55 protein-coding genes and 2 riboswitches (2 of these 57 only partly in view) are annotated in these 57,671 nt (G+C 34.7%); of the genes, 16 read left to right on the top strand and 39 right to left on the bottom strand.

Going from position 1 to position 57,671, the window contains the following annotated elements; translation table 11 throughout:
• Together pepF and NKG37_RS19160 are read right to left on the bottom strand one after the other, a co-directional pair.
• On the bottom strand, positions 1-1,033 hold the 5' portion of the coding sequence (gene pepF, locus NKG37_RS19165) for an oligoendopeptidase F (RefSeq protein ID WP_254415117.1). Its footprint begins 758 nt before the window's first position; 1,033 of the gene's 1,791 nt are visible here — the first part of the coding sequence; its start codon is at positions 1,031-1,033; the stop codon falls past the left edge of the window.
• 565 nt (positions 1,034-1,598) lie between these two features.
• Positions 1,599-1,799, bottom strand: coding sequence for an IDEAL domain-containing protein (locus NKG37_RS19160; protein ID WP_169188590.1), 201 nt, complete (start codon positions 1,797-1,799; stop codon positions 1,599-1,601).
• 300 nt (positions 1,800-2,099) lie between these two features.
• On the opposite strand from NKG37_RS19160, the gene NKG37_RS19155 reads away from it, so the two are divergent.
• Positions 2,100-2,933, top strand: a complete 834-nt coding sequence (locus NKG37_RS19155) for a Cof-type HAD-IIB family hydrolase (protein WP_016203811.1) — start codon at positions 2,100-2,102, stop codon at positions 2,931-2,933.
• A 269-nt stretch (positions 2,934-3,202) separates the two neighbouring features.
• On the opposite strand, the gene NKG37_RS19150 is transcribed toward NKG37_RS19155, so the two are convergent.
• The 3 genes from NKG37_RS19150 to NKG37_RS26170 all read right to left on the bottom strand — a co-directional run bounded on the left by NKG37_RS19150 (position 3,203) and on the right by NKG37_RS26170 (position 5,016).
• Positions 3,203-3,442, bottom strand: coding sequence for a hypothetical protein (locus tag NKG37_RS19150; protein WP_016203810.1), 240 nt, complete (start codon positions 3,440-3,442; stop codon positions 3,203-3,205).
• Positions 3,443-3,475: 33 nt separating this feature from the next.
• A complete protein-coding gene (locus tag NKG37_RS19145) occupies positions 3,476-4,549 on the bottom strand; it encodes a branched-chain amino acid aminotransferase (protein WP_101731169.1) in 1,074 nt (357 codons plus the stop codon).
• A 335-nt stretch (positions 4,550-4,884) separates the two neighbouring features.
• Complete coding sequence (locus tag NKG37_RS26170; RefSeq protein ID WP_263479814.1) at positions 4,885-5,016, bottom strand: hypothetical protein; 132 nt, start codon at positions 5,014-5,016, stop codon at positions 4,885-4,887.
• 363 nt (positions 5,017-5,379) lie between these two features.
• Here NKG37_RS26170 and NKG37_RS19140 point away from each other — a divergent pair, with 363 nt between their 5' ends.
• Positions 5,380-6,510: a CAP domain-containing protein gene (locus tag NKG37_RS19140; protein WP_016203809.1), complete on the top strand. Its 1,131-nt coding sequence runs from the start codon at positions 5,380-5,382 to the stop codon at positions 6,508-6,510.
• Between the two features lie 174 nt (positions 6,511-6,684).
• Here NKG37_RS19140 and NKG37_RS19135 read toward each other — a convergent pair whose 3' ends face one another.
• From NKG37_RS19135 to NKG37_RS19080, 12 genes are all read right to left on the bottom strand, one after another.
• Positions 6,685-7,596: an AEC family transporter gene (locus tag NKG37_RS19135; protein WP_169188589.1), complete on the bottom strand. Its 912-nt coding sequence runs from the start codon at positions 7,594-7,596 to the stop codon at positions 6,685-6,687.
• 208 nt (positions 7,597-7,804) lie between these two features.
• Entirely contained in the window at positions 7,805-9,121 is a 1,317-nt protein-coding gene (locus NKG37_RS19130) for an ISLre2 family transposase (RefSeq protein ID WP_254415116.1), read from the bottom strand.
• 274 nt (positions 9,122-9,395) lie between these two features.
• Positions 9,396-10,658 carry an L-lactate MFS transporter gene (locus tag NKG37_RS19125; protein ID WP_016203807.1) on the bottom strand — a complete coding sequence of 421 codons (1,263 nt, stop codon included), beginning with the start codon at positions 10,656-10,658 and terminating at the stop codon, positions 9,396-9,398.
• A gap of 59 nt (positions 10,659-10,717) precedes the next feature.
• On the bottom strand, positions 10,718-11,899 hold the full coding sequence (gene purT, locus NKG37_RS19120) for a formate-dependent phosphoribosylglycinamide formyltransferase (protein WP_254415115.1): 1,182 nt from the start codon (positions 11,897-11,899) through the stop codon (positions 10,718-10,720).
• Between the two features lie 415 nt (positions 11,900-12,314).
• On the bottom strand, positions 12,315-13,658 hold the full coding sequence (locus tag NKG37_RS19115) for an allantoinase (RefSeq protein WP_040343684.1): 1,344 nt from the start codon (positions 13,656-13,658) through the stop codon (positions 12,315-12,317).
• Positions 13,659-14,000 (bottom strand): hydroxyisourate hydrolase, encoded by a 342-nt coding sequence (gene uraH, locus NKG37_RS19110; RefSeq protein ID WP_016203804.1) that lies wholly within the window; start codon positions 13,998-14,000, stop codon positions 13,659-13,661.
• Between the two features lies 1 nt (position 14,001).
• Positions 14,002-14,520 (bottom strand): 2-oxo-4-hydroxy-4-carboxy-5-ureidoimidazoline decarboxylase, encoded by a 519-nt coding sequence (gene uraD, locus NKG37_RS19105; protein WP_016203803.1) that lies wholly within the window; start codon positions 14,518-14,520, stop codon positions 14,002-14,004.
• A gap of 27 nt (positions 14,521-14,547) precedes the next feature.
• Positions 14,548-15,027, bottom strand: coding sequence for a (2Fe-2S)-binding protein (locus NKG37_RS19100; protein WP_016203802.1), 480 nt, complete (start codon positions 15,025-15,027; stop codon positions 14,548-14,550).
• Positions 15,028-15,037: 10 nt separating this feature from the next.
• Positions 15,038-17,320, bottom strand: a complete 2,283-nt coding sequence (pucD, locus tag NKG37_RS19095) for a xanthine dehydrogenase subunit D (protein ID WP_169188588.1) — start codon at positions 17,318-17,320, stop codon at positions 15,038-15,040.
• Positions 17,321-17,325: 5 nt separating this feature from the next.
• Positions 17,326-18,201 carry an FAD binding domain-containing protein gene (locus tag NKG37_RS19090; protein WP_016203801.1) on the bottom strand — a complete coding sequence of 292 codons (876 nt, stop codon included), beginning with the start codon at positions 18,199-18,201 and terminating at the stop codon, positions 17,326-17,328.
• 1 nt (position 18,202) lies between these two features.
• On the bottom strand, positions 18,203-18,814 hold the full coding sequence (locus NKG37_RS19085) for an NTP transferase domain-containing protein (protein WP_254415114.1): 612 nt from the start codon (positions 18,812-18,814) through the stop codon (positions 18,203-18,205).
• Entirely contained in the window at positions 18,811-19,785 is a 975-nt protein-coding gene (locus NKG37_RS19080) for an XdhC family protein (protein WP_254415113.1), read from the bottom strand. Before NKG37_RS19080 ends, NKG37_RS19085 begins: the two co-directional genes overlap by 4 nt.
• 447 nt (positions 19,786-20,232) lie before the next feature.
• On the opposite strand from NKG37_RS19080, the gene NKG37_RS19075 reads away from it, so the two are divergent.
• Together NKG37_RS19075 and NKG37_RS19070 are read left to right on the top strand one after the other, a co-directional pair.
• Complete coding sequence (locus NKG37_RS19075) at positions 20,233-20,469, top strand: helix-turn-helix transcriptional regulator (protein ID WP_016203798.1); 237 nt, start codon at positions 20,233-20,235, stop codon at positions 20,467-20,469.
• Positions 20,470-20,618: 149 nt separating this feature from the next.
• Complete coding sequence (locus tag NKG37_RS19070) at positions 20,619-21,362, top strand: hypothetical protein (RefSeq protein WP_016203797.1); 744 nt, start codon at positions 20,619-20,621, stop codon at positions 21,360-21,362.
• Between the two features lie 80 nt (positions 21,363-21,442).
• Here the strand turns inward: NKG37_RS19070 and NKG37_RS19065 are convergent, their stop codons facing one another.
• From NKG37_RS19065 to NKG37_RS19055, 3 genes are all read right to left on the bottom strand, one after another.
• On the bottom strand, positions 21,443-22,180 hold the full coding sequence (locus tag NKG37_RS19065) for a 3D domain-containing protein (RefSeq protein WP_016203796.1): 738 nt from the start codon (positions 22,178-22,180) through the stop codon (positions 21,443-21,445).
• 186 nt (positions 22,181-22,366) lie between these two features.
• On the bottom strand, positions 22,367-24,499 hold the full coding sequence (locus NKG37_RS19060; RefSeq protein WP_254415112.1) for a PAS domain S-box protein: 2,133 nt from the start codon (positions 24,497-24,499) through the stop codon (positions 22,367-22,369).
• A 291-nt stretch (positions 24,500-24,790) separates the two neighbouring features.
• Positions 24,791-24,976 (bottom strand): cold-inducible protein YdjO-related protein, encoded by a 186-nt coding sequence (locus NKG37_RS19055; protein ID WP_016203793.1) that lies wholly within the window; start codon positions 24,974-24,976, stop codon positions 24,791-24,793.
• 241 nt (positions 24,977-25,217) lie between these two features.
• On the opposite strand from NKG37_RS19055, the gene NKG37_RS19050 reads away from it, so the two are divergent.
• Positions 25,218-26,396, top strand: a complete 1,179-nt coding sequence (locus tag NKG37_RS19050) for an alanyl-tRNA editing protein (protein ID WP_101731175.1) — start codon at positions 25,218-25,220, stop codon at positions 26,394-26,396.
• Between the two features lie 51 nt (positions 26,397-26,447).
• Here the strand turns inward: NKG37_RS19050 and recQ are convergent, their stop codons facing one another.
• From recQ to NKG37_RS19030, 4 genes are all read right to left on the bottom strand, one after another.
• Positions 26,448-28,604 carry a DNA helicase RecQ gene (recQ, locus tag NKG37_RS19045; protein WP_016203791.1) on the bottom strand — a complete coding sequence of 719 codons (2,157 nt, stop codon included), beginning with the start codon at positions 28,602-28,604 and terminating at the stop codon, positions 26,448-26,450.
• 270 nt (positions 28,605-28,874) lie between these two features.
• On the bottom strand, positions 28,875-29,036 hold the full coding sequence (locus NKG37_RS19040; protein WP_169188579.1) for a YjcZ family sporulation protein: 162 nt from the start codon (positions 29,034-29,036) through the stop codon (positions 28,875-28,877).
• Between the two features lie 28 nt (positions 29,037-29,064).
• A complete protein-coding gene (locus tag NKG37_RS19035; RefSeq protein ID WP_084668742.1) occupies positions 29,065-29,172 on the bottom strand; it encodes a YjcZ family sporulation protein in 108 nt (35 codons plus the stop codon).
• Between the two features lie 136 nt (positions 29,173-29,308).
• The gene (locus tag NKG37_RS19030) at positions 29,309-29,599 is read right to left on the bottom strand and encodes a hypothetical protein (RefSeq protein ID WP_169188578.1); all 291 of its coding nucleotides are present in this window, start codon (positions 29,597-29,599) and stop codon (positions 29,309-29,311) included.
• 366 nt (positions 29,600-29,965) lie between these two features.
• Here NKG37_RS19030 and NKG37_RS19025 point away from each other — a divergent pair, with 366 nt between their 5' ends.
• Positions 29,966-30,694 (top strand): ZIP family metal transporter, encoded by a 729-nt coding sequence (locus tag NKG37_RS19025; protein WP_016203789.1) that lies wholly within the window; start codon positions 29,966-29,968, stop codon positions 30,692-30,694.
• Positions 30,695-30,751: 57 nt separating this feature from the next.
• Here NKG37_RS19025 and NKG37_RS19020 read toward each other — a convergent pair whose 3' ends face one another.
• Positions 30,752-31,579, bottom strand: coding sequence for a formate/nitrite transporter family protein (locus NKG37_RS19020; RefSeq protein ID WP_169188577.1), 828 nt, complete (start codon positions 31,577-31,579; stop codon positions 30,752-30,754).
• A 118-nt stretch (positions 31,580-31,697) separates the two neighbouring features.
• A complete protein-coding gene (locus NKG37_RS26165) occupies positions 31,698-31,829 on the bottom strand; it encodes a hypothetical protein (protein WP_263479860.1) in 132 nt (43 codons plus the stop codon).
• Between the two features lie 395 nt (positions 31,830-32,224).
• Here NKG37_RS26165 and NKG37_RS19015 point away from each other — a divergent pair, with 395 nt between their 5' ends.
• Positions 32,225-33,844 (top strand): ABC-F family ATP-binding cassette domain-containing protein, encoded by a 1,620-nt coding sequence (locus NKG37_RS19015; RefSeq protein ID WP_016203787.1) that lies wholly within the window; start codon positions 32,225-32,227, stop codon positions 33,842-33,844.
• Between the two features lie 30 nt (positions 33,845-33,874).
• Here the strand turns inward: NKG37_RS19015 and NKG37_RS19010 are convergent, their stop codons facing one another.
• Together NKG37_RS19010 and NKG37_RS19005 are read right to left on the bottom strand one after the other, a co-directional pair.
• Positions 33,875-35,026, bottom strand: coding sequence for a D-alanyl-D-alanine carboxypeptidase family protein (locus tag NKG37_RS19010; RefSeq protein WP_101731178.1), 1,152 nt, complete (start codon positions 35,024-35,026; stop codon positions 33,875-33,877).
• A 158-nt stretch (positions 35,027-35,184) separates the two neighbouring features.
• A complete protein-coding gene (locus NKG37_RS19005; RefSeq protein ID WP_016203785.1) occupies positions 35,185-36,138 on the bottom strand; it encodes a lysylphosphatidylglycerol synthase domain-containing protein in 954 nt (317 codons plus the stop codon).
• A 466-nt stretch (positions 36,139-36,604) separates the two neighbouring features.
• Here NKG37_RS19005 and pflB point away from each other — a divergent pair, with 466 nt between their 5' ends.
• The gene (gene pflB / locus NKG37_RS19000) at positions 36,605-38,848 is read left to right on the top strand and encodes a formate C-acetyltransferase (RefSeq protein ID WP_254415111.1); all 2,244 of its coding nucleotides are present in this window, start codon (positions 36,605-36,607) and stop codon (positions 38,846-38,848) included.
• A gap of 99 nt (positions 38,849-38,947) precedes the next feature.
• Complete coding sequence (gene pflA / locus NKG37_RS18995; RefSeq protein ID WP_169188576.1) at positions 38,948-39,679, top strand: pyruvate formate-lyase-activating protein; 732 nt, start codon at positions 38,948-38,950, stop codon at positions 39,677-39,679.
• A 70-nt stretch (positions 39,680-39,749) separates the two neighbouring features.
• On the opposite strand, the gene NKG37_RS18990 is transcribed toward pflA, so the two are convergent.
• The 4 genes from NKG37_RS18990 to NKG37_RS18975 all read right to left on the bottom strand — a co-directional run bounded on the left by NKG37_RS18990 (position 39,750) and on the right by NKG37_RS18975 (position 42,942).
• Positions 39,750-39,893 carry a hypothetical protein gene (locus tag NKG37_RS18990; protein WP_169188575.1) on the bottom strand — a complete coding sequence of 48 codons (144 nt, stop codon included), beginning with the start codon at positions 39,891-39,893 and terminating at the stop codon, positions 39,750-39,752.
• Between the two features lie 183 nt (positions 39,894-40,076).
• Entirely contained in the window at positions 40,077-40,901 is an 825-nt protein-coding gene (gene nadE / locus NKG37_RS18985; RefSeq protein ID WP_169188574.1) for an ammonia-dependent NAD(+) synthetase, read from the bottom strand.
• A gap of 12 nt (positions 40,902-40,913) precedes the next feature.
• Entirely contained in the window at positions 40,914-42,374 is a 1,461-nt protein-coding gene (locus tag NKG37_RS18980) for a nicotinate phosphoribosyltransferase (protein WP_101731182.1), read from the bottom strand.
• Between the two features lie 28 nt (positions 42,375-42,402).
• Positions 42,403-42,942 carry a cysteine hydrolase family protein gene (locus NKG37_RS18975; RefSeq protein WP_016203779.1) on the bottom strand — a complete coding sequence of 180 codons (540 nt, stop codon included), beginning with the start codon at positions 42,940-42,942 and terminating at the stop codon, positions 42,403-42,405.
• A gap of 514 nt (positions 42,943-43,456) precedes the next feature.
• Between NKG37_RS18975 and NKG37_RS18970 the strand changes: the two genes are divergently transcribed.
• The 3 genes from NKG37_RS18970 to NKG37_RS18960 all read left to right on the top strand — a co-directional run bounded on the left by NKG37_RS18970 (position 43,457) and on the right by NKG37_RS18960 (position 46,116).
• Entirely contained in the window at positions 43,457-43,753 is a 297-nt protein-coding gene (locus NKG37_RS18970; protein WP_016203778.1) for a hypothetical protein, read from the top strand.
• A gap of 30 nt (positions 43,754-43,783) precedes the next feature.
• Entirely contained in the window at positions 43,784-44,572 is a 789-nt protein-coding gene (gene yidC / locus NKG37_RS18965) for a membrane protein insertase YidC (RefSeq protein WP_169188573.1), read from the top strand.
• A gap of 76 nt (positions 44,573-44,648) precedes the next feature.
• Positions 44,649-44,708: riboswitch (Fluoride riboswitch) on the top strand.
• A 130-nt stretch (positions 44,709-44,838) separates the two neighbouring features.
• A complete protein-coding gene (locus NKG37_RS18960; protein ID WP_169189674.1) occupies positions 44,839-46,116 on the top strand; it encodes a voltage-gated chloride channel family protein in 1,278 nt (425 codons plus the stop codon).
• 159 nt (positions 46,117-46,275) lie between these two features.
• Here the strand turns inward: NKG37_RS18960 and NKG37_RS18955 are convergent, their stop codons facing one another.
• From NKG37_RS18955 to NKG37_RS18925, 7 genes are all read right to left on the bottom strand, one after another.
• A complete protein-coding gene (locus NKG37_RS18955; RefSeq protein WP_169188572.1) occupies positions 46,276-46,479 on the bottom strand; it encodes a DUF6501 family protein in 204 nt (67 codons plus the stop codon).
• Between the two features lie 72 nt (positions 46,480-46,551).
• Positions 46,552-46,752 carry a hypothetical protein gene (locus NKG37_RS18950; protein WP_254415110.1) on the bottom strand — a complete coding sequence of 67 codons (201 nt, stop codon included), beginning with the start codon at positions 46,750-46,752 and terminating at the stop codon, positions 46,552-46,554.
• A gap of 181 nt (positions 46,753-46,933) precedes the next feature.
• Entirely contained in the window at positions 46,934-47,338 is a 405-nt protein-coding gene (locus tag NKG37_RS18945) for a gamma-glutamylcyclotransferase family protein (RefSeq protein ID WP_016203773.1), read from the bottom strand.
• A gap of 182 nt (positions 47,339-47,520) precedes the next feature.
• Positions 47,521-48,768 carry a 2-oxoglutarate dehydrogenase complex dihydrolipoyllysine-residue succinyltransferase gene (gene odhB / locus NKG37_RS18940; protein ID WP_169188571.1) on the bottom strand — a complete coding sequence of 416 codons (1,248 nt, stop codon included), beginning with the start codon at positions 48,766-48,768 and terminating at the stop codon, positions 47,521-47,523.
• Positions 48,769-48,787: 19 nt separating this feature from the next.
• A complete protein-coding gene (locus NKG37_RS18935; protein ID WP_169188570.1) occupies positions 48,788-51,610 on the bottom strand; it encodes a 2-oxoglutarate dehydrogenase E1 component in 2,823 nt (940 codons plus the stop codon).
• A 302-nt stretch (positions 51,611-51,912) separates the two neighbouring features.
• Positions 51,913-53,304 carry a HAMP domain-containing sensor histidine kinase gene (locus NKG37_RS18930; protein WP_169188569.1) on the bottom strand — a complete coding sequence of 464 codons (1,392 nt, stop codon included), beginning with the start codon at positions 53,302-53,304 and terminating at the stop codon, positions 51,913-51,915.
• Positions 53,301-53,984, bottom strand: coding sequence for a response regulator transcription factor (locus NKG37_RS18925; RefSeq protein WP_169188568.1), 684 nt, complete (start codon positions 53,982-53,984; stop codon positions 53,301-53,303). The genes NKG37_RS18930 and NKG37_RS18925 overlap by 4 nt, the downstream gene beginning before the upstream one ends.
• Positions 53,985-54,680: 696 nt before the next feature.
• On the opposite strand from NKG37_RS18925, the gene NKG37_RS18920 reads away from it, so the two are divergent.
• The 4 genes from NKG37_RS18920 to NKG37_RS18905 form a co-directional block, all read left to right on the top strand.
• A complete protein-coding gene (locus NKG37_RS18920; protein WP_040343659.1) occupies positions 54,681-54,863 on the top strand; it encodes an H-type small acid-soluble spore protein in 183 nt (60 codons plus the stop codon).
• A 115-nt stretch (positions 54,864-54,978) separates the two neighbouring features.
• Positions 54,979-55,094: riboswitch (SAM riboswitch) on the top strand.
• A 132-nt stretch (positions 55,095-55,226) separates the two neighbouring features.
• Positions 55,227-56,348: a methionine biosynthesis PLP-dependent protein gene (locus tag NKG37_RS18915; protein WP_016203765.1), complete on the top strand. Its 1,122-nt coding sequence runs from the start codon at positions 55,227-55,229 to the stop codon at positions 56,346-56,348.
• Complete coding sequence (metC, locus tag NKG37_RS18910) at positions 56,345-57,514, top strand: cystathionine beta-lyase (protein WP_016203764.1); 1,170 nt, start codon at positions 56,345-56,347, stop codon at positions 57,512-57,514. Before NKG37_RS18915 ends, metC begins: the two co-directional genes overlap by 4 nt.
• A 12-nt stretch (positions 57,515-57,526) precedes the next feature.
• Positions 57,527-57,671: the start of a bifunctional homocysteine S-methyltransferase/methylenetetrahydrofolate reductase gene (locus NKG37_RS18905; RefSeq protein WP_254415109.1), read on the top strand. Its footprint extends 1,733 nt past the window's final position; 145 of the gene's 1,878 nt are visible here — the first part of the coding sequence; the start codon lies at positions 57,527-57,529; the stop codon falls past the right edge of the window.

The following is a 57,671-nucleotide window of genomic DNA, read 5'->3' as shown; positions in this document are numbered from 1 at the left end:
CTTTAAAGCTTTTTAATACAGAAATATAGTCTTCCCCTAACGGCTGTAAGGCATCAAGCATTATTTGGAACGCTTTATCGTAGCTGATTTCTTCTTTTGCTGCTTCTCCAACTAGTGGCACACTTAAATCATAGGCATGGAGCTCTTCAATCTGCAGTCGCTCTTTACGAAAATTCATATAGTCATCCAAATAAGGTAAGTTTTTTCTAGTTGTACGAATTAAATTATTGTACACTTCAACAGGAACTTGATCACCGAATAAGCTTTTTTCCAAGGCTGAAGGATAATTTCTTAGCTTTGCCGTTTTTACATTATTTTTTATTGCTGCACTAAAAGTAGCAGCTATCGTATTTTTTAGACCAATATAGGGCTTATAATACGCTAGATAAGCTTCTTTTCTTACTTCTCTATCTTCATTTTCGATTCGTTTCGCATACATTCCCCTTGTTAATTCAACCTTTTCTCCATTGTCATTTGTTACTTCTCCAAAGGTTATATCCGCATTGTTGATCATCCCGAAAACATTGCTAGGTACAGCTAATGATTCCCCGAGTTCTGATAAGATTTCTTCTTTTTCCTTGCTTAAAACATGTTTTTTATAGCGAAAGGATTCCAATAAATCCTTTTCGAAATAAGCTAATCCCTCTTCTTCTTTTATGTATGCTTTTAGTTCTTTTTCATCTAACGATAATAAATAGGGCATAAAAAAGGATGTGGCACTGCTATATTTTTGGCCGACATAACGTGTTTTTTCAATAAGGCTTTGTGCATGGGTATTACGCGTGTCTAAATCTAACAGCAGCATTCCGTATGCGTAAACTTTTCGATAAATAAAACTAACTTCCTCCGATAAAGATAGGTAAGTTAATAAGTTAGCTCCATTGGTAATTTTTCCATTGAATGCTTTAAGCCCATCAATTTTTTCCTTTACCGCTTCTAAATCCTTTTCCCACTCTTCTTCTGATTCATATATATCGCCTAAATTCCACTTTTCAAAAATTGCGACTTCTTCCCTTGTTTTAAATAGTTGCATAAACTTCCTCCCAGTTTTTCTATTGACTGTTTTTGTCTAGTTTGCTGCCTGTAATCTTAGACTAAATAGATTAGACTTTAAGTATATGCAGTAATCATACATAGAATTATCCTTTCGTGTAAAGTAGAAACGTTTCTATCCGCATTTTGGCATTTTCTTGTTAACAATTTTTATAAAGAAATTATATATATAAAGAGTCGTGATATAGAGACTTCCCCTGCGATATTATCATGTTAACTTCAAAGAAAAAGCTTGCTAAACTTCAAGTAACTATGTTATATTAATCAAGCGATGAGCTATATTGAATAAGTCAATGAACGTTATTACGCTATGTGGAGCGTAGTTTATTGCCTCAATACGTAGGATACATTTAAGTATCCCAGAAACTGCCGATAAACTTATGTTTATCGGCAGTTTCTATATTATACAACTTATTATCAATTCCAAATAAAAAGCTATCCTTTTTCACAGGTAAAGACCTCACTAAATTTCTTAGATGAAATATAGTAAGGTCTAACCTTTTAGGATAGCGGTTATGATTATTATTATAATTTTACTATGGTTATTAAGTAGTTAATTGATTTAACTCTTCCGTTAAGCGATAAAATAATTCTCTGTCACCAGCGATCAATGTTTCATCAATTTGTCTTTTTAGTTCTACTTTTCGAAAATCGTAAAGGGCTTTTTCTAAGACCATTTCAGCAAATAAAGAATCAACAACATTTCCTACAGACTGTTTTGGTGCATTTAATAAATACTTTTCCATTCGAATCAACCCCTTGTTCTTTTTTATAGTATAGCAATAATTTTCTGATAATTCAAATACTTTTTTGAGGTAATTTATTCCTTTTAAAAAATATAACAAGCTACTTACTTTAACAAGTTCCCATCATTAAGGATTATAAACATAAAATAAAGAAATCTTCCCATCATTGGTGATTTTCTTTATTGAAATTATGAATTCAGCAAGAAATCCTGCTGTCGCAAACTCCGTTATTATTTTGATATTGGCTATTTCCAAATTTTCATGTATTCTTGATAGAGATTAAGAAAGGGGAAAATAGAAATGGCCTATAAAATGATCGTATTAGATATGGATGATACATTATTAACAGATGAACATATAATTTCTGAAGCAACAAAAAAAGCACTTATGCTTGCCCAAGAACATGGTGTAAAGGTAGTTCTTGCATCGGGAAGACCAACATATGCCATGCAGGAAGCTGCAAAAGAGCTAAAGCTTGCGGAATATGGTAGTTTTATTCTTTCATTCAATGGAGCGAAGATAATAAATTGTAAAACGGGTGAAGAACTGTTTAGCAGCACACTTGCTCCAAAAACCGTTCATCAGCTTTTTGATTTAAGCGAAAGAGAAAATGTATGGATTCATACGTATATGGAAGATGAAATCATTACACAACAAAATAATCCATTCACGGAAATCGAAGCACAAATAACAGGATTACCTATAAAAACAGTCGCAGATTTCAAGGAAACTGTTTCTTCTCCTGTTGTAAAGGTATTGATGGTAAAAGAAGAGGATCACTTAAAAGTAGTAGAAGCTAAATTACAAGCAGAGTTAGCAGAACATTTAAGTGTGATGCGCTCCAAGCCATTCTTCCTTGAGTTTACTGAATTAGGAGTTACAAAAGGGACAAGTCTAGCGTTTCTTATCGAAAAGCTTGGCATTACTAGAGAAGAAGTTATTGCCATCGGGGATAGCTATAATGATGTTGCAATGATTGAATTTGCAGGTCTCGGCGTAGCAATGGGTAATGCGCCAGATGATGTGAAGGAACTTGCAAATTTTGTCACAGATACGAATAATAACGATGGAGTTGCTAAAGTTATCAATACATTTATTTTAGAGCCTTTAGCTGCTGCTAAGCAATTAAACTAAGAAAGAAGCTGGGACATAACAAAATATATAATGCGTACAGACGAAGCCGAAGTGGCTTGGCGCTCGCACCATGGAAAGCGAAGTGTATTCAGTCTGCGGGTGATCAGCCCAAACCTTTTTTCTTAAAATGAATAAACCCCAAACAGTTATACGAATCTTTCTTTGCATGTACGTATAATCGTTCGGGGTTATTTGGTTAAAAATACTATGTCCAGCACTTTTCTTATATAGATTATCTAATTATTATCGTGCAATATGAAAAAGGGTTTTTATTCTTCCTCATCAGGATCATTAAAGACTTTAATCGTTTTAAAAGCCAAATTTATTTTAAAGTGAAGATTCCAATTACTGCGAAGAACCTCTATCTCATGGTCTTGAACAGAAACACATAAGACAACGTCCCCATCCCAATCCATTAATACATATTCGTTTTGGTTAGAGAAAAGTTTATAGTCTTTATGTGCTATTAAATTCCATCCAAAATTTAGCGTGTGGCTTTTATTCGCCATTAAGATGCTCCTTTATTTTCCTTGGAAAAGGAATTATTTCACTTCAACGGTCCATCCAAATGGATCTTCTTGTCTTCCATTTTGGATGTTAGTGATCGTATCATATAATTTTGTTGCTAATTCGCCTGTTTCTCCGTTATTAAGAACAATTTTTTCTTCATTCCAGAAAAATTCACCTATTGGAGAAATAACGGCTGCTGTACCAGTACCAAATGCTTCTTCTAATTCACCTTTTTTATGAGCTTCGAATATTTCTGCAATCGTAACTTTTCTTTCCGTTACAGGAATATTCCAATATTGTAGCAACTCCATAATACTGCTTCTTGTTACACCTTCTAAAATACTGCCATTTAATTGTGGGGTTACTACTTCTCCATTAATTTTGAAGAATACGTTCATTGCCCCTACTTCTTCAATATATTTCTTTTCCACGCCATCTAACCAAAGAACTTGAGAGTAGCCTTTTTCTGTCGCAATTTGCTGTGCTTTTAAGCTTGCGGCATAGTTACCAGCCGTTTTTGCTGAACCAGTACCACCAGCAACAGCGCGTACATATTCATTTTCTACAAAGATTTTTACAGGCTTAACACCTTCTTTATAATACGAACCTACAGGAGATAAAATGATCATAAATTTGTAGCTAATAGATGCTGCCACTCCTAAAAATGGTTGAGTGGAAATAATAAATGGTCTTATGTATAAAGAAGTTCCTTCCCCATTTGGAATCCATTCTTTGTCGATATTAATTAATTGTTTTAATGCATTTAATGCAAACTCTTCATCTATTTCTGGAATACAAAGTCTGTCATTTGATTTATTTAAACGCTCCATATTCTTTTCTGGTCTAAATAAAAGGACTTTTCCTTCTTTTGTTAAATAAGCTTTTAATCCTTCAAAAACTGCTTGGCCATAGTGGAAAATAACAGAAGCAGGATCTAAAGTAATTGGTTGGTAAGGAAGAATTTGTGCATCATGCCATCCTTTATCGACTGAATAATCCATCATAAACATATGGTCAGTGAACACTTTACCAAATACTAATGTAGAAGGATCCGGTTTTGGTTTCTTTTCTTTTGCTAATGTTACAGTGATTGTTTGTTCTGTCACGTTCCATTCTCCTTATCTTAAACATTATTTCTATTTATTATAACGCAAAGTTCTGATAGAGAAAGCAGTTTTAGTAAAAAGTTATAAAATATTTTTGAGAAACATCGATATCATCTGTTTCTATCGGCAAAATAAAGATAACTTCTATCAATCGGTGTTTTTCTTCATCCCCTACAGACGGTTAGTTGCACTTATCGGACCTTTCCAGGCAGTTATCCCTCACGTAGCTTTCTAGATTTTCCGCAGCTTAAGCTTAGCGGATTACTGCCCATTAAGAGTGGGATAACACAAAAAAACAACCATAATCTACACGAATGTACATTTGGTTGCCTATACTAATTCCAATGCTTTGTTTCTTCTAATAGTTCATCAATCTCTATGTCGATTAAATTCCAAGTGGATATATCTTGCTCTAAATCGGTTGTATTTGTTAAAATTTCGTCGATGTCGGTTCTAATTAAATGCATGATAGCCTCCTTTAAAACCGTTTAATTCTGTCTAGAGTTTATGTTAAATAGCATTTTCCATGATGGAAACGGTTATGTATATTATAGCAGTATTAACGTTTACATATAATAAAGATGCTTTACAAATTGATTACATGTTCGGTACAAAACAATGAAAAACATAATTAGAAGGAGATATTGCCAGAACATGATATAATTATAACTTATTAATATTGATGCTGTTTTATATTATAGGTATAAAGGGAAAGTAGTTAAAATACAGCGATATTCGTTACTTTTGGTCTATCTATATTAATAACCTTATTTGCTTGATTTATTCGTATTTTATTTGGTTATAATGGGTAGACAACGGGAGGTTTTAAAATGACAAAACTATTAAAATGGGTTATTACCATTCTGATCATATACGGAGCTTATAATTTTTATTTTAAAGAGAGCAAAAATAATGCAGTAACTGAACAATCTCCTACGTTAGAAAATAGTATCAATCAAAATTCAATTACTTCCTTTATTCAATCAGTTACAAAGGAATTAGGTAATTTAAAATCGCTCTTTAATGACGCTCAAGATATTCTTCCTGACTGGAATGTAGAAGAAAATGCTGAAGAAATAGCAAAACCAGAGTTAGTCACACCAAAGGATCATCCTTTTTCGATCTATAATATTTCTCTTGGGGATAATAAACAGGCAGTTGAAAAAACGCTTGGTAGCCCCCAACGAGTAACTACTAATGAATATGGAATCTCCTGGTTTACGTATCATCATAATTATCAAAATTTTGTTATGATAGGCTATGACGAAAATAATCAAGTAGCTGCCTTATATACAAATCAAGATTTAATCGCTTCTACTAACGGCATTAAAAAGGGAACAGAAAAAGCAAAAGTGTTAGAAACATTAGGAGAACCGCTAACAGAATTAAGAAAAGGGCTTGTTTCTTACAAAATGACGAATGACAGAGATTATGAGATGTTCTCGCTTGATGGTTCCTATGTTACAGTATTTTTTGATAAACATGAGAATAACACAGTAACTGCCCTTCAAATCGTAAGTTCTTCTATAGAAGAAAATCGGAAGGATTTTTATGTGGATGGCAGTGAGGAACTGAAAGAAGGATTTGAATACCAATTATTTGATTTGACAAATGCGAGTCGAGTTAATAACCATTTAAAGCCTTTATCATGGGATGAAGCAGTCAAAGAAACAGCCCGCAAGCATAGTTTAGATATGGCGGAAAATAATTATTTTAGTCATACTAATTTAGAAGGTGAGTCTCCGTTTGACCGGATGCTGAACGATGGCATTCGATATAGCATGGCAGGAGAAAATTTAGCCTACGGACAGAATAGCAGTATATTTGCCCATGAAGGCTTAATGAACTCCATGGGTCATCGGGAAAATATTCTCCAAAAAGATTTTGCCTTCCTAGGCATAGGAGTCGCCTTCAATAACAATGCTCAACCATACTATACAGAAAACTTTCTTACAAAATAAAACCAACCGGTCTATTCGACTTGGTTGGTTTTTCTTCTATTCTTTCATTTAATATTTAAAAATAAACGGTTAATTCAAACAGAATGTGCGAGGCTAATGTAGAATAAAATGTTCCATCTCGCTCATCGAAAAGTGAGCATCCCGAGTGAATTCATCCTTATTTGAAAATGCACTTTACACAATTAAATTACCAATCATCCAAATTAAGAAAAAACTAATCACAATCGATAAATTGGCAGCAGTTCCGACAAAATGTTGATTATATTTAAACTCCACACTATATGGAAGAACACTTGATGCCATCGGTAAAATTAAACCAATCAAGATCGTATAACGAAACATATCTTCTGCTGGCCATAAAAGATAAGCAAGTATCCCTAAAAATAAGCCAGTACCATATCGAATCCCAAGTACTCTTCCAATCCCCTTCCAATGCTTCTTTTCAAAAGAAAAATTCAAATAAATACCAAGTAGCAATAAAGATAGTGGCATATTTGCCTTTGAAATAGTGGACGTTACTTCAATCACCTGATGTGGCATATGAATACCAGTTATATTAATGAAGAAAATAAAAACATAGGTCATTAACGGAATGGACTTTCCTAATTTTCCTACTACCTGCTTCGTTGTCATTACTGTCCCTTCTTGTGAATAATAGCTACCAATTAAATAGCTAATCCCAAAGGTAACGAGTGCATTTCCAATATCAAACATGCCAAAATATTTAATCCCTTCAGCACCCCAAATCCCTTGAACTAAAGGATAGGCAAAGATACCAATATTAAATCCTGGAATAAGCATGCCTAGCATCCCTTTTTCCTTGTTTGCTTCCTTTCGAAATAAAAAAAGGCCAATAATCGAAATAAGAACTCCATAAAATAACCCTAAAAATACTAATATAAGCAATGACTTTTCAATAATCACGTTATGTAAGGTAGAGATAATCAAGCACGGTAGAGTGATATTAAAGATTATTCGTGCTAACCCTTCCCCATCCTTTTCTTTAATAATATTTCTCTGTTTAAAGAAATAACCAATTGCAATGATAATCACTGAATAAAAAAATTGGGTATTGAAATTTTCCATTTCTCTAAATTCCCCTAACTATGCAACAAATTTCCAATGAAACTACTATACTACTAATCAGAATGCTTGCAAAGGCTTAGACGGAAAAAAGATTGAGTCAAGTTTTTGTGGGAGTTTTTTTAGCTCCCTTTTTTATAAAGTAAAACCTCTAAGTTTGTATCCGCTTTCCAATTGGTTTTGTTCTTCCAACTGTTGATTCTCTCATTTTTTAAAAACCTTTTAATCCCTGTAAGGCAAAGTGAACGGGTTTTCCAATCGCTTGATTTAAGTATGGCATGTTCTGACGCACGGTTTCTGTTACTAATTTTGTGGGTATTTTTCTTTTCGCTCGATGCTCTTTCTTTGATTTTTCCGTGGCTTTTTCCCATTTCCCATATATCGTTTGGATGGATAGGTCATCCTTCAATCCAATCCACAAGCGCGCCATGCTCATGACCCCTTTTTTGCTCCATGCTCTTCCATTCTTTAATCGTTTGGCTAATTGATTCATCATCGCCTCTGCACTTCCCATTGGACGATACGCTGTCGTGTCCACACCTTTTTCCTGTAACCAACTACGGTAATCTTTTATGGTTTCCTGATGATGCGTTAAAAAGGCAAGGAAATGCTCTAGTTTTTCTTCTTTTTCTGGTGTATCCATTGTTCCTACTGCGCTATTCAACTCTAGAAGTAATGTTTCTACCTGGTAGTTTCTTAACGCTCTTTTCATGTAGCGGTATCGAGGATGGCTCTTCATTAGTTGCTTCATCGAACGAGCGACATGAAAACGATCCATGGTGAAAAAGGCGCGTTCCCGAAAATACTCCCGACATGCCGTTATCCAGCCTGCTCCATCACCATTAATAATAAGCAAGGTTTGGGTAGGATCATACGCATAATGATTCTGTAAGAACGTTTCAAAGGCTTCCCAAAAGGGTTCTTTTCCTTCATAAAGAAAATGCCTTTTATTTCGGAGCCTGATTCGCTTTCCGTTTTCTTTCCATCCCTCGTGTACAGCGGCGAATTTCAACTCCCATCCACGCTTTTTCTTTTCTTGACTCTTCACATATAATCCATCTACTTCGACAAACAATACCTTTTGAAAAGGGCGTTTTTCCTTAGCGGGAAGTACGCTTGTTTGAAGAAGATGTTGCCGTAATGCTTCGTGGCTCATCGCCGAATAGCCTAAAAATTGTTCGAACGTTTCCACCGCCTTTCGATAGGAGGAGCCATTCGTCGCTAGTTCTAGCCCCCATTCTTCTAGTAGCGGACTAAATCCCTTATTCCCCTGAAACTGTAAATAGTGATCTAATAGACAAATATATTTTTTAGTCACACGATCAAAATAATAATTACGCTTCAGCTCCACAGCTCCAAACGCTGTATCTAATCGTATTTCTCGTTTATCACGTAAAGCAAATCTTCTTTTGTCTCGTTGCTGAGCAATCTCTAGATCCCAATTTTCTAATGTTTGAATAAGGATTTCTTGAAACGTCATTTGTAGTGTTCGAAATAAAGTTTTTTCCAATTCTTTTAATGATGGCATTTTTATGTTACATTGATTCATGAGAGCCTCTCCTTTTCGTATTTTTCGCCAAATTCTACTTTACAAAAGGATGCTCTCTTTTTTAATGCTTAATTTTTTCCAGCTACCGCGCTTTCGCTTGGTGGCCTTTTTGTCTAGTTGGGGGACTCGTCCCCCAACTAGACAAAAAGGATATTTATTCTCCCACAAACATTTTACTCATACCGGAAAAAAACTTGATACGAGATAAGAAAATTTCTTATCCATCGTATCAAGTTCTAGTTAAAACGTCATTTTAAAAACTACTGCTTTCTGTTACTGTTTTATTTAGTTCTTTTAATCTACGAATATCTAAACGAATTAACAAAGAAACAGCTAGTGATACAATAAAAAGACACGAAAATACCAGTAATGTTCCTTGATAGCTTCCTGTAGTATCCCGAATCCATGACACAATGCTAGGTCCTGCAACACCTGCTGCTGACCAAGCAGTAAGAATATAGCCATGAATAGCACCTAACTGCTTTGTTCCAAATAAATCACCAATATAGGCAGGAATTGATGCAAATCCTCCACCATAGCAGGACATAATAATAAATACGATGATAGAAAAAGCGATATAATGATGTAAATGCGGCAGAGCAAAGAATGCTACTACTTGGATTGCGAAAAACAAGGTATAGACATTTGGTCTGCCAATATAATCAGAAATGGTTGCCCATGCAATTCTACCAAACCCGTTAAATACACCCATAATCCCTACTAGTGTCGCAGCACCAGCTACGGATAATCCTGCTAATTCCTGCCCCATTGGAGAAGCGACTGCAAGGATGGCAATTCCACAAGTGATATTGATAAACAACATAATCCATAATGCCCAAAATCTTTTTGTTTTTACCGCTTCATTTGCAGTTAATTGGGATAAATCTTCTTTTACCTTGATTTGACCAGTTTCCATCGATTGTTTAAATCCAATTGGCATGTACCCTTTAGGTGGTGCCTCTAAATATTGTGCAGAACATAAAATGATTACAAAATAGATTGCACCTAGAATATAGAAAGTATTCGATATACCTACTGTATTAATCAAATGATTCATAACAGGGCTGCTTATCATAGAAGCAAATCCGAATCCCATAATTGCTAGCCCTGTTGCTAATCCTCTACGATCGGGAAACCACTTAACCAGCGTTGATACAGGTGTAATATAGCCAACTCCTAATCCGATTCCGCCAAACATACCATAAGTGATATAAAGTAGAGGTAAAGATTCAATACTGGTGGCAAATCCAGCACCTACCATTCCTAATCCAAACAAAACAGCAGAAAGCCTACCTGAAGCACGAGGACCATATTTTTCAACAAAATGACCGAGAAATGCTGCTGATAAACCTAAAAATAAAATAGCGATACTAAACGTCCAAGAAATACTAGTTAAGCTCCAGTTGTATTGAGATTCAAGCGGTTTTGTAAACACACTCCATGCATATACAGATCCAATTGAAATATGAATACCAACTGCAGATAAAGCGATTAGCCAACGATTTTTTGTTTTCATTTTTGTTATACCCCTAATATGTTATTTGCCGATCATTAATAATTAATTAGTTAATAGAGTTATAGCTTATAATCAATAGCTAGTAATTCCGCTGCTTTTCGGACACCATCTAATGCTAATTCAACGGTTTCATTTGTATGCAATACTACTGCCATTCTTCTTCCCTTTGTCGTCTTTGGTTTACCGAATACACGGACTTGTGTGTTTTCAACAGATAAAGCTTCTTTTATTCCAGTTATGGAGTATGTTTCACTTTCTTTTATTGCTTTTAATGTCTTACTCGCACCAGGAGCATGCAATTTCACACCTGTAACAGGGTAACCGAGAATCGCTCTTACATGTAAAGCAAATTCGGAAAGATCTTGTGTTATCATTGTTACCATCCCTGTATCGTGAGGTCTAGGGGAAACTTCACTAAAATAGACACCGTTCGCTGTTAAAAATAATTCCACACCAAATAGTCCATATCCACCTAAGCTATCCGTTATTTTCTTAGCAATCTCTTCTGCCTCAGCCAGTTGTTCATCTGACATAAAATGAGGTTGCCAAGATTCAATATAATCCCCATCTTTTTGTATATGTCCAATGGGAGGACAGTAAGTTGTGCCATTAACCGAACGGATTGTCAAAAGGGTTATTTCTGATTCAAATACAATAAACTCTTCTATAATTACTCGTGTTTTTTTCCCTCTTCCGCCATTGACTGCTTCCTGCCATGATGCTTCGATTTCATCCACACTTCGGCAAATACTTTGCCCTTTACCAGATGAACTCATAACCGGCTTAATGACACAAGGAAATCCAATAGTATGTACTGCTTCTTCCAGTTCTTCTATGCTATTTGCAAAGGCATACTTTGCTGTAGGCAAGTTCAATGTCTCGCTTGCCAATCTTCTAATTCCTTCGCGGTCCATCGTTAAATATGTAGCATGGGCAGTTGGAACTACTGTATAGCCCTCTTTTTCTAAATCTAGTAGTGTCTTCGTTGCAATCGCCTCAATTTCAGGAACAATATAATCAGGCTTTTCCTTTTCGATAACCGCTCTTAATTGGTCACCATCAAGCATATCTATTGTGTAAGAACGATGTGCAACATGACTCGCTGGCGCATGGTCATATCGATCAACAGCAATCGTTTCGACACCTAAACGCTGTGCCTCAATGATAACTTCCTTCCCTAACTCTCCAGAACCTAAAACAATGATTTTTTTTGCTTGTGAAGTATTTGGTGCTCCTACCATGATGCCACTCCCCCTAAATAATAAATTATTCCTTTATTCAGCATAATAACGTAAAATTATTGTCTATTCAAGCATTTTTTTCTTAATTTCCGAACATTAAGAGGTTGAACGTTATAATAATTCGGTTTTATTCCGTCGGAAAAATCGCTTACTTTTAATAATTCAACTTTTTTATTTAGAGTAAGCACAAAAAAAGCATTAGAAATTTCCAATGCTTTTCAAGCGTAACCTAAAGTGAAACTTCCATCAGTAGGGTTTTCCTTCCTCTTCCACTGATGGTTAGTTGAACGAATCGGACCTTTACGGACAGTTGATCTCCCTCATATTCTCATAAACTTTGAGGTGGGAGTCTTACTGTCCGTTAAGAGTGGGATAAAGAAAGCTTTCGAGGGAGTACTTCATTAAAGATATTTTTTTATTTTGGGCTAGATATCTTATTACCCTTAAGAGTTGAATAAACGATTTGACCTTGACTTATCGTTGCTTTTACTCGTCCACGAAATGTTTTTCCAATATAAGGACTTAACTTATTTTTATAATATAAATCTTCTTTTTGTAAGGTAAACTGTTCATTTAAATCAACGATTGCTATATCACCATCACTCCCTATGGAAAAACTACCTTTATTAGGAAATATTCCAAATCTTTTTGCTGGATTAGCACTTGTGATTTTTGCAATCATTTCTAACGGTATACCTCTTTTCCAATAGCCTTCTTCTAATAAAACAGATAGAGTCGTTTGGCATCCTGAAATTCCTCCCCACGCCTCTAATAGAGTCCCTTCTTTCATAGAAACCAGTGACGGGGAATGATCTGAACCAATCACATCTATTTCCCCCTTACCAATCGCCGCCCAAAGGTTATCTATTTCCTGTTTAGTTCGTAATGGTGGAGCACATTTTGCAACCGAACCAAGTTTCTCTAAGTCATTTACTGTTAGTGATAAATAGTGTGGACAAGTTTCCACACTTATATCTACTCCTTTTGCTTTAGCTGCTAATATCGGTTTCAAAACCTTGGAGCTACTTATATGAACGATATGTACTTTACATTTTGTTACTTCTGCATAAGCGATAATACGTTGAACTGCTTCTATTTCAGAGTAAATTGGTCTCGCATTTGCAAAGGCTAAAGCAGAATGATCCCTTCGACTAATAATCTCCTCACTCAAAAAACTGGTGATTGTATCACTTTCAGCATGTACTGCTAAAATACTTTGTAGTTCGGCGATTTTTTTCATAGATTGCAGTAAAGTCCGGTCATCTGAGAATTGAAAATCTTCTATTCCGCTATTGGACATAAAAGCTTTAAAGCCAATCACCCCACATTGGTAAAGTTTTTCTAGTTCGTCTAGATTACCAGGTACCACTCCACCCCATAATCGATAATCAATAAGTGATTTTTCTTTGGCAAGCGCATCTTTTTGTAGAAATGCCTCCTTCGTTGTAGTGGGAGGATGACTGTTTAATGGCATATCAAAGAATAAGGTTGATCCACCAGCTGCTAAACTTTTACTTCCCGTCTTAAAGCCTTCCCATTCACTTCTTCCAGGTTCATTGAAATGCACGTGGGTGTCAATAACACCGGGAAATAAATATAGTCCATCTGCATCTATGCTGTGTTTTCCTTGGTTTGGCATAATATGTGCATCAATTTCTACTATTTTCCCTTCTTTTATCCCTACATTAGCTTTTATTTGCTTTTCCTCATTAACAATCATTCCATTTTTGATTACTAAATCATATTCCCACAAATTCATTCAACTCCCTCGATAGGTTTGATATCCCCAGCCAGATAATAATAAAGGAATGTGATAATGCACTTGTGTTTTGTCTGTATAGAAACGAATCGGAATCGAAGTTAAAAAATTATTTTTACCTTCTGCTCTTTGAAAATACTCTTTAACCAAAAATACTAATTCATATTCCCCATCTTCCACTTTTTCTAATAATACAGTCTCTACTCTGCCATCCTCATTTGTTAGTCCGTTTGCTATAAATGTTCTAGTCGAATTTGTTATTTCCCATAACTCTACTTTAATTCCAGCACCTGGTTTTCCTTGAGTTAAATCCAAAACATGGGTTGTAATTCCTGTTTTCATCCTATGCTCCTCGTTCTTCTGTTTGTAGTTTGACGATGTCGTCTAATCGGAATTTCGCTATCGCAAATATTTGCGTTAATGCTGTTTGAAATTCTTCTTCTTTTGTATGGTTAATCCTATTCTTCATCGACTGGTAAATCGTTTCCTTTGTATGTCCCTTTACAGCTAGGATAAAGGGAAAACCGAATTTATTAGCATAGGATTTATTTAATGAAGCAAATTCTTTATATTCTTCTTCTGAAAGAGAATCAAGTCCTGCTCCTATTTGTTCTTTAACAGAAGAATCGGTCATCTTCAATTTCCCTCCTAAATCTGGATGTGCTCGAATTAATTCCAACTGATCACCGATCGGTGCCTCTGTTACTGCCTGTACCATTAATTGATGAAGCGTATTTAAGTTCGGAAAAGGGCGATAATCCCAAGTTTTATTTGCAATCCAAGGACTATGTTCAAACACCCAACCAATTTTTTCGATAAATTCTTGACGATTCATTTTATTTATTGCTGCTATTGAATACATATCTCCATTCCTTCCACTATCGGTTGATTAATTCTTTTGTGTTAATAAATCGACTGCTCGCAGAATTCCTTCGTATCCTGTACATCGACAAAGATTTCCGGATAATGCTGTAAGGACTTCCTCCTTTGTTGGTTGCTCTTTCTCATCTAGCAAACTTTTTAACGCCATAACCATCCCAGGGGTGCAATAACCACATTGAAGGGCTCCAGCTTGTAAAAACGCCTCTTGAATAGGATGTAGCCTATCTTCTGCTAAACTTTCAATCGAGAAAATTTCCGCATCTTCTATCTGATAAGCCATTATTAAGCAGGAATTAACTAATTTTCCGTTCATAATAACAGAACAAGCTCCACATCTGCCTACTTCACATGCTATTTTCGTTCCTGTTAGCGCTAAACAATCACGAAGAATATCGACTAGACGAAAAGTTGGAGGGAGTGTTAACTCTATTAGTTTTCCATTGATTTTAAAGCTTGTTGTTTTTTCGGTTATTTTATTTGTATCCATCTTACTCCTCCTAACCTATTAAAGCCTTTTGTTCGATTGCTTTTAAAATCTCATCTGGTTGCACAGGCAATCGATTCAACCAAAGTCCTGTAGCATCATGAATAGCGGAAACAATAGCTGGTGCAACTGCAACAGTCCCTATTTCTCCTACGCCTCTTGGTCCATATGTGTCACCGTTAACTAATCCTTCAATTGCAAAGACATTTGTTTCCTTTGGGATATCTAAAATCGTTGGGATTAGATAAGTGTCTAGGTTTTCTGTCATATATCGTCCATTTTCCATGACAGCATCTTCCATGAGTGTGAATCCCAGCCCCATATTTGCTCCACCTTCAATTTGCCCTAAATAGCCCATTGGATTGACAACGGGTCCTGCTGAAATAACATGGTCCATTTTCGTAACTGCCACTCTGCCTGTTAATAGATCTACTTCTACTTCTGCAGCCACACCAGCAAAAGTATATAAAAAATGACCGCCATCAATAGCATGGGGAGTAGTAGGAAAATGATAACTAGTAAAGACAGTTGGAAGTTCTTCTAAAGACGTCGCTAGCTCTCGATATGTTAGTATAAGTCGCTGCGGCTTTTCTGGTTGTTCACAGAACCAAATCCCACTTTTACCAAGAGAGAGCTTCTCTTTCGTCATGTTAGTTTGTTTTTCTGCTGCATTTAACATTTTTTCGATAAAAGCTGCTTTTAATTTAGCAATACCTAGCCACACCATATTGGTTCCTCTTGAGGCAGTTGATGATCCCGAATGGGGAACTTTCGCCGTATCTCCAATAACGATTGCTACATCACTAGAATCACAGTTAAAAGTTTCGGTCATAATCATATCTATCGTTGGAATCAAACCTTGCCCACATTCTTCAAAGCCAAAAGAAACCTCTAATTTACCAGCACTATTTAAGGATAAGCGTGCACCAGATGGGTCTGGCCTACCATAACCAAGACCTCCGCCATGCATCGTAATACTGTAGCCTCTCCCTTTTATCTTCCATTGACCTGAAGGAATCGTAGCTGTATTTTTTTGTAGAATCGGAGATTTAATGATTTCTGTAAGAACAGCTTTCGCTCCATCAGTTGGAACAATCTGCTGTTCAACTGGACCAGGGTCCATTGTTTGTCGTAAGTTTTTTAAACGAAGCTCGGTTGGATTTATGCCTGATTTTTCTGCTATACGTTCCATTTGTGTTTCTAAAGCAAAGGTTATTTGATTTCCGCCGAATCCTCGAAATTCACCTGCCACACCATTGTTCGTATAAACAGAATACCCTTCGACCTCCACATTCTCGATGCGGTATGGACCAGCACTATGCTCTACAGCAAAGTCTAAAACGGCTGGTCCTAATGTAGCATAGGCCCCAGTATCTGCAATTATTTTTACTTGATGAGCAATTAGATTACCAGACTCGTCGCTTCCAGTCTTCATAAATATTTTCATCGGATGTCTTTTTAAACCAGCTTTGATTGAAACTCTTCTAGATTGATGAATTTTTACAGGTCGTTTTGTTTTTAAGGCTAAAATACTAATATATGGCTGTATATTCAGTTCATCCTTGCCTCCGAATGACCCTCCAATTGGACTGGAAATTATCCTAATCTTTTCAGGAATAATATCTAGAATTCTAGAAAGCTGCAATTGATCTTTAAATCCATGCTGTGTCGGTGCGTATATGGTTAATCCACCATCCTCATCAGGAACAGCTACACCGCCTTCTGTTTCCATATACACATGCATTTGTCTAGGTGTATGGTACGACTCTTCTACAATGATTGCACACCGATTAAACACTTCTTCTAACTTCGCCTCTCCTTTCTTAAAAGCAGCTTTATGAAGAAGATTACCGCCCTTGTGTAATTTTACAGCTGATTTATCTAATGCTAATTCCGGATCTGTTACTGTTTGTAATGGACTATATGTTACTTTAATTAACGAAATTGCTTTTTGTGCAATTTCTTTTGTTTCTGCAGCTACTGCCGCGATAGCATCACCGACATATCTCACTTTATCGACACAAAACACTGGCTGATCCTGAATTACTATTCCAAAGCCATTTAAGCCTGGGACATCCTTATACGTAATAATAGCCGTAACTCCTGTGAGATCTTCTGCTTCTTTTGTATCAATTGATTCAATTTTTGCATGAGGATGTTCACTTCTCAAGATCGCACCATAGAGCATTTGTGGGAACACCATATCGGTCAAATATTTCAGTTTTCCTGTTACTTTTGGTTCCCCATCCCTTCTTTTTTTCCATCTAACGCCTGCACTTGTAATATCAAGAACCATATGACTTACTCCTTTCTCTGGCGATTTAGGAAGTCTTTTATAGTGGCAATAAATAGGTTTGCAGCAACCTGTTTACGATATTCCTCTGTTACAAAAGGATCAGTGTAAGAAGAAAAATCTGCTTGGATGACTTTATTTAAGTGCTTCCAGTCAGTTGTTTCTCCACCATTTATAAGCTCTTTCTCCGTTTCTGTAAGTCGACAAGGAAGATGTGCCCCTCCACCAATCGATAGTCTTGCTGTTTTAATAATTGTATCTTGAAACTCCAGATAACCCGCGACAGAAATAATCGCTGCTGTAAAGCTCTCTCGCCTTCCAATTTTTCTAAAAAAAGAATAGGTTGATATATTGGTAACATGTATAGGTATGAAGATGTTTGTTAGTAATTCAGAAGATGACGGGTGCGGTTTTACTAGCCATTCTCTTAATGGAATTATATATTCATGTTTACCATTGAAAAACGATAACTGTGCCTGTAAAACCAGCAAGACTGAGATTGTATCACCAATTTTACTGCAAATATTTCCACCTATTGTTCCGCGATTTCGTACAGCAGGAGCTGCAATCTTTTCACAAGCTTCTGTAAGGATAGATGCGTTTCTTTGAACTAACTGGTTATTCAAACAATCTGCTATTGTCATGGCGGCCCCGATCTTTAAGTATCGCTGTCCATTTATATCTGTTTCAGTTATTCCTTTTAATGGCTGTAATTTTTCCGTGCTAATAAGGTGTACAGGCTTTTCCACTCCGGCTTCCCAATTTATTTGGAGAATCGTACCGCCGGATATAATAAGACTATTTGGATTAGATAGATTGCTAACATCTGATAATACATAAGGGATCTCGACAGTTATTGGATAAGCGTCAGCAGAGATTTTCATCTTATTTCCTCCTTACTAGCGCATTGTAATAATCTATTTTCGTATCGATATCAATAAAGAATAATTCTTCAGAAAATTCAATTTTTCCACCTTGTATCTTACCATTGTTTATTATTTTCCTTGCCCCCATATCTCCTTCTAACAGCTTTATTTTTGAATATACTGATGGAAGAAAAAGAATAGGTGGCATTAACACACCATTATACATACTAGCTGCAAACTCTTCAGATGAATGTATAGGAGTGTTTACTATTTTTCTAATCATCTCTTCGGTAATGAAGGGCTGATCAGCTAAACATACTAAGATTTTATCTGCTTGTTTTTCGACGGCTACTTCAAATCCCTTCTTTAAAGAAAAGGACTGCCCTCTATTTGCATCCTTACAGCGAATTATATCTCCTTTCTCTCCATTTAAACTCCTTTTATTTTCTATTGAAATCCAATTGACTGGATCAGTTGGTTTAACAATAACGAAAACATAATCGATAAATGGAGCAGTCAGCAATACGGACAATGCAGTATTGCCAACTGTTTCGTTTCCGAAGGCGAGCGACAGTTTATTTTCTCCCATCCTACTACTTTTTCCTGCAGCTAAATAAATCGCTGTAATCATAGCTGCTCTCTTGCAACAGCTTTTTTTTCATTTTTTGTCTTAATCAATTCTGCTATAATGCTAATTGCAATTTCTTCGGGACTTTCTGAATAAATTGGTAAACCAACTGGATAGTGAATCCAATCTGGCTTTATTATTCCTGCTAATAATCTTTCAGACCTTTTTCTTGATCCCAGTAACCCAAAGTATTTCACCTTTCTTTGTAGCAAATACTTCACTATTTCTTGATCTTTCATAAAGCTGTGACTTATGGTGATAACATAATCATTTTCCGTGGGATTTATTTCTTCCATCACTTTTGAGGGAGTACCTATATGATATTCCTTCGCATATGGGATTGTTTCTTCTGAACAATAAGCTTGACGCCAGTCAGATAAAATAACATAGAATCCAGCCTTGCTGGCAAAATAGACAACAGGCTTGACGTCTGGTCCAGCTCCGTAAATGATTAATTTTGGTCGTGGATATAATATCTGATTGAATATTAATCGATCCTCTGTATCTAAAGAAACAATTGAAGTATTCTCTTCCTCTATATTAGTTTTGAGTGAATTTTCAATATATTTATTTACCTTATTAAAAACTTTAACAAGTTTTACCTTGTGTCCATTTTGCAAAAGAGAGTTTAATTGTAGAAAAACATTCCTTGTTTCAAATGTGATCGGTTCAACCAAAATATAAATTTTTCCATCACACCCTACCCCCTGCCCCCACGATAAATCATCTTCAGAACGTAAGTCGTATTCCATTAGAAAGGCCTCATCTGATTCTTGCATAGCTATTCTGGCCAACAAATCCTGTTCGACACAGCCACCAGTTAGTAAGCCTTTCTCCATGCCTTTATCTGATATCAGCATCATCGTTCCTTCTTTGCGATAAGCTGACCCTTCTACTTTTACAATCGTGGCTAAATAACTATGACACTCCGTTACAAGGACTGAATCAATAACAGAATAATGATCGGAAGACATGCGCATTCCTCCAAAAGGATAATTTTCCAAAATAACGACTGTTAACTTTTATTACATCTCATGTTATTACATCATATTAATGGCTTCATTTTTATATGTCATTGGACTAATTATATAATTAATTATTTGCTCATTAGATATTTTGACCAAATTTTCTAAATTATTAATCAACTTAACTCTTTCTCCTTATAACTTATTCTCGGTGAACTAATGTATGGATGATAATACGAAACAACGCTTGTATAATATAAGCTCCGTAAATATAACAATTACTATAAGAACTGAATTGGTACAAGACACTTTATAAATACAGTAAATTATATTTTACTTGCTTAGTATATTTACATTTTCATGAATATCAACTATAATGCACGTAGCTTGAATAAAAATACATTCTTCTTTTCGTCTTTCTTATTTATACTTTTATTCAATTAAATGAGGTGGACTATGAATAAAGAAATAATCAAATTTATTAGGAAAAATTACGAAATGACACAGAGAGACTTTGCCCGTGTTCTAAATTGTAGCTTTGCATTAATTGCATTGGTGGAAGTCGGAAAGCGAAGAGTTAGTAAAGATCTAGAAAATAAGATTAGACAAACATTTAATATTGACGATCAAGATATCGCATCCATTACATCCATATTAACAGAAATAAGTAAAGGAATTCCTCCCTTTATGTAATTTTCCAAGAAGAAAATAGAAAGTACTTACAGTCCCAATGATTCATTCGATGTAGATATTTTCTATTTTCTTCTATTTCAAAATTATTTCACGGTGCACTCTTTCTCCCCCATCCAAATAGGATAAAGAAGGATGAAAGGAGGAGTAAAATGCCCACAAATAACCCGGTTAATCCGTCCTCAAAGGTTTATCTTCCGAAACTTCCTGCTGAAACGTTAAATAATCAATCCCATTTCCAGCAAAATTTTTTACAAGATTACTTATTAAATCAACGTATCCAAAGTGAACATTTAACTACATTATTAAAGAGTTTTCAGGAAGAATCTTTCGAAAGACAGGAGAACCATTTTAGGCAAATCAGTGAAATTGATTATAAATTAGAGCTCAACGATTCTATTTCACAAGATTTATTAGAAAAACTTGCTGTACTAGATAAGGAAACTTCAAAAATCGAAGAACAACTAGACTTTCTTGCCCAACTCGCACAAGAGCAAAAGGAAATAACGAGCGAAGAAACCCTTCGTCAAACTGCTTTATTCGATCAATTGCTGTTTCAAGAAAAGGACATTTCTACAATCTCAAGTAAAATGGATAATTTTAATCACCTTGCTACAGAGATGAAAACGAAATTAGATGAAACAGAATCGAGTTATCAACAAATATCCGAAAAGCTAGATATCCAAGAAATATTTCATCAAACACTTCTACAAAGTATGGAAGAAACAAATGGAAATGTGAATAAACTGAGCAGACAAATCGAACATGTGAAAGAAATTCTTTTTGAACGTGTTCACTATTTAGCCGAAAAAATTGAAAACAATGTAAAAAGCATAGCCCAGCCAATTCAACGCTTCTTTCTTCATTCTGAAAAAGACAAAACTATTAAGAAGTAAGTAAATAAAAAGACTGTCTGTAAGGATATCACCTTTCAACTAAGTGAAAGGTGAATCTTTACGAACAGTCCTTTTTTTACTTAATCAAGTATTTTTACAGATACTTGCTTTCTTCCCCAGTTTAACGCTTCAGACTTTGTTGCTACATGTACGTCGATTTTCTTGCCTTTTATTGCTCCGCCGGTATCTCCAGCTATCGCTGTACCGTACCCTTCTACATATACTGTCGAACCTAGTGGAATGACGCTAGGATCAACGGAGATCAGCTTTTTGTTTGGATTATCTTTTAAATTTATGCCAGTCGCAGTGACACCAGAACAGCCTTTGCAATCTGCTGTATATGCAGTAGCTTCCACCGTGATTTCTTTTGATTTTGCAGTTGTATTCGTATTTGCATTTGTTGTATTTTCTGCTTTTACGGCTTTGTTAACAGTTGTTGTATTGGTTTTACTGCTTGTGGAACCATTATTTTTTGAAACAATCAATACGTCATCTTTATGTATTGTATCGCTTTTTAATTTATTCCATTCTTTTAATTGATCAACTGTTGTATTATATTTTTGAGAGATTTTCCAAAGATTATCTCCTGCTTTTACTTTATGTTTTTTCTCTTCTTGAATCGTTAGTGTATCATTTACTTTAATGATGTCACTATCTAAATCATTCCATTTCTTTATATCATTAATACTCACGTTTTTTTCTTGTGAAATAGACCAAAGCGTATCTCCTTTTTCTACTTTGATTTCCTCCGCACCTACAAACGGAGCAGCTGTTGTAAGTATCGACGCACAAGTTAGAATAGAAAAGATTTTTTTCATTTTATACCTCCTTGAATAGCTCCAGTTGAGCTAACAGGTATAATCTTATCATGAAAAAGCTCAAAAAAAAGAACAGGTAGTTGATAATTCGATTACGTATATGACAATCCAATAACAAACACAATACGAATCGTCAGAATAATCAATTAACAAATGCCTGTTTTGTGATGAAAAATTGATGTTATTTTAATCCACTGAAGGTAATGTGATATGGAAGCTTGTTCCTTTATTTTGTTCACTATCAATATATACCTTGCCATTTAGATTTTCAATAATTTTAAAACTAACCATTAATCCTAGTCCGTTACCGTCTTTTTTTGTCGTGAAGAACGGTTCGCCTAGTTTTTTTATTTGTTCTTTGGACATACCTATTCCACTATCTTTTATCATAATGGTAATGTCTTCGTCCTCTCTTTTCACGGTAATCTCAATAGAACCACCGTTCGGCATTGCTTCTACAGCATTTTTTATAAAATTCAAGAAAACCTGCTTTAATTTATTTTCATCGCACTCTACAAAGAGATTTGGCTCTTCATAGATACGATTCAACTTAATTTTACTTTTTCGCAGCTGATAATCTAAAATAGAAACAACATTATCAATAATTGGAAGAAGTGGCTTCCTTTCTAACACAGAAACAGTTGGCTTTGAAAGAAGCATAAACTCTTCTACAATGGAGTTTACTCTTTCAATTTCATCTAGAATGATATCGAAATATTCCTGTCTATCCTTTTCTGTTTCATCCATACTTAAAAACTCAGCATAACCTTTTATAGACGTTAGTGGATTACGAATCTCGTGGGCAACACCAGCTGCCAATTGTCCGACAGCTGCCAACTTATCTTGTCGATGAAGAACTTCCTCTGTTCTTTTCTTTTCCGTAATATCATTCCTAATAGCTAAATATTGATAAGGTTTATTATTTTTATCTAGAAACGGCACGATAGTTGTATCCACCCAATAATAGGTACCATCTTTTCGTTTATTGCGGATTTCCCCTTTCCATATTTCGCCTTGCGCTATTGTCTGCCAAACGTTTCGGAAAAACTCTTTCGAATGATAACCTGAATTAACAATGCGGTGTGTTTTTCCTATTAATTCCTCTCGAGTATAGCCAGATATCTCACAGAATTTAGAATTAACCTTTGTAATAATCCCTCTTTTATCGGTAAAAGCAATGATGCTTGATTGCTCTAAAGCATATGTTATATCACTAACTTCACGAACAGACTCTTCCAATTGAAGCTGCACATTTTTTTGCTCTGTTATATCTCGCCGAATGGCAACATACTGATATGGGGATCCCTCTTTATTTAAAAAAGGAACGATTACAGTATCAACCCAATAAAGTGTACCATCTTTTGCTTTATTAAGTATTTCGCCTCTCCATATCTCCCCTTTGTTGATGGTGTTCCATAGTTCACGAAAAAATTCAGGCGAATGATGGCCCGAATTAACAATACGATGATTTTGTCCAAGTAATTCCTCTCTACTATACTTGGAAAGTTCAACAAATTTATCGTTTGCATAAGTAATCATGCCGTTATTATCTGTAAAGGCAACGATGGCGGATTCATCCAGTGCATGCTGCATATCTCTAACATCGATTGTCCCAACATCTATTCGCTCTCCGATTAATGTACTTGTACCAATTAATCCACCTAAAACTAAGACAGACACAAATAATGCAATATAAATGATAAAACTGCTTTCGTAAGAATCTTTTGCAACTGAAATTTCTGGTGCACTTATGTTACTTAAAAGAATAAAATGACTAACCATACATACACTTGTCATTAATAAACTACATAATGGTCGAATCCATTTTTTTAGTAATACAGGTATATTGACCGGATAAAAAGAAAGCCAAATAGAAAGCCAGAAACCTATATATAATAGTATAAAACTGATGAATAATTGCGGAATTTGATAGTACACCATACTACCTATTGAGTAAAATCCTATGATTGAAACGGATAATAAAGATAGACTAAAAAAGAAAGCCGATACATAAATTCTTCTTTTCTTTTTCTCCTTGTCCAATAAGGCATAAAACGCCATTCCACTAAAACAAATACCAACTACCATCGATAAGATCGTGATCGGGATATTATAGTTTGCGGTTGCATATACATTGGTAATCATCATGTCAATAAAACTCAATATCCAAAATCCAAATCCTATTGTAAATGTACTTGCTAGAAATAAAAATCTACTATTTTTCTCCCTGTTCTTCACTAATTGAAACAAGTCAAAGGAAGAATAGCATGCCATATAGACGATTAGGATGCTAATAAAAATCAAAATGGAGTTAAACAACAAAAATCCTCCTAATCTATTCCAAAAAATAACACACCCTTAAAGTTCCGGAAATGGACTATCTTTAAGTTTGCATTCTATTTGATTGTAAATCAAATAAAACAGATAAGAAAGTATTTTTCTATAAATCATTCACAAAATAGTCACATTACTGTTAATTATAGGAGGGAACTTAGGGAAAGTTAGCAAATAAGGAGTGTTTTAATAATGAGGAGGAGGATAGAGTTAAAATGATATCAGTGGATGTATCATTCACACTGTTGCTCATTAACCCTATCGCTCGGGTTAAGATTAATTACTAATTTGGGGAAGCTCTCTCATTTCCACTGATGTTTGATCTCCACACAATGGACAAAGAAGATCATCTGTTGCAAAATCTTTCCTCATCCAACCATTGCATGAATTACATGCATATACTTCCATACTCATTAATATTTCTTCCGGCTTTTCTTCTGCACCTTTTCGATGAAAAAACATATGAACGCCCCCCTTTTTACTATATTATTGCCAGTACATCCAATATTTATGTGTTAGTATGATTATTTCTGCTTTTATCCCACTCTTAACACGAGAAGTAAGCCCCCCATTGATGGAAGTTTTCTTTATGTGAAATCATTAATTGACATGTTTGATATATCTACTAAAAATTCTTCTAATTCTGTAACTCAGCTCCATATTTATGGTAATATGATGAAAAACGGAAGAGAAGGAGCCGCAAATGTCTACAAAATTATATTATTCCAATCCATACGAAACAAAGTGGACAACCGATATAGAGAAAATTATCGAAGAAGAGAACCGAACTTTTGTCATTTTAAAAGAAACAGCTTTTTATCCAGAAGGTGGAGGTCAGCCAGCTGACACTGGTACTATAAATGGAATTCGTGTAATAGATGTTCAAATAAAGAATGACCAAATTTACCATCTAGTTGAAAATAAGCCAGAAGAACAGACTGTTGAATGTGTAATAGACTGGAATAGAAGATTTGATCATATGCAACAACATACAGCACAGCATTTATTATCAGCTGTTCTTGAAGAGTTATATAGCATTCCGACAGTGAGCTTTCATTTAGGAAAAGAGTATACAACTATTGATGTGGATACAACGGATTTAACGAAAGAACAAATAGAAACGATCGAAACAGCCTGTAATACATATATTATGAAAAATTTGGAGATTAAAACTTATTTTACAAACCACGAGGAAGTAAACAAATTTCCTTTAAGAAAGCTACCTGAAGTGACTGGTGATATCAGAATTGTCGAGATTGAGGGAATAGATTATTCAGCATGTGCAGGAACACATGTCCAAAGAACTGGCGAATTAAGCCTTTTTAAGATTATGAAAACGGAAAAACACCGCGGTCAGATTAGAGTATTTTTCCTTAGTGGCTGGAGATCTCTTTATGACTATCAAACCTCTCAAACGATATTGGACCATTTAAGTAGCCATTTTAAAACAAACAAGCAGCAGCTGGAAGATCGTATTAATAAACTAGAATTAGAGAAGAAAGCCTTAAACCGAGAAGTAGAAGTTCTAAAATCAGAGAATACTGCCTTTTTAGGAGAACAAATACTTGCTGATCAAAACGAAAAAATAATCTTTTTGCAATTTGAAGAGAAAACCATGAAGGACTTATCGACTCTTGCTAAATATATAATACAACAATCTAGCTATATCATTTTATTAAGTTCGCAATTAGAGAAGAAAGTGCTATTACAGCATAATGGAGACTATTCCCTTCATTGTGGCAAACTGCTTAAAGAAGCAATAAAAGATTTTGAAGGAAAAGGTGGTGGAAATGAGCTGTTAGCACAAGCTACTTTCCCGTCCATCCAGCAACTAAATGCATGTACTAGTAAAATAAAGGAAACTTTACAAAGCATTTTATAAATAAAAAGTCATTGGTGGATTTGATGATAAATCCTCCCCAATGACTTTTTATTAATTCAATATCTGTTGCCCACGCTTTTCTAACATAATAGCAACTTTTATCATAAAATAACTAATTTCTTCTGGAAGTTCTTCTTTAAGTGGTTTTAATTTATCCATACCAACTTTTTCAATAGCTTTTACAACTTTCACTTGATCTTCAGGCTTAATAAATTTTGTCCAATCAACTTCTAATTGTTCTTCCCCACAACGAAGTAGATGATTTTCTATCGTTTGTAGATTTAATTCTCTTTGTTTCGCTATTTCTTTCATCGCTAACCCTTTTTTCCATAAATCTAGGGTTACTAAATGAGAATTTTCTACACTTTTCTTCGAGCGTTTTTCCTTAATTGTTCTTGATTCCTTATTCTCACTATCTTCTAATTCAGATAAATTATGCTGGTCATTTTTAAATTTAACAATATGCTCGATCATCGTATCTCCATATTTTTGTAGCTTATGATCACCGATTCCTTTAATTTCTCTAAACTCTTCATGCGTAACAGGCATGGTAATGGAGATAATACGTAAAGTTTGATCTGAAAAAACCACAAAAGGTGGAACGTTTTCTGCCTCCGCCAATTGTTTACGAATCTTTCTCAAATACTCAAATAAAGTATTATTTTCAGAAACTTTTACCGTCACTACCTGCTCTTTTCGTTCAACGGTTGTTTTACCTAAAAGAACATCCTTTCCTTTATTTGAAACTTTTAATATCGGCATCGCACCTGTACTTACATCAATATATTGCTCAGAAATTAAAAACTCAATAAAATCACTTATTTCCTTGGCTGATTTCTCCTTCATAAGCCCATAGGTTTTAATACGATCTAATTGAAAATCTATCAATTTCTTGTTTTTAGAGCCTGTTAATACTTGGGCAATCATAGTTTTTCCGAATCTTTCGCCCATTCTAATCATACATGACAATACTTTTTGGGCATCAACCGTAACATCAATTATCGTTCTTTCATCTGTACAGTTTGAACATTGCCCACACTTTTCTGCATGCTCATCACCAAAATAATGCAAAATATATTCTTGAAGGCAATCTTCTGTATGACAAAAATTAATCATCGATTGCAATTTATCAATATCTTGCTTCTGTTTATCTGGATCATTTATTGTCTGGTCAATTAAAAATCGTTGGATGCGAATATCTTGGGCAGAATATAGTAAAATGCACTTGCTCGGTAAGCCGTCACGCCCTGCTCTTCCCGCTTCTTGGTAATAGCCCTCCATGTTTTTTGGAAGCTGGTAATGAATTACATATCGAATATTACTTTTATCAATACCCATTCCAAAAGCATTTGTGGCGATCATAATCGATACATCATCTTTAATAAACGCTTGCTGTTCCGCCTCTCTTTGTCCATCACTCATTCCGCCATGATATTTCGAAACGGAGTAGCCCTTTTTTAATAACCGATCATGTAGTTTCTCAACCTCTTGTCTTGTAGCTGCATAAATAATTCCTGACTCTTCTTTATTTTTCTTTAAAAATGATTCAAGAAACTTCCCTTTATCTTGTCCCTTTATTATCGAAAAAGATAAATTATCGCGGGCAAAACCAGTTTTAATTGTATTTTCCCAAGGAATATTTAATAATTGACATATATCTTCATGAACTTTAGGTGTTGCAGTTGCTGTTAATGCAGCAACAATTGGTTTATCAGATAATCTATTAATCATAAAGCCGATTTTTGCATAGCTTGGACGAAAATCATGTCCCCATTGCGAAATACAGTGAGCCTCATCTACTGCGATAAAAGAAATCGTAACTTCTTTTAAAATCTCAATAAAATAATCTGCCTCTAGTCGTTCTGGAGCTAAATAAAGTAATTTATAATGTCCATTTTTAATATCGTACACTCTTTCCTGCACTTCATTGCTATGTAACGTACTATTTATATACGTAGCTGGAATACCAACTTCTGTTAGTGTATCTACCTGGTCCTTCATTAAAGAAATTAAAGGAGAAATAACAATTGTTAATCCTGGAAACATCATCGCAGGAACCTGATAACAAATTGATTTTCCTCCGCCAGTTGGCATAATTCCTGCAACATTTTCACCATCCAACAAATGTTGAATAATCTCTTCTTGTCCTTTTCTAAAATTATCATATCCAAAGTACTCTTTTAAAATACTACGCGCTTTATCCATCATCATAATATTCTCCCCGCTTTTAACCGAACATTTCTTTATCTCATTGTATCACTAATTAAATTTAATTTGAATGAATCATAAAGCATATGATTGCTTGTCCACCAACAATAATAAATTTTTCTCCATTCATTTAATAAACAGCCTAACTATGCCTATTGATTTATTAATTGGTTTGGCATAGCCAGACTGCTCTTTTTATACAAAGTTCATTTCAGCTTTTATAGTCTAAATAAAGCAGTACGTTACTCTTTTTCTATTTACAATCATTAATTATAACCAAGCTGCTCCAACGATGATTAATAATATGAATAATACAACGATCAATACAAAGCTATTTCCGAAACCACCACAAGAAGCTACTGGAGCTGCAACTGGTGCAGCATACCCGCATCCACAATCATTATAACCATATCCACCATAACCGTAACTCATTTATAAAACACTCCTTTTTCTATCTTTCTTAATATGCAAAACCAACGTAACTAGAACCTACAATTATTAATAAAATGAATAGCACTACTAGTAGAGCGAAACCTCCACCAAAACCAGCTGCTGGGCCACCACTCATTTATTCCACCTCCCTCATACACATAAGCATCATATGAGTCTTGAGTTTGTCCTGTTTGGGCGCTTCAAAAAAAGTTAGATAAGTTTCTCAATATGTAGGAAGATTCCTTCCTGAAAGGAATCTTTCGTTTGATTGATCAAAAGAAAGGAATAAAAGCTAATGCAGCAATTAATCCTAATGAAACACCAAATGCTGCGGCCCCAAAGCCCCATCCCCATCCCCAACCCCAGCCAGGTCCGTAACCACGTCTAAATCCATATCCCAATCCTCCATAACCGCGGCGATTACCGCCAATCGGTCTAATATAGACTTTATTTGGAGTAACTCTTTCGATTATTCCTGTATGAACCTCACCACTATGAGTACGGATGCGCACACATCTTCCGACACCTCTTGAGCACTGATTATAAAAATTATTAGCAGACATTATATGACACCTCCAACCGTTAATCCTTAATATCCTATGTACAAGTCTAAAAAAAGAATGGACAACTTTCATGAAAAAAGCGCGGATATTTTTTACCTGTACATAGAAGTAAAATCGTTAGCACTATGTCGTATCTTGAAGATCTATTGAAATAGAGAATATAAAGCTTGAAAGACATATACATATTCCTATTTAGAAATGCAAATAATTTAAAGGGCATAATTAGATATTGAAAAATATAATTTATTGAGACAAAAGATGAAATAAAGTGAAACTTCCATCAGTGGGAGTTTTACTGTCCGTTAAGAGTGGGATAAAAATAATCCTATATATAAGGTAGAAATTTAAGTAAAAGGAGATTTTACTATGTTACAAGCGGCAATGTGGGGAGCAATTGCAAGCTTTTCATTGCTTGCAGGTTCTATAACTGGATTATTTCTGGCCATTCCCAAAAAAATTATTGCTTATTTAATGGCTTTAGGTACAGGTATTTTGATTGGTGCTTCTTCCTTTGAGCTTTTAATAGAATCTATACATAAAAGTGGAATTGTAAAAACTGCGGTTACTTTTTTAGCTGGAGCTGGTTTATTTACCTTAATTGAAATTTTTCTCTATCAAAAGGGTGGCTCCAATCGCAAGAGATCACATAAAAATCCAGCAGGGCATTCTGGGTTAGCGATTTATGCGGGGACATTGATGGATGCTATTCCTGAATCGATGATTATCGGCTTAAGTTTATTAAATACTCACAAAGTGGATTTCCTCTTCCTAATAGCCATTTTCATCAGTAATTTTCCTGAATCTTTATCTTCTACAGTTGGTTTAAAACAGGACAACTATTCAATTAGGAAAATTTTATTCTTATGGAGTAGTGTTATGCTTATTTCTGCTATTAGCAGTTCGGTTGGATATTTATTTTTAGAAAATGCATCACCTGTTATGCTTTCAGGCATACAGTCATTTGGTGCTGGTGGTTTAATTGCGATGGTTTGCTCGACTATGCTTCCTGAAGCATTTGAGCAAGGAGGACCTACTGTGGGATTTGTTGCGTGTGTAGGATTAATTTTTTCTTTAAGTATGAGCCATCCGGGATAGAGACTGTCGCAGAGCATATATTCCGACAGTTCTCCTAGTCCCTTTAAATATTAATTATTATTTTGCTATCGATCTTGACGAAGCAACTCGTAAAGCAGAATCTTTGTCTTCCTTTTTCTTCTTCGGAAAAATATAGAGATTTAACGCGCCTACAAAGAATGCTCCTCCAACAATATTACCAATTGTTACAGGTATTAAATTGTGCAATGCGTTTGTAATTGTAATAGTTTCTGGATGAGGAACAATTAGTGCAATAGAGAAAAGTGCCATATTTGCCACGCTATGCTCATATCCTGAAATCATAAAAGAAAACACGATTAATATAGTTGCAATAATTTTCCCAACATCGCCTTTAATGTTCATAGGGATCCAAATAGCCAAACATACTAACCAGTTACAAAGTATCCCTCTTATAAACAATTCTACTGTTGTAGCACTCATTTTTGAATTCGCAACATCCATTAGCCATGTTGTTTTAGGAGCCAAACTAAATAAACCGGAATAATAGATCAATATAGCAAAAAATAACGCTCCAACCAAATTGCCAAGATAAGTAGTTACCCAATTATAAATAGTATCCTTCCAACTAGTGGCTCCAGACAAAGTACTCATTGCAAAAGCCATCGTATTACCGGTAAATAGTTCTCCACCACCATATGAAATAAGCACCAAGGCCAATCCAAAAAATAAACTAGTCATCATATACGTAGCCGGTGAATGAACATCAAAAAAGGGCTGTGCTAAACGATAACATAACATTAAAGCAAAACCAATGTATATGCCTGCTAATATTGCCTTCACAAAATAACGAAAAAAAGATTCATCAATCGTTTCTTTCTTTTTTATCGCATAATTAATTGCTTTATCGATTGGGTGTATATCCATTGCGATACCTTCCTTTCTGTATATAGCTATTATACAAAAGGAGAATCGCTTTATTTTGTGAAAAAATGAACATTTTATAACAATTAATTAAATATATGTACTATCGCTATTTTAAATTTTAATTTGTTGTTGTTAGTTTATTATTTTGTTGAATTGCTACCGAAAATTGAGACCTTGGCTTTGTAAAGCTAATTTTGATACCGGATTTTTTCATTTTATTAACCAACTCAACTAGCTGTTTTTTAGCCATATAAACTACTCCTTTACTTCTTAATAGTTTTAGTGTACTAGAAATTTATGAAGAAATTATGAACAAATCATAAATAATTTTAGACTATTTGCTATTGGTGAAAAGACCTACTAAATACTTAAACCCTTCTTCTTTATAAATTCTATCCATGGAAAGAAAACCCTTTATTTTTTGATATTTTTTTACCCTATCTTTCTATTATGATAAACATGTTTTCTTTTTTCTATCGGGCGTATTTCATATTTTTGTTCATTTATTTTGAAAACTACTTTCTTCTAATAATCTTAGAATAGATTTATTTAAACAGATATGTAGGAAGTTTAACGAAAATAATTCGCTCTTCCATTCTAATAATGGTATAATTTGAAGGATATTGTAGTTTGGAGGATTTTTATATGATAACAGTTACGAATGTAGGTCTTCGATATGGTGATCGTAAATTATTTGAAGACGTTAATATTAAATTTACACCTGGAAATTGCTATGGATTAATCGGAGCAAATGGTGCTGGAAAGTCTACTTTCCTAAAAATACTTTCTGGTGAGCTAGAGGCACAAACAGGAAATGTTTCTTTAGGACCTGGGGAAAGACTTGCTGTTTTAAAGCAGAATCACTTTGAATACGAAGAGCATGAAGTACTTAAAGTAGTAATCATGGGTCACACTAGATTATATGAAGTGATGCAAGAAAAAGATGCTATTTATATGAAAGAAAATTTCACGGATGAAGATGGCATGAAGGCAGCTGAGCTTGAAGGAGAATTCGCTGAATTAAATGGTTGGGAAGCAGAATCAGAAGCAGCTATTCTTTTAAAAGGCTTAGGTATTGGTGAAGATCTTCATTATAAAACAATGGCTGAATTAAATGGTTCTGATAAAGTAAAGGTTTTACTAGCTCAAGCTCTTTTCGGTGAACCAGATGTACTTCTACTAGATGAGCCTACTAACCATCTTGATATAAATGCGATTAAGTGGTTAGAAGAATTTTTAATCAACTTTGAAAATACTGTCATTGTTGTTTCCCATGACAGACATTTCTTAAATAAAGTTTGTACCCATATTGCGGATTTAGATTTTAGCAGAATTCAAATCTATGTTGGTAACTATGACTTTTGGTATGAGTCCAGTCAATTAGCTGCTAGAATGGCAAATGATGCAAACAAAAAGAAGGAAGAAAAAATCAAAGAACTTCAAAACTTTATTGCTCGATTCAGTGCAAATGCTTCTAAATCGAAACAGGCAACATCTAGAAAGAAATTGCTTGATAAAATTTCATTAGATGACATTAAACCATCATCTCGAAAATATCCATACGTTGCCTTTACTCCGGAGCGAGAAATCGGAAATGATTTATTAAGAGTAGAAAACTTATCAAAAACAATTGATGGGGTAAAAGTTCTTGATAATGTAAGCTTTATTATGAATAAGGACGATAAAATTGCGCTTGTTGGTCCAAATGAATTAGCAAAAACTACCCTTTTCCGTATTTTAACTGGTGAATTAGAGCCAGATAGTGGTACGTATAAATGGGGCGTTACAACTTCTCAAAGTTATTTCCCTGCTGAGAACTCAGAGTATTTTAGCGAGGACGATGCTACACTGGTTGATTGGTTACGTCAATATTCTCCAAATGACCAAACAGAAAGCTTCTTAAGAGGATTTTTAGGTCGCATGCTGTTCTCAGGGGAAGAAGTATTGAAAAAGCCTAGCGTTCTATCTGGTGGAGAAAAAGTTCGTTGTATGTTATCGAAAATGATGTTAAGTGCAGCAAACGTTCTACTACTTGATGAACCAACAAATCACTTAGATTTAGAATCTATTACGGCTTTAAATAATGGATTAATCAACTTTAAAGGTTCTTTAATTTTCACTTCTCATGACCATCAGTTTGTGTCAACAATTGCTAATCGCATTATAGAGATTACTCCGCAAGGACTGGTTGATAAACAAATGAATTACGATGAATATTTAGAAGATGAAGCACTACAAAAAAACATTGCAAACATGTATAAATAAGTAATAAAAAAACCGGGTTCGCCCGGTTTTTTAACGTTTAATCACTCTTCTTTTCATAAAAAATATACACCCTAATGCAATAGGAAGAATAAATATAATTCCTGGAAATGAAGATTTTTTTTCGTCCTTTACTACATCTTCAGTAATTTCCTCTTTAAAAGTCTCCTCTGCTGGCATTACTTTAGCTAATTGTATAGATTGAAGAATATCGCCATTGTCATTTTCTATCATTAATAAGCCAGACGACGTTACTTCTTCCTCTCCTTTTGTATGTGGAACAGTGATTTTCTCTTCTTGCATCGTTTCATATGTTGTCCCTTTAACAAAAAACGATTTTCCTGCTGGAATCACTTTATGTGTATATTGATTAAATCCATATTCCAATAACTCTTTTGTATCATTATATACGTCACGCTTATAATTCCCTTTTAAAACAATAGCGATTAAACTTAACTCCTCATTTGCTGCAGTTGTTGCCAATGTTTGTTTGGATTCATTAACAAAACCTGTTTTCCCACCAGTTACTTTGTCATATGGCCTAGAACCATTAACCATTTGATGATGGCTGACTAATGTTGTATCCCAAGATAAACCATCCCATTTTAGTTCATCAGTTCCAAATATTTCTCGAAATATTTCATTTTGCATGGCATATTTGGTGATTAATGCTAAATCATTAGCAGTTGTATAATGATCCTTATGAAAAAGGCCATTTGGATTTTTGAAATGTGTAGAATGAACGTTTACTTTCTCTTTTAAAAACTGATTAATATTTTGTTCAAACTCATCTATGGACCCATCAAGGTATTCTGCAATGGCTATTGCAGCATCATTTCCTGAATTAATTAACATGCCATCAATTAAATGCCTTAACGTTACTTGTTCACCTTGTTCTAAGTAAACCCTTGTCCCTTCTGTTGAGTATGCATTCTCACTAACTGTAATAATATCGTCCAAATTCCCTTTTTCAATAGCATAAATGGCCGTTGCTATCTTTGTTAAACTTGCTGGATACATTTTTTTATATCCATTCTTTTCAAATAAAACTGCTCCAGTATCACTATCCAACAAGAAAACTGCTTCACTTATTAAGTCTAGTTCCCTACTTTCCGTCGCCTTACTTATTGCAGGAAAACTAAATAATAGTAAAACGAAACATATTGCAATTGTCGTTTCCCTCATTTTCCCCCACCTATTTATTTTCTATATTTAAATACCATGACTATTGTACCAAATAAATGAGAATAATAAATGACAATTAGAATATTGTCACAAAAATGAAATCCTTTTGTTTTTGTGATGAAAACTACTCAAATATGTGCAATCTATGAAAAAATAGGTTACTCACTGGATAGTCCTCTTAAAAAAGCAGCTGCATTTTTCTTTATATTCTTTCCAACTTCAAGCAAGAAAAGAAAGACTGCGATTAAAAACGGCAAAAGATAGTAGCCAACACGGTATAAGAATAATACGATCAGCATCTGTTCTGATTCCACCCCTAAAGATTCGATCCCCCACAAAAACACTAGTTCAAAGGATCCCATCCCTCCTGGAATCATACTGATAATACCCGTACATGCAGCAACTAAAAATAGCAAGAAAAAATCTCCAGCTGAAACCGGTAATTCAATGATTTGGGCGATAAAATATAAATAGGCAAATAGAAAAATCCATTCTAATAAAGACACAGCTATTAGGCCAATCATTTGGTTTCGGTCAAAGGCAAAGCTATGTAACTTTGCTTTCTTATAACTAACTAATAAGATAGGAAAGATTAACCCTACAACGATAATAGCTGCAAATATCCATAGATGCTCTCCTATTAAATTCAATCTTCTGCTATAAAGAATAGCAATCCATGCTAATAAACTAATTCCTGATAGATAGAATAAGGTAACTACGGCAATCCCTTTAAATAATTTTTTTCGATCTGTTTCATATTGTTTATAAAAATAGTTGCGTAAAGCAATTCCTATTAGTCCACCAAACCCGATTAAATTAGAAAAAGAGTTACTAATAAAAGAATATTTCCCGACCTCTACAAAAGGAATATCTTTCTTTAAATGCTTTACAAGAAAAAAATCGTAAAAAAACATGGGAAGAGTCGCCATAAATCCGCCTAATACAATGTAAAACAAACTATGATAAGGAATTGTCTGTAAGTATCCATATATAAGGTGCATATCCGTTGACATAATCATATTTTTAATTTCGCGTAAAATGATGATAAATATGACAATCGGTAGTAGTATCTTCGCCATATTAATCCAGATTTCTTTTTTTCTGATTAACATATTTACCACCTCTTACATTTCGATTGTTTCTACTCTAGTAATTGAGACCTAGAATTAATCATACCTTATCTACAATAGAAAAGAAAAGGAACTTTTTTCTACGTTCTTATCAAATAGATTTCCTTTCCTATCCAATAGTATGGACAAAATGATTGTCACTATTCTATTAAAAGGAAAACTTCTCCTCTCCTTCTAAAAATAAAAACGTCCTATTGTATAACAGTTAGTGAAAAACGAAAGAAATCTATATAACAGTTATTTAAAGGTTTTTCCCTTTCTTCTTTTAATTATTTTGAGAAAACACGCTTTAAGCAGTTGGTACTACTGGAGTTCACATTTACGACACAGAATATTCGCAAGATGTACACATTTATTGTGATTGTTCTCACACATTATCTGTTATAGTTAAAACAGAAAGAAAAAAGCTTTCTGTTATATATTTTTATTAAATCATGAGGTGATTATAATGGAAAAAGTTGAAACAACTAATTATTGGGAAGGCTTTAAAAATGGATCATGGCAGAAAGAAGTAAATGTTCGTGACTTCATCTTAAAAAATTTCAATCCATATTATGGTGACTCTGCTTTCTTATCAGGTCCTACATTAGAAACTACACAATTATGGGAACAAGTAATGGAATTAAGTAAATTAGAACGAGAAAGAGGCGGCGTTTACGATTTAGATACAGATATCGTATCAACGATAACTTCTCACGGTCCTGGTTACTTAGATAAAGCGAAAGAAAAGATTGTCGGTGTACAAACAGATGAACCTTTCAAACGCTCTTTCCAACCAAATGGCGGAATTAGAATGGCTGTCCAAGCTTGTGAATCTTATGGCTATAAAGCGGATGAAGAGCTAGAAAAATTCTTTAGTGAACACCGCAAAACTCATAATGCTGGAGTATTTGATGCTTATACAGATGAAATGAGATTAGCTAGAAAAGCTGCTATCATTACAGGTCTTCCAGATGCATACGGCCGCGGTAGAATTATTGGAGACTATCGTCGCGTCGCGCTATACGGTGTTGACTTCCTAATCAACGAAAAACAAAAAGATAAAAGAGCGACAAGTTCTGTTATGACAGAAGAAACAATTCGATTAAGAGAAGAAGTTTCTGAGCAAATTCGTGCCTTAAACGAATTAAAAGAATTGGGTGCAGCTTACGGTTTTGATTTATCAAGACCAGCAGCTAATGCTCAAGAAGCTTTCCAATGGGTATATCTTGGCTACCTTGCAGCAATTAAAGAACAAAACGGTGCAGCAATGAGCTTAGGACGTGTATCTACTTTCTTAGATATTTATGTAGAAAGAGATATAGAAAACGGTATATTAACTGAAAAAGAAGCACAAGAAATTGTTGATCACTTTATTATGAAGCTTCGCCTAGTTAAATTTGCTCGTACACCTGATTATAATGAATTATTCAGTGGCGATCCTACATGGGTAACAGAATCTATTGGCGGTATGGCTAATGATGGAAGACCTTTAGTTACAAAAAACTCTTTCCGCTTCCTTCATACATTAGATAACTTAGGACCTGCTCCAGAGCCAAACTTAACTGTTCTTTGGTCCACTCAATTACCGGAGAACTTTAAAAAATTCTGTTCACAAATGTCTATTCAAACTAGTGCTATCCAATATGAAAACGATGATGTCATGAAATCTCAATGGGGCGATGATTACGGCATAGCTTGTTGTGTATCAGCAATGGAAATTGGTAAGCAAATGCAGTTCTTTGGAGCACGTGCTAACCTAGCTAAATGTTTATTATATGCAATTAACGGTGGTAAAGATGAAAAGTTAAAAGTCCAAGTTGGACCTAAATTCGCTCCAATCACTTCTGAATATCTAGATTACCAAGAAGTATCGGAGAAATTTGATAACATGATGGAATGGTTAGCTGGACTTTATATTAACACATTAAACGTTATCCACTATATGCACGACAAGTATAGCTACGAAAGAATTGAAATGGCTCTTCATGACACAGAAATTCTTCGTACTATGGCTACTGGTATCGCTGGATTAAGTGTTGTGGCTGATTCCTTAAGTGCGATTAAGCATGCAAAAGTAAAAGTTATTAGAGACGAAAATGGTCTAGCTGTTGATTTTGAAACAGAAGGTGATTTCCCTAAATATGGAAACAACGATGATGCTGTTGATAGCATTGCAATCGGACTTGTCGAAAGCTTTATGAAAAAATTACGCAAGCATCAAACATATCGCAATTCTATGCATACTATGTCTATTTTAACCATTACTTCCAACGTTGTTTATGGTAAAAAGACTGGTAATACACCGGATGGTCGTCGTGCTGGTGAACCATTTGCTCCAGGTGCTAACCCAATGCATGGTCGTGATACAAAAGGAACTTTAGCATCCCTATCTTCTGTTGCTAAATTACCTTACGATTATTCTCTAGATGGTATTTCTAACACATTCTCTATCGTGCCGAAAGCACTTGGTAAAGAAGATGATGTACGTGTAAACAATTTAGTATCTATTTTAGATGGTTATGCAGCAAAAGCTGGTCACCACTTAAATGTTAACGTATTTAACAGAGAAACATTATTAGATGCTATGGAACATCCAGAATTGTATCCACAATTAACGATTCGTGTATCTGGATATGCAGTTAACTTTATTAAATTAACTCGTGAGCAACAACAAGACGTCATTAGTCGTACTTTCCACGAATCTATGTAACAAAAAGGACGGTTGAGGGATTTTCGCATGATCCCTCAACCCTACTTCTTACAGTGCTACTTTAATGGCTCGCGGGTTTATTATAAGGAGGAAATAATCATGAACGGTAATATACATTCAATTGAAACATTTGGAACGGTGGATGGTCCTGGTATTCGCTATGTAGTGTTTACACAAGGCTGCTTGCTTCGCTGCCAATTTTGTCATAATGCAGACACTTGGGAAATTGGTACTGGAAAGCAAATGTCTGTAGAGGACATTATCAATGATTTAAAAACATACCTTCCTTTTATCGAACCTTCTGGTGGAGGTATTACTGTAAGTGGTGGGGAACCATTATTACAAATTCCATTTTTAATCGAACTATTTAAAGCGTGTAAAAAACTCGGCATTCATACAACCATTGACTCATCTGGTGGCTGTTATTCAAAAGCCCCTTCTTTTCAAGCGCAATTAGATGAATTAATGAAATATACGGATTTAGTTTTACTCGATTTAAAACATATCGACCGTAAAAAACATATTAAACTAACAGGAATGGGTAATGATCATATTTTAGATTTTGCTACCTATTTATCCAGCAAAAAAATCCCGATCTGGGTACGCCATGTATTAGTCCCAACCATTAATGATAACGAAGAAGATTTAACTAGACTAAGTGATTTTATCGCTACTCTAGAAAATGTAGAAAAAATTGATATTCTTCCCTATCATAAATTAGGTGTTTATAAATGGGAAACGCTCGGTCTAGAATATCCACTTAAAGGAATAGAACCACCTACGCAAGAATCTGTTGATTTTGCGACTACTATTTTAAACAGAAATAATTAAAAGCATTTTCCCAAAAAAAGAGACTTGAATTTCATATTAGAAGTTCAAGTCTCTTTTTCAAGTATGCTATTTAAGCACTTCTGTCTGCAAATGGAGGATATGGTGGGTATGGTGGGTGTGGATGACGTTTTTTTCCTATCGCTAGTTCGTATTCAAAAGATACAGGAATATTTAAAAATACAAAATCGACATCTAAACCAAGAATTTTAAACATTTATTTCCCTCCTTTGATTTTTTTCGTACAAAACATTTAAATTAATTGCATTTACATATTTTGTACTTTCCTTATAGGGTATGCCAAAAAGTAGTACATGCTTGTGCAGAGTAATTATTTTGATATTGAAAGTATATAAAATAAGAGGAATTGAGATTAATTACTCAATTCCTCTTATTTTTATTATTCTTTCCACCACTCATCAAACATAGATGCTGGAACTTGTCTCTTATGCTCTGTCATTAAATAGCGTGCTTCAATTTTCTCCGCCACATCTTGTGTAACTTCTTTTCCTTCTAAATAATCATCTAATTGATCATACGTTATACCTAGTTCCGTTTCATCTGCTTGTCCTGGTTTATTATCTAATAAGTCAGCTGTCGGAACTTTTAGGTAAATAGCTTCTTCCGCTTTTAGTTCTTTTAATAATTGCTTTCCTTGCCTTTTCGATAAACCTGTTAACGGTAGTACGTCTGCACCACCATCCCCGTACTTCGTAAAGAAACCCGTAACAGCTTCTGCAGCATGATCAGTGCCAACTACAAGTAAATTTTCTTGTCCACCTATTGAATATTGCGCAATCATCCGCATTCTAGCTTTTACATTCCCTTTATGATAGTCCGCTAATGGAGTTTCACTCATTCCATCATATACTTCTTTTACTCCATCTACAGGAGTTTTAATATTAAAAACATACTCTTTATCCGCTTTAATAAATTCTAGTGCTCGTTTCGCATCAGCTTCATCTGTCTGAACACCATAGGGTAGTCTAACTGCAACAAATGTTGCATCATGCCCTTCCTCTCGAAGTTGTTCAACTGCAAGCTGTGCCAATCTTCCAGCCAAAGATGAATCTTGTCCTCCGCTAATTCCTAATACGAAACCTTTTGAGTTTGCTTTTTTTGCATAATCTTTTAAAAATTGGACTCTTTTTTCAATTTCTGCTTTTGGATTAATATCAGCTTGAACATTTAAATCCTTCATAATTTTTTGTTGTAAATTACGCATGATTTTTCCTCCTTATTTGCGGTTTTGAATAGATATCTTGACCTTTTCTATGTGGTTCATTTTATTTTCCCAACATAACGGACTTAAATCCACCGGATACTCTTCTGGATTTAAGGAACGCTTATATTCATCCCAAAGGATTTCTAAGCTTTGCTCAGAATATTTTTGGATAGAAAAGATATCTGGCGTCTCGTATACTAACTTACCATCCTTAATTACATCTTGGTGTATATCTACTGCTGTAAAATTTGTAACAAATTTGCTGATGTACGTATGGGTCGGATGGAACATCTTTAAGCGCTCATCTGTTTCCGGATGTTCAGATTCCATACAGATATAGTCTCCTTCTGATTTCCCATTGACATCATTTATAATTCGATATACCCTTTTTAATCCAGGTGTAGTCACTTTTTCTGGATTGCCGCTGATTTTAATCGTATCTTGCATATTACCGGCTTCATCTTCTATAGAAACGAGTTTATAAACGCCACCAAGCGCAGGTTGATCGTATGCTGTGATTAATTTTGTTCCAATTCCCCAAATATCAATTTTTGCTCCTTGTGCTTTTAAGTTAATAATCGTATATTCATCCAGATCATTACTTGCTACAATCTTTGTATCGTAGAAACCTGCTTCGTCCAACATTTTCCTAGCTTCTTTCGATAAATAAGCTAAATCGCCACTATCCAAGCGGATTCCCCGAAAATTTATACTATCTCCTAATTCCTTTGCTACACGAATGGCATTAGGAACCCCAGAACGTAATGTATCATAGGTGTCAACTAAAAATACACAATCTTTATGTCTTCTCGCATATTTATGAAAAGCAATATACTCATCATGATAAGCCTGTATCATCGAATGTGCATGGGTTCCTGAAATCGGAATGCCGAATAACTTTCCTGCTCTTACATTTGATGTTGAACTAAAGCCACCGATGAAAGCTGCTCGTGTTCCCCAAAGGGCAGCATCCAGCTCATGGGCACGTCTACTGCCAAACTCCATTACAACCCCATCGCCAATTACATTTTTAATTCTTGAAGCTTTCGTTGCAATCAATGTTTGGTAATTCACAATATTCAAAATGGCTGTTTCCACAATTTGTGCCTGTGCCAGAGGCGCTTCAATTCTCATTAGTGGTTCATTTGCAAAAACCACTTCTCCTTCAGCTGCTGAACGGAGACTTCCGGTAAATCGCAAATCTTTTAAATAGGCAAGAAAATCCTCTTTAAATCCCTCTTGCCTTAAATACTCGATATCGCCTTCTGAAAATTGGAGATTCTCTAGATACTGAATCACTCGCTCTAAACCAGCAAAAACAGCATAGCCATTATTAAAAGGCAATTTTCTAAAATATACTTCAAAGACTGCATTTTTTTCAGCAATACCGTCCTCCCAGTATGTTTCAGCCATATTTATTTGATATAAGTCAGTATGTAACATTAAACTGTCATCTTTATAATTAAAACTCATTAATAGTCCTCCTGCAAACCCTAAACGACTAAAGGATAGTAGCTCCTAGTACATTTTTAAAGTGATCCAATGCCCATTGATGGCCAATTTCATTAAATGAAGCAACGGCATTTTCATATATATGGATGTTATAGCCAAGATTATAAGCATCAATTGCGGTATGGAGCACACATATATCTGAACAAACGCCAACTAGATAAATATCTTTAATCGATCTTTCTTGCAATTTTATATGTAAGTCTGTGCCTGCAAAAGCACTATATCTAGTTTTATCCATCCAATAAACATTGGTTAAATCCTTATGGTCCTTATATATTTTTTGAAGCGTTCCATATAAATCTCTTCCCTTTGTTCCAGCGATATTGTGAGGTGGGAAAAGCTTAGACTCTGGATGATATGGATCATCTAACGTATGCAAATCGATTGCAAAAACGGTATAATCTCCATTGTTGATAAAATTCTGAGTGATTTTCACTAATTCTTTTTCTATTACAATGGCAGGTTCTCCGCATGGTAGATTACCTTCAACAAAGTCAAAGGTGTAATCTATATTAATTAGAGCTTTCATTAAATCCCCCCTTAAATTTCAGAACTCATTAAAAGACAGTACTCGTAAAGATTGTTGCTATTACCAGCAGACGGAATACACTTCGCTTTCCGTGGGGCTCGCGCTGAGATTCCTCAGTTTCGCCTCCGGGGTCTCACCTGTCTCGCAAGCATCTACGTGTATTACGGCTGCTCCATTTTTCCGACTAATTCTTTTCTCCTATTGAAAAAACAACAATCTTTAGAAAGCAGCCTATTAAAAACATCATTTTTAGAATACACCTTGATTTATATTTAAACTATCCTTTATTATACCATTCATTTTATTTTTTCCTATTAGAAATAGTTAATTCTTCTGATTTTATTCAAATACTCCTTCTTATAAAAGTTGCAAAAAAGTTTTTATATAAAGCCTTCAAAAATTGTCATAAAAAATTCTAAATCTCTTTAAAATTCTACTATAGCCCCAGTTGAAAATTGCTTTTCATCATTGAATTAGATATAATTTTATTGTTCACTAATAACGAGGTGTATAAATGATTGATTTATTATTAGACTTTACGTTTTTTCCTAGTTATCAAACGGTTTACTATACATTTTTAGTAGGTCTAGTACTGAAATATTTATGGGATTGGAACATAAAAATAACTGTTCAACAAGAGTTTTTTGCTTCAGAACAGCAACTATCTTTAGATGTTTCGATTACGACAATAAATATGAATGTTCAAAAATATAATACTCCTATTTTGCACTGGATTGTTAAAAATATCCGTAAAAGAATAGAGAGCTCACATGATGATCCTGAGAAACCAAATTCCTCCTTTGTTATCTAATATTTAACTAACAAATTTGGAGGAATTACGTTGAAAAAATTATCTAAAAATACTTTATTAATTATGCTATTAGGTTTATCTACTGTTTTATTAAGTGCCTGTTCTTCATCCACAGCAGGAAATAATGATGGGTTTTTCCATAAAATATTTGTTGAGCCTTTCATTGCAATTATTCATGGAACAGCAGATGTCTTTGTAGGCAGCTACGGTCTTGCGATTATATTGATTACATTAGTTATTCGTTTGGTCCTAATGCCTTTAATGCTTAAACAATATAAAAACCAACAGCTGATGAAAGTAAAAATGGATTCAATTAAACCTGAAATGGAAGCAATTCAGAAAAAAATCAAAACCACAAAAGATCAAAAAGAACAGCAAAAACTGCAAATGGAAATGATGGATTTATATAAAAAAAATAATATTAATCCTTTGAATATCGGTTGCTTGCCTATGCTAATACAAATGCCAATTTTAATGGGCTTCTATTATGCTATTCGTGGTTCTCAAGAAATAGCAACCCATTCATTCTTATGGTTTAATTTAGGTCAATCTGACCTTATTTTAACAGCGTTAGCTGGTATTGTTTATTACCTGCAGTTTAGAGTATCACAAAGCACGATGACCCAAGAGCAACAAAAACAAATGCGTATCATGGGATTGATTTCGCCTATTATGATCGTAATGGTGTCTTTAAATGCCCCAGCAGCATTACCGCTTTATTGGACGGTTGGTGGTATATTCCTTATTTTCCAATCTCTATTAGGAAGAAAGTTATATCCCCCTCAAACTAATACTGCTAAAGTAGTTACAGAGAAATAATAGTTCACTTTAAAAGCTTTAGGGCATTATTCTTATTTACCTAAATACTGGCATATTGTATAATTAATTGTACATTAATTTAAAAGGTGATGGAGTTCACCTTAAACGCGTTAGAGCTGATGACTCCTACTAGAGATGTAACCTGAAATGGTTCTTTCCCTAGTAGGAGTTTATTTTTTTTTATTAAATGTACCATACTAACGTAAAAAGGAGAGAGAGAATTGAATAAGTTAAAACAAAGTATTGTAACTATTTCTTCTCAAAAAATGCAAATTGGTCTACTATTTTATATCGTAAAATGGATCATTTTAGGTGGAAGCGTAGGACTTTTAGCTGGTTCAGCTTCTGCATTTTTTTTAGCAAGTTTAGACTGGGCAACAAAAACGCAGCAATTTAATTCATGGTTGTTATTTTTATTACCAGTTGGAGGAGCCCTCGTCAGTTTTCTATATTGGAAGTTCGGTCAAAATTCCTCGAAAGGAAATAACTTGATTATTGAACAAGCACATGGTGCAAAGGAAAGTGTATCCTTTCGGATGGCACCTTTAGTCCTTTTTGGTACATTAATAACTCATTTATTCGGTGGATCAGCCGGACGTGAAGGGACTGCCGTACAAATGGGTGGTGCTTTTTCTGAGTTAGTAGGAAAAATATTTAAATTAGATGAAATGGACCGGAAAATTATCATGATTTGTGGAATTAGTAGCGGGTTTGGCTCTGTATTTGGCACCCCACTTGCAGGTACAGTATTTGGGCTAGAAGTATTGGCAATTGGTCTTATTAGACATGAAGCAATCTTCCCCAGTTTTGTAGCAGCTTTTGTAGGAGATATCGTAACTAGTGCCTGGGGTATACATCATCACCATTATAATATCGGTAGTATTCCAGAATTATCATGGCTGTTGATTCTAAAAATTGTGATAGCTTCCGTCCTTTTTGGTTTAACAAGTACATTATTCAGTGAATTAACTCACTGGCTAAAGAAGACTTATACAAAAATATTTCCAAATCCAGTAATTAAAAGTTTTTTTGGTGGAGTTGTTGTGGTGATTCTTGTTTTTATCGTGGGAACAAGAAAGTACTTAGGGCTTGGTATTCCTTTAATTGATCAAGCATTTGAAGGAACAGTATCTTTCTTCACTTTTTTAATAAAATTAATTTTCACAGCTTTAACACTAGGGGCGGGTTTTCAAGGTGGAGAAGTTACTCCATTATTTGTTGTAGGTTCAACATTAGGAAGTGTTTTAGGAGATATTTTATATGTCTCAGCTCCATTTTTGGCTGCACTAGGATTTATTGGGGTATTTTGTGGCGCAACAAATACACCAATCGCATGCTTTATTATGGGAATTGAATTATTTGGTTTAGAAGCAAGTATTTACTTCTTTATCGTTTGTATTATTAGTTACCTATTTTCTGGGCACACAGGAATCTATACTTCTCAACAAATTGAGATTTCAAAAAACAGATGGATTGAAATACCGAAACAATCAACATTAGCCTCCATAAAAAACCAGAAGAGTAAAAAAACTAAAAAGACCTAGTATATACGAAGGATTAGAATTTACTTTTCTGTCGATATTTCCCAATAGGATAAAAGGAAACTTCCATCAGTGGGGATTTTCCTTCCTCCCCCACTGATGGTTAGTTGAACCACTCGGACGTTTGCACAACGCTTTTGTCATTAAAGACATCTTAAACTTTTATATGCTTTGAAAGTAATCTTTGTAAAAACCGCCGACTTTTCCAGTGTTGTCCACAACAAAGTAAAATTCCTCTGTTTCGTTTTTTACTTCGTATTCTTTTCCTACTGTTAATACTCTATTAACAATGTATTTACTTGCATCGGTATGTATACATTTTACTTTTTTGATGGATGATTTACTTTCCCAATTTTGATGTATCATTTGTTTAGCTCCCTTCATTCTAGTACTATCCTAGTATAAAGGGAAAACGATACATAGCGCAACAAGTTCTCATTATGAAACCAAATTCTGTTTTTCCTTTGTCATCCATTTCATCTTATTTCTTTCAAAAGTAAACCATTTGCCTGTATCTGCTTGGTAAAAAGTCATATAACACAAGCCATTAATCCAATCTAAGCGTTTGAAACCCATAGCATAATAGGATGTATGATTATACTTGATAGCATATAAATTATTATGTTCTTGAATAAACATATTATGACCTTCTTTCCATGATGTCGATATTATTCTATACCACAAAAAAACGGTCCATTAAACCAAAAAACTATATTGGTAACATTTATTATAAAGAAAACTTCTTACAATGGAGTTTTTCTCATCCCCCATCTAGCTTCTTCGATTTTCCGCAAGCTTATAGTGGGGTTCTTACTGCTCGTTAAGAATGGGATATAGGTTTATTTCGAAAAGCTCTCCAACTATCCTCCATAATTTCGTTTACAAGCATTTCTTCTTGATTACAGACATAAACAAATGCCTCCCAAGTTTTATCCTCTTTATGTACGGTAACTACCTTTCGCTCATATAAATTATCTGTTCCAATAGGATTGTAATCTTCAAATTCATCTAAAATAGGTACATCTATTACTGGGACTTCATAAAGCTCACCTAACACTTTTTTATGGTCATCGATTATCAGAAAAGGATATTCTAACCTTGCATCAAATAATCTGCCATATATCCACACATTTTCAGCAAGACAAGGATAGTTCTTCATCATATAATGATTTACTTCATCCTTCAGCAAGGATCCATATACAAAAACAAGTACTGTTTTTTTCATTCCTTACTTTCCTCCTATTTAAATAATGCATTTTTATTAAGAGACGGTCCAAAAACATTATTCTATTATAAAGAAAACTAACCATCAGTGTAGAGCCAACTACCGGTTAAGAGTGGGAAAGAAAATAATACAGAGTGTTTCTAATTTCAGAAACACTCTGTATCTATATGTTAAACAATTTATTAAGCTTCAAACAATAATGATTCTGGATCTTCTAATAGGTCCTTAATTCTTGCTAAGAATGTAACTGCTTCTTTTCCATCAATAATACGATGGTCATAGGACAGAGCAAGATACATCATTGGTCTATTTTCCATTCTTTCGGCGTCTATCGCAACTGGTCGTAACTGAATCTTATGCATTCCTAGAATACCAACCTGTGGTCCATTAAGGATCGGCGTGGATAACAAGGATCCGAACACACCACCATTAGTAATGGTAAATGTACCACCTTGTAACTCACTTAAGGAAAGTTTATTGTTTCTTGCTTTACTAGCAAATTCTAAAATTTCCCCTTCAATTTCTGCAAAGTTCTTTCGATCTGCATCTCTTAAGACTGGCACCACAAGTCCTTCATCTGTTGATACTGCAATACCAATGTCATAGTATTTTTTTAAGACAATTTGATCACCTTGTATCTCTGCATTTAATAATGGTGCTTTCTTTAGAGCTGCAACGACAGCTTTCGTAAAGAAAGACATAAATCCAAGCTTCACATCATTTTCTTTTTGGAATGCATCTTTTCTGCGATTTCTAAGGGCCATAACATTTGTCATATCTACTTCGTTAAAAGTAGTAAGCATTGCTGTATTTTGCTTTACCTCTAATAGTCGATTAGCAATCGTTTGTCTTCTTCTTGTCATTCTCACTCTCTCAACACGACTATCTGTTTCAACAGAAGGAGCTGATTTTTCAGTTTTTGGTGCTTGAGCAGGCTGTGTCGGTGCAGCTGCAGCTGACTTTTGATCGAATGCTGCAACATCCTGTGCTCTTATTCTTCCTAATGGATCATTTGTCTGGATAGCTGTTAAATCAATCCCACGTTCCCGAGCCAATTTGCGAGCAGCTGGGGAAGCAATCGGAATTTGTTTATTAATTGTTGTATCTGCTTCTGTTTGCAGTTCGGTTTTCGGAGCCTCTGCCTTTACCTCTGCTTCAGGTGTTTTTTCGACAGCCTTAGGTTCTTTAGCAACTCCCTGTGCGTTGACAATCGCAATTGTTTCACCAACTTGGACTGTATCCCCTTCATTTGCTTTTAATTCTTGAATAATCCCACTTTCTTCTGAAATAATTTCTACATTTACTTTATCTGTTTCAAGTTCAACGATATAATCGCCTTTTTCCACATACTCCCCTGTTTTCTTTAACCATTGTGCTACGGTTCCTTCGGTGATAGATTCAGCTAATTCTGGTACTTTTATCTCTGCCATTTTAAACTTCCCCCTCAATTCATTCCATTGTCAATGCTTCATTTACGATTCTTGCTTGATCTTTTCGATGAACTATTGGATCCCCTTCAGCAGGACTAGACCTTCTTCTTCTGCCAACATACTGCAAGGAAATAGAACTTGAAATAAGTTTTCTAATTCTAGGTTCAATAAAACTCCACGCACCCATATTTTTTGGTTCTTCTTGAACCCAAACTATTTCTTTTAAATTTGGATAGCGTTTAACAATTTCCATAAGCCTTTCTTCTGGGAACGGATAAATTTCTTCTACTCTTGCAAGATGGATTGCCTCAGTATTTTCAAGCTTATGGTATGCTTGATATAAATCAATCGATATTTTACCTGTTGAAAGAACTAAACGTGTCACTTTCTCTTGTTTTTGCTCCGCTTTATCAACTTCCAAAATAGAATGGAAAGCACCTTCGCTGAATTCTAAACCGTTGGATGCAACATCGGCATTACGCAGCAAGCTCTTTGGTGTCATAATCACTAATGGTCGTACTTCTTCTTTATTAAGAATCGCTGCCTGTCTTCTTAAAATATGAAAGTATTGAGCAGATGATGATAAATTTGCGACAGTCCAGTTATTTTCAGCTGCTAAAATTAAGAATCGCTCTAATCTTGCACTTGAATGCTCTGGCCCCTGACCTTCGTAACCATGTGGAAGGAGCATAACTAGCCCAGATTTTTGACCCCATTTTGCTCGCCCAGCTGCAATAAATTGGTCAAACATGACTTGTGCAGCGTTAGCAAAATCGCCAAATTGCGCTTCCCATAACACAAGCGTTTCTGGTGCATGCACATTGTAACCGTACTCAAATCCTAATACTGAACCTTCTGACAATGGACTGTTATGAACAGCGAATGATGCTTTTGCTGTAGATAACGTGTGCAATGGAGAATACTGATTTCCTGTCACATAGTCATGTAGGATAATATTGCGATGGGCAAACGTCCCACGCTCTGAATCCTGACCTGAAAGGCGAATTGGAGTACCATCCACTAAGATAGTAGCATAAGCTAGTGTCTCGGCTAATGACCAGTCAATTTTCCCCTCTCCCTCTAAAGCGTCATTTCTTCTCTTTAAAACTTTTCCTAATTTATCAAAAATTTGAAATTGAGGTGGATAGGAAAGCAACTCTTCGTTAATTTGTTTCAATTGTTCAATTGGTACTGCTGTATTTATTTTTGGCAATTGTCTTTCCACAGAATTAGGTGGATTTGTTATAATTGGATCTTCATTTTTCTTTGGTACTCTATCATGTGCTTCTTTCAGCTTCTGAGTAACTTCTTCTTTTATTGCCTTTACTTCGTCTTCTTTTACTACATTTTCCGTTACTAGTTTATCCCCATATAACTTTGTAATAGTTGGGTGATTGTGGATCAACTTGTACATTAATGGATTGGTCGTCATCGGCTCATCCATTTCGTTATGTCCATACCTTCTATATCCAATTAAATCGATTAAAAAGTCCTTTTTAAAAGTTGCTCTGTATTCACATGCTAGTTTTGCAGCTTTAATACAAGCTTCCGGATCATCTGCATTGACATGAATAATTGGAATTTCAAATCCTTTTGCTAAATCACTTGCATATCTAGTAGATCTAGAATCACTAGATTCCGTTGTAAATCCAATTGTGTTATTAGCAATAATATGAATGGTTCCACCAGTTCGATACCCTTTTAATCCAGTTAAGTTTAATGTCTCGGATACGATACCTTGCCCTGGAAAAGCAGCATCCCCATGTATCAAAATTGCAAGAGACTTATTTGAATCCTCTTCTGGAAATCCAGGTTTCGTTCGATCATCTTGAGAAGCACGAGTAAAGCCTTCTACTACTGCACCAACGAATTCAAGATGACTTGGGTTATTTGCAAGCGTTAAGCGTACATTTGATACATTATTGGATTTAAGCTGTCTATCGAGACCTAAATGATACTTCACGTCTCCTGTCCATCCAAAGCTAATACCAATTGACCCTTCAGAAGGAACTAACTGCTTATTAGGAGCGTGCTGAAATTCAGCAAATATCATTTCATATGGCTTTTCTAAAACATGTGCTAAAACATTTAATCTCCCTCTATGTGCCATTCCAATATTAATATTTTGGGCACCTTTTAAGACCGTTTCCGAAATAATTTCATCTATCATCGGTACCATTGTATCGAGACCTTCAATCGAGAATCTCTTTTGCCCTACATACGTTCTATGTAAAAAACTTTCAAATTCTTCTACTTCTATCACTCTTTTTAAGAGTTTTTTCTTTAATTCTTTATGGCAAGCTGGTTTTAAGCTTCCTGATTCGACTTTTGCTTGTAGCCAATTTTTTTCTTTAATATCATTTACATGATAATATTCAAATGCGATTGTCTTCGTATAAATCTCCTTTAAATACTGGATTGCTTCAAAGCCATTTGTTATATGCTTAGGAGCATCTGGACAAATTAACGGTGCTGGTATTTTTTCTAAATCTTCTTTTGTTAAGTTAAAACGAGACAGCTCGAATAACTCATATTCCCTGTTATGATCGTTTAAAGGATAGATATCAGCCGCTAAATGCCCATAAGCTCTTATCTTATTCACTAATGTAACTGCTGCAATAATTTTTTCAACTTGAACTTCGGATTGTATAGATAAATGATTCGTGCTAGTTTGTTCTTGATTATCAATAGGCGGTCCCCATTGATCAAAATGCTTTTTCATTTCTTCATCAACTGAATTTGGATCTTGAACATATTGCTCATAAAGCTCCATTACAAGCCCTAAGTTCGGCCCATAGAACCTTGGTTGGTATGAGACTGTACCGTCAGATGGCTTCTCCATGAAAATTTCCCTCCACCACATTTAATATCATTTTTATCTTCCCTTTGTTATTGCACAATACACCTTATAGTGAAAAAACTTATTAAAACGTTTACATTTCTATTCTATCATGGTTTAATTACGTCTTCAAAAGTTTTACACATATTTATGGTAAAAAAATTAAAAATATTTTTTATCGCCCCTATCTTCAGAAAAAAAACAATCTTACTAGTTAATCTTATGCAATGAATATCATTACATGACAAAGGAAAAAGGAAGTTCACTCCTTGTTTTTCTCAAGAGTGGACCTTCCTTTTTTCCTTCTATAGGTTAAAACGAACAATTACTTTTGTCCCTTGTCCAGCCTTACTATTAATCTCGATCGTTCCTTTGTATAATCCGACAATTTTCTTCGCAATTGCTAAGCCAAGACCTGTTCCACCTTGCTCTCTACTCCTTGCTTTGTCTACGCGATAAAAACGATCGAATACTTTATCGATGTCTTCTTTTGGAATTCCGATTCCGTGGTCACTTATTTCTAGGACAAAATGATGGTCTGTTTCATGTGTATGAAGAAAAATATTTTTTTCATGTAAAGAATATTTAACTGCATTATCAAGTAAAATGGTGGTAATTTGTTGTAAATGTTGTTCAGACACTTTATAAAGATGCAAAGAATCTAACTTCATCTCAAAGTTGAAATCCTGATGCAGCATCATAAAATCATGAATAGTATGTTCCAAAATCCATTTTACCCTTTCAGGAGTTAAGTCAGGATCTACTCTATTTTGTTCTAATTTTGATAAATCTAATAAACTTATAATTAGCTTTTTCAATCTAGCAACTTCCTCAGTAGATGCTTGTAATGACTCATTTAGAATATCTTGGTTGTTTTTTCCCCATCTATTTAACATGGATAGATGTCCTTCTAGGACTGAAACCGGAGTTCTCAGCTCATGGGAAGCGTCTTCAATAAATTGTTTTTGCTGCTGAAAAGATTGTTCAATTACATCCATCATCTCATTAAAAATAATCGTTAAATCAGAGATTTCGTCTTTTTGCGGATAGACTGGCATCCTTTCCTTAAAACCACTACTTTTAATTTTTTTCATCGTTTTCGTCATAGAATTCATAGGTTTTAATAATAAATAGGAAATAAAATAACCAATCAATGCACTTATTATCAAAGCAGCCACTGCAAACATCGTCATTGCAAATTGTAAATGTTCTCGAACTTTATCCAAAGATTCAAGCGACCTAATAATCTCGACTCTTCCGTTAAATGTTGGAGCTCGTACTTCTTTACTGTAAACTAAAGAGTTCTGGTCACCGATTGAAATATAATGAAATTGCTCATCATTATACATTTGATTAGGCTCTATAATAGGGAAATCTCCATTCATATCGGAAAGAATGGCATGTCCATCCTCATCTAATACACGGATAAGCTGATTATTATTATTTAATTTTTCTAATAAAGAAACATTATCAGTAAGCTCTTCATCCGTGAAATCTTTATCTTGTACACTCAATTGCTGGACTACCTGCTCCATTGCTTGTTTTACATCGGTTTCTTCCTGATTTAATAACCAAGAAGAAACCGTATGAAATTCAAAAAATGAAAAAATAGAATAAGTTAAAAAAATGCAAAAGGATAATCCGAGTGTTAACTTCCACTTCCAAGGTAAAAGAGATATTTTTTTTATAAATTTCATCTCATCACATATCCTATTCCTCTGACCGTTTCGATATATACTTCTTGTCCAGTTGGATCAAGTTTATTTCTTAGATACCTGACATACACATCAATCACATTTGTTTCCACTTCAGATTCATAGCCCCAAATTTTTTCTAATAAGATATCTCTCGATAAGACAATATTAATATTCGTCATAAACATATAAAGTAAATCATACTCTCTTTTCGTTAAAGATAGAATCTCTTCACCTTTCTTGGCAATATGGGATTCTACTTCAAGTGTTATATCCTTATAAGTCAGCTTCGTCATTGTTTGATTGGAAGAATTTATTTGTGGATCTATTCGGCGAAATAAAGCACGTAATCTAGCAAGCAGCTCTTCGATTGCAAAAGGCTTAACTAAATAATCGTCAGCTCCACTATCTAGACCAGATACTCTGTCTAGAACACTATCACGTGCAGTTATCATTAATATAGGGGTATTTTTTGTTTGGCGGAGCCTTCTGCATACTTCCATTCCATTTAATTCAGGCAGCATTAAATCTAGTAAAATGATGTCCCAATCTTCCTCTAATGCTTTTTGTAAACCACTTCTACCATCTGAACAAACTTCTGTTTTATATCCTTCATACGTTAATTCTAATTCAATAAATCTCGATAGATTTTTTTCATCTTCAATAATCAAAATTTTTTTCATTATACCACGCTCTCTATTAAACATAGGCAGCGTTATAAGCGGTATGTTGAAATTTAATTTTAAAAAATTTCAACAAAACTGCTTTAACTTGCCTAAAGATATTGTTATTTTATCATGTTAGAAGCTTGATATACAAAATTTGTTCCTACTCTTTTGAAAACATTGAATCCATAATGGCATGTGCCATTTCTACAAATTGAAATCCGAATAAGGATGCAGCAGTTATAGAACTAAATACAATCATTGCGATGCGAAGAAAATGCATATTTCATCTCTCCTTTATTTTGAACTTTGGCTGTGGTATTAACTATATTTTTTAATAATACCCAATTCTTAGCCTATTTTAAGCAATTATTTTTCCTGTTAAGATAACAAGTTTAATTAGTTTTCCAATATGGTTAAGTGAATAAAACAAATAGTATACCTCCTATTCTAAAAAAGCATGAAAGTAACATTAAAATTTAATGAGAAGAAAAAATTGGGCATAAAATTTAAGAAATATACCCATTATAGAGATAGAACTCCTTTCGCTCTATAGACTAATATGGAAAAGCTCGGTTTAAGAAAAATATATTATTTTTAAGATAGGTTTGTTTAAATTGTTGCTTTTCATTATTATTCAAAATCGAGTAGAATGAGTATTTACTTAAAATGAATGGATTAAAATGGGGATTAGTTAGTTTAGGAGGACTTACATTGAATATTGGAAGAGCAATTGAAATTATGAATGCTGCGGATATTGTGGATGTTAGTTATCAAGGTGAAAAGATAATTATCCAGAATGTAGATGAAAAAACAAAAAAAGCAAGAATTTACACAAAAGCAAAGCCAGATTATGAGTTGGAAGTCGATGTCTATCAACTTATTGAAGAAATCTAAGTGTATATTCTTTTTATTTATAATAAGAAGAATATAGAATCTTTTCAGAAATAACAAAATAATTGTTGCCAACTGGTAAAATATATAGTAAATTAATATTCAATTACATAAGTAATTCTTATCAAGAGAGGTAGAGGGAATGGCCCGAAGAAACCTCAGCAACCTTCAGTATTCTATTACATACTGAAAAGGTGCTAATTCCATCAAGCATAAAGGCTTGAAAGATAAGAAGAATGACCATTAAATAATCAAAGTCTTCTTCTTATTAACGAAGAAGACTTTTTTCATGTCATTTTTCTTCTCTTCTTGATTTGTATGGATTACATAAATAAATTCACATTATGAGAATAGGAGAGTTATAGAATGTATAGTTTAGAGACAAAATTAGCACAAATTGGAAATCGAAGTGAAAAAACAACTGGAGCAGTAAACCCACCTGTTTATTTCTCAACTGCTTATCGTCATGCTGGAATTGGGGAATCAACTGGCTATGATTACACTCGTACTGGAAATCCCACTCGAGAAATTTTAGAAAAGGCAATTGCCGATTTAGAAGATGGAGATCGCGGCTTTGCATGTAGCTCCGGAATGGCTGCTATCCAAACAATTCTTTCGCTTTTCCAAAGCGGTGATGAATGGATTATTTCAAAGGATTTATATGGTGGTACCTATCGTTTGTTAGAACAAGGATATAAAAAATGGGGTCTTCGATGTACGTACGTTACTACCTCAGATACAGATACTTTACGTGCGGCAATTTCCCCTAATACAAAAGCAATCTTCCTTGAAACTCCTACTAATCCATTAATGGAACAAACGGATATTTCAGAAGTGGCTTCCATCGCTAAAGAACACGGTATTCTACTTATTGTAGATAATACTTTCTATACTCCAATCATTCAACAGCCTATTCGCTTAGGGGCTGATATTGTTATCCACAGTGCGACAAAATATTTAGGTGGACATAATGATGTTCTTGCCGGTCTTATCGTTGCTAAAGGAGAAGCATTATGTAATGAACTTGCTTTACATCATAATTCTGCGGGAGCTGTTTTAAGTCCCTTCGATTCTTGGTTATTAATGAGAGGCATGAAAACATTAGCATTAAGAATGGAAAAACATGAGGAAAATGCTAAAATTTTATGTTCCTTCCTTAAAGAACATGATGCTGTTGTTGATGTTCTCTATCCTGGTCGCGGTGGTATGATTTCCTTTAGAATTCAACATGAATCATGGGTAAATCCATTTTTACAAAATTTAACGTTAATCTCCTTTGCTGAAAGCTTGGGTGGTGTAGAGAGTTTTATCACATACCCTGCTACCCAAACCCATGCCGACATTCCATTAGAAGTTCGATTAGAGACTGGCGTTGATAACCGTTTATTACGTTTTTCTGTCGGCATTGAAAATGCAAATGATTTAATTAAAGATTTAGATAAAGCATTTTCCATTGCAAAGGGAATCGCTAAGGAGGTAACAATATGAGCACACCATATACATTTGAAACAAAATTACTACACAATAAGCATAAATTTGATCCGGAAACTGGAGCAGTTAGCGTGCCAATTCAGCACGCTTCTACCTTCCATCAAAAGGATATAGAAACGTTTGGAAAATACGATTATAGCAGAAGCTTAAATCCGACGAGAGAAGCTGTGGAAGAAGTCGTTGCAGAACTCGAAGAAGGCACACACGGCTTTGCCTTTTCTTCTGGAATGGCTGCTATCTCTACTGCTTTCCTATTATTATCACAAGGAGACCATGTCGTTATTTCGGAAGACGTTTATGGAGGAACGTACCGTATGGTCACAACGGTATTAAATCGCTTTGGTATTGACCATACATTTGTAGATATGACCAACTTAGCAGAAGTAGAAGCGGCTGTTTTGCCTAATACAAAAGTATTTTATGTTGAAACCCCTTCTAACCCATTATTAAAAGTAACCGATATTGAAGCAATAAGCTTACTCGCCAAAAAATACAATGCCTGGACCTTTGTAGACAATACTTTTTTAACACCCGCCTTACAAAAACCATTAACACTCGGTGCAGATGTAGTCCTACATAGTGCTACTAAATTCTTATCAGGCCATAGTGATGTTATTGCTGGAGTTGCGGTAGTTAAAGATGCAGACCTTGCCAAACAAATTGGCTATTTACAAAATTCTTTTGGTGCGGTTCTTGGCGTACAGGATTGTTGGTTATTGTTAAGAGGAATAAAGACATTGCACGTACGCATGAAGCATTCATGTGATGGCGCAAAAATCATTGCAGAACATTTACAGAACCATCCATGCATTAAGAAAGTTCATTACCCAGGTTTTGAAGACCATCCTCAATATGCGATTCAAAGAAAACAAGCGTTAAATGCAGGGGCTGTTTTTTCCTTTGAATTGCATTCAGAAGAGGCAATGCGCACATTTGTTGAAAATGTAAAACTTCCTGTATTTGCAGTTAGTCTTGGTGCTGTAGAGTCAATCCTTTCGTATCCTGCTAAAATGTCCCATGCTGCAATGGACCCTGCTGCAAGAGCAGAAAGAGGGATTACTGACTCCCTTCTTCGCCTATCAGTTGGATTGGAAAATCCACAAGATTTAATCAATGACTTTGATACAGCCCTAAAAAAGACGGCAGCGCTACATTATATTTAATGGAGGATTATGATGAGTTTTCTTGATAGACTAAAAAATGAAATTTTAATAGCCGACGGTGCGATGGGTACCCTCCTCTACTCCTATGGAAAGGACACATGCTTTGAAGCATTAAATCTTTCGCATCATGAACAAATTCAACATATTCATCAAGCAT

The organism is Niallia sp. RD1, from assembly GCF_024219955.1.
Taxonomy (GTDB): Bacteria; Bacillota; Bacilli; order Bacillales; family Cytobacillaceae; genus Niallia; species Niallia alba.
This window is presented reverse-complemented; position numbering and strand designations above follow the sequence as displayed.

Excerpts from the sequence above, each read along its gene's own strand:
- NKG37_RS19160 (WP_169188590.1), bottom strand. The coding sequence starts at position 1,799 with ATGGAAAAGTATTTATTAAATGCACCAAAACAGTCTGTAGGAAATGTT.
- NKG37_RS19155 (WP_016203811.1), top strand. The coding sequence starts at position 2,100 with ATGGCCTATAAAATGATCGTATTAGATATGGATGATACATTATTAACA.
- NKG37_RS19150 (WP_016203810.1), bottom strand. The coding sequence starts at position 3,442 with ATGGCGAATAAAAGCCACACGCTAAATTTTGGATGGAATTTAATAGCA.
- NKG37_RS26170 (WP_263479814.1), bottom strand. The coding sequence starts at position 5,016 with ATGCATTTAATTAGAACCGACATCGACGAAATTTTAACAAATACAACC.
- NKG37_RS19140 (WP_016203809.1), top strand. The coding sequence starts at position 5,380 with ATGACAAAACTATTAAAATGGGTTATTACCATTCTGATCATATACGGA.
- NKG37_RS19135 (WP_169188589.1), bottom strand. The coding sequence starts at position 7,596 with ATGGAAAATTTCAATACCCAATTTTTTTATTCAGTGATTATCATTGCA.
- NKG37_RS19130 (WP_254415116.1), bottom strand. The coding sequence starts at position 9,121 with ATGCCATCATTAAAAGAATTGGAAAAAACTTTATTTCGAACACTACAA.
- NKG37_RS19125 (WP_016203807.1), bottom strand. The coding sequence starts at position 10,658 with ATGAAAACAAAAAATCGTTGGCTAATCGCTTTATCTGCAGTTGGTATT.
- purT (WP_254415115.1), bottom strand. The coding sequence starts at position 11,899 with ATGGTAGGAGCACCAAATACTTCACAAGCAAAAAAAATCATTGTTTTA.
- NKG37_RS19115 (WP_040343684.1), bottom strand. The coding sequence starts at position 13,658 with ATGAATTTGTGGGAATATGATTTAGTAATCAAAAATGGAATGATTGTT.
- uraH (WP_016203804.1), bottom strand. The coding sequence starts at position 14,000 with ATGAAAACAGGAATTACAACCCATGTTTTGGATTTAACTCAAGGAAAA.
- uraD (WP_016203803.1), bottom strand. The coding sequence starts at position 14,520 with ATGTATTCAATAGCAGCAATAAATAAAATGAATCGTCAAGAATTTATC.
- NKG37_RS19100 (WP_016203802.1), bottom strand. The coding sequence starts at position 15,027 with ATGGATACAAATAAAATAACCGAAAAAACAACAAGCTTTAAAATCAAT.
- pucD (WP_169188588.1), bottom strand. The coding sequence starts at position 17,320 with ATGGTTCTTGATATTACAAGTGCAGGCGTTAGATGGAAAAAAAGAAGG.
- NKG37_RS19090 (WP_016203801.1), bottom strand. The coding sequence starts at position 18,201 with ATGAAAATCTCTGCTGACGCTTATCCAATAACTGTCGAGATCCCTTAT.
- NKG37_RS19085 (WP_254415114.1), bottom strand. The coding sequence starts at position 18,814 with ATGATTACAGCGATTTATTTAGCTGCAGGAAAAAGTAGTAGGATGGGA.
- NKG37_RS19080 (WP_254415113.1), bottom strand. The coding sequence starts at position 19,785 with ATGTCTTCCGATCATTATTCTGTTATTGATTCAGTCCTTGTAACGGAG.
- NKG37_RS19075 (WP_016203798.1), top strand. The coding sequence starts at position 20,233 with ATGAATAAAGAAATAATCAAATTTATTAGGAAAAATTACGAAATGACA.
- NKG37_RS19070 (WP_016203797.1), top strand. The coding sequence starts at position 20,619 with ATGCCCACAAATAACCCGGTTAATCCGTCCTCAAAGGTTTATCTTCCG.
- NKG37_RS19065 (WP_016203796.1), bottom strand. The coding sequence starts at position 22,180 with ATGAAAAAAATCTTTTCTATTCTAACTTGTGCGTCGATACTTACAACA.
- NKG37_RS19055 (WP_016203793.1), bottom strand. The coding sequence starts at position 24,976 with ATGTTTTTTCATCGAAAAGGTGCAGAAGAAAAGCCGGAAGAAATATTA.
- NKG37_RS19050 (WP_101731175.1), top strand. The coding sequence starts at position 25,218 with ATGTCTACAAAATTATATTATTCCAATCCATACGAAACAAAGTGGACA.
- recQ (WP_016203791.1), bottom strand. The coding sequence starts at position 28,604 with ATGATGGATAAAGCGCGTAGTATTTTAAAAGAGTACTTTGGATATGAT.
- NKG37_RS19040 (WP_169188579.1), bottom strand. The coding sequence starts at position 29,036 with ATGAGTTACGGTTATGGTGGATATGGTTATAATGATTGTGGATGCGGG.
- NKG37_RS19035 (WP_084668742.1), bottom strand. The coding sequence starts at position 29,172 with ATGAGTGGTGGCCCAGCAGCTGGTTTTGGTGGAGGTTTCGCTCTACTA.
- NKG37_RS19030 (WP_169188578.1), bottom strand. The coding sequence starts at position 29,599 with ATGTCTGCTAATAATTTTTATAATCAGTGCTCAAGAGGTGTCGGAAGA.
- NKG37_RS19025 (WP_016203789.1), top strand. The coding sequence starts at position 29,966 with ATGTTACAAGCGGCAATGTGGGGAGCAATTGCAAGCTTTTCATTGCTT.
- NKG37_RS19020 (WP_169188577.1), bottom strand. The coding sequence starts at position 31,579 with ATGGATATACACCCAATCGATAAAGCAATTAATTATGCGATAAAAAAG.
- NKG37_RS26165 (WP_263479860.1), bottom strand. The coding sequence starts at position 31,829 with ATGGCTAAAAAACAGCTAGTTGAGTTGGTTAATAAAATGAAAAAATCC.
- NKG37_RS19015 (WP_016203787.1), top strand. The coding sequence starts at position 32,225 with ATGATAACAGTTACGAATGTAGGTCTTCGATATGGTGATCGTAAATTA.
- NKG37_RS19010 (WP_101731178.1), bottom strand. The coding sequence starts at position 35,026 with ATGAGGGAAACGACAATTGCAATATGTTTCGTTTTACTATTATTTAGT.
- NKG37_RS19005 (WP_016203785.1), bottom strand. The coding sequence starts at position 36,138 with ATGTTAATCAGAAAAAAAGAAATCTGGATTAATATGGCGAAGATACTA.
- pflB (WP_254415111.1), top strand. The coding sequence starts at position 36,605 with ATGGAAAAAGTTGAAACAACTAATTATTGGGAAGGCTTTAAAAATGGA.
- pflA (WP_169188576.1), top strand. The coding sequence starts at position 38,948 with ATGAACGGTAATATACATTCAATTGAAACATTTGGAACGGTGGATGGT.
- NKG37_RS18990 (WP_169188575.1), bottom strand. The coding sequence starts at position 39,893 with ATGTTTAAAATTCTTGGTTTAGATGTCGATTTTGTATTTTTAAATATT.
- nadE (WP_169188574.1), bottom strand. The coding sequence starts at position 40,901 with ATGCGTAATTTACAACAAAAAATTATGAAGGATTTAAATGTTCAAGCT.
- NKG37_RS18980 (WP_101731182.1), bottom strand. The coding sequence starts at position 42,374 with ATGAGTTTTAATTATAAAGATGACAGTTTAATGTTACATACTGACTTA.
- NKG37_RS18975 (WP_016203779.1), bottom strand. The coding sequence starts at position 42,942 with ATGAAAGCTCTAATTAATATAGATTACACCTTTGACTTTGTTGAAGGT.
- NKG37_RS18970 (WP_016203778.1), top strand. The coding sequence starts at position 43,457 with ATGATTGATTTATTATTAGACTTTACGTTTTTTCCTAGTTATCAAACG.
- NKG37_RS18960 (WP_169189674.1), top strand. The coding sequence starts at position 44,839 with ATGCAAATTGGTCTACTATTTTATATCGTAAAATGGATCATTTTAGGT.
- NKG37_RS18955 (WP_169188572.1), bottom strand. The coding sequence starts at position 46,479 with ATGATACATCAAAATTGGGAAAGTAAATCATCCATCAAAAAAGTAAAA.
- NKG37_RS18950 (WP_254415110.1), bottom strand. The coding sequence starts at position 46,752 with ATGTTTATTCAAGAACATAATAATTTATATGCTATCAAGTATAATCAT.
- NKG37_RS18945 (WP_016203773.1), bottom strand. The coding sequence starts at position 47,338 with ATGAAAAAAACAGTACTTGTTTTTGTATATGGATCCTTGCTGAAGGAT.
- odhB (WP_169188571.1), bottom strand. The coding sequence starts at position 48,768 with ATGGCAGAGATAAAAGTACCAGAATTAGCTGAATCTATCACCGAAGGA.
- NKG37_RS18935 (WP_169188570.1), bottom strand. The coding sequence starts at position 51,610 with ATGGAGAAGCCATCTGACGGTACAGTCTCATACCAACCAAGGTTCTAT.
- NKG37_RS18930 (WP_169188569.1), bottom strand. The coding sequence starts at position 53,304 with ATGAAATTTATAAAAAAAATATCTCTTTTACCTTGGAAGTGGAAGTTA.
- NKG37_RS18925 (WP_169188568.1), bottom strand. The coding sequence starts at position 53,984 with ATGAAAAAAATTTTGATTATTGAAGATGAAAAAAATCTATCGAGATTT.
- NKG37_RS18915 (WP_016203765.1), top strand. The coding sequence starts at position 55,227 with ATGTATAGTTTAGAGACAAAATTAGCACAAATTGGAAATCGAAGTGAA.
- metC (WP_016203764.1), top strand. The coding sequence starts at position 56,345 with ATGAGCACACCATATACATTTGAAACAAAATTACTACACAATAAGCAT.